Annotated in this window: 41 protein-coding genes, 1 tRNA gene and 1 pseudogene; 24 read left to right on the top strand and 19 right to left on the bottom strand. The window is 66.7% G+C overall.

The window, feature by feature from the left end:
• The first annotated feature begins 64 nt into the window (after positions 1-64).
• The gene (locus ABD209_RS19905) at positions 65-445 is read left to right on the top strand and encodes a DNA methyltransferase (RefSeq protein ID WP_425564710.1); all 381 of its coding nucleotides are present in this window, start codon (positions 65-67) and stop codon (positions 443-445) included.
• Here ABD209_RS19905 and ABD209_RS17205 read toward each other — a convergent pair.
• On the bottom strand, positions 435-863 hold the full coding sequence (locus tag ABD209_RS17205; protein ID WP_344068566.1) for a hypothetical protein: 429 nt from the start codon (positions 861-863) through the stop codon (positions 435-437). The two genes, ABD209_RS19905 and ABD209_RS17205, sit on opposite strands and share 11 nt — an antisense overlap.
• Before the next feature lie 202 nt (positions 864-1065).
• Between ABD209_RS17205 and ABD209_RS17200 the strand changes: the two genes are divergently transcribed.
• Together ABD209_RS17200 and ABD209_RS17195 are read left to right on the top strand one after the other, a co-directional pair.
• On the top strand, positions 1066-5520 hold the full coding sequence (locus tag ABD209_RS17200; protein ID WP_344068563.1) for a hypothetical protein: 4455 nt from the start codon (positions 1066-1068) through the stop codon (positions 5518-5520).
• Between the two features lie 6 nt (positions 5521-5526).
• Positions 5527-6255 (top strand): hypothetical protein, encoded by a 729-nt coding sequence (locus ABD209_RS17195; RefSeq protein ID WP_344068560.1) that lies wholly within the window; start codon positions 5527-5529, stop codon positions 6253-6255.
• Positions 6256-6512: 257 nt separating this feature from the next.
• Here the strand turns inward: ABD209_RS17195 and ABD209_RS17190 are convergent, their stop codons facing one another.
• The 4 genes from ABD209_RS17190 to ABD209_RS17175 all read right to left on the bottom strand — a co-directional run bounded on the left by ABD209_RS17190 (position 6513) and on the right by ABD209_RS17175 (position 7818).
• Positions 6513-6734, bottom strand: coding sequence for a hypothetical protein (locus tag ABD209_RS17190; protein ID WP_344068557.1), 222 nt, complete (start codon positions 6732-6734; stop codon positions 6513-6515).
• A gap of 17 nt (positions 6735-6751) precedes the next feature.
• Complete coding sequence (locus tag ABD209_RS17185) at positions 6752-7234, bottom strand: peptide chain release factor-like protein (protein ID WP_425564711.1); 483 nt, start codon at positions 7232-7234, stop codon at positions 6752-6754.
• 10 nt (positions 7235-7244) lie between these two features.
• Positions 7245-7388, bottom strand: a complete 144-nt coding sequence (locus tag ABD209_RS17180) for a PCRF domain-containing protein (protein WP_344068554.1) — start codon at positions 7386-7388, stop codon at positions 7245-7247.
• A 154-nt stretch (positions 7389-7542) separates the two neighbouring features.
• The gene (locus ABD209_RS17175; protein WP_344068551.1) at positions 7543-7818 is read right to left on the bottom strand and encodes a hypothetical protein; all 276 of its coding nucleotides are present in this window, start codon (positions 7816-7818) and stop codon (positions 7543-7545) included.
• A gap of 57 nt (positions 7819-7875) precedes the next feature.
• On the opposite strand from ABD209_RS17175, the gene ABD209_RS17170 reads away from it, so the two are divergent.
• Both ABD209_RS17170 and ABD209_RS17165 read left to right on the top strand, forming a co-directional pair.
• Complete coding sequence (locus ABD209_RS17170; RefSeq protein WP_344068548.1) at positions 7876-8214, top strand: hypothetical protein; 339 nt, start codon at positions 7876-7878, stop codon at positions 8212-8214.
• A gap of 38 nt (positions 8215-8252) precedes the next feature.
• Positions 8253-9458: pseudogene (locus ABD209_RS17165) on the top strand (DNA cytosine methyltransferase).
• On the opposite strand, the gene ABD209_RS17160 reads toward ABD209_RS17165, so the two are convergent.
• Positions 9455-10471, bottom strand: a complete 1017-nt coding sequence (locus ABD209_RS17160; protein WP_344068545.1) for a serpin family protein — start codon at positions 10469-10471, stop codon at positions 9455-9457. The pseudogene ABD209_RS17165 and the gene ABD209_RS17160 sit on opposite strands and share 4 nt — an antisense overlap.
• Positions 10472-10546: 75 nt before the next feature.
• Here ABD209_RS17160 and ABD209_RS17155 point away from each other — a divergent pair, with 75 nt between their 5' ends.
• The 7 genes from ABD209_RS17155 (at position 10547) to ABD209_RS17125 (ending at position 16255) form a co-directional block, all read left to right on the top strand.
• Positions 10547-11653 carry a hypothetical protein gene (locus ABD209_RS17155; RefSeq protein WP_344068542.1) on the top strand — a complete coding sequence of 369 codons (1107 nt, stop codon included), beginning with the start codon at positions 10547-10549 and terminating at the stop codon, positions 11651-11653.
• An 8-nt stretch (positions 11654-11661) separates the two neighbouring features.
• Complete coding sequence (locus ABD209_RS17150; RefSeq protein ID WP_344068540.1) at positions 11662-12102, top strand: hypothetical protein; 441 nt, start codon at positions 11662-11664, stop codon at positions 12100-12102.
• Complete coding sequence (locus ABD209_RS17145; RefSeq protein ID WP_344068537.1) at positions 12099-12506, top strand: hypothetical protein; 408 nt, start codon at positions 12099-12101, stop codon at positions 12504-12506. The genes ABD209_RS17150 and ABD209_RS17145 overlap by 4 nt, the downstream gene beginning before the upstream one ends.
• Positions 12507-12571: 65 nt before the next feature.
• A complete protein-coding gene (locus tag ABD209_RS17140; protein ID WP_344068534.1) occupies positions 12572-13714 on the top strand; it encodes a beta-galactosidase in 1143 nt (380 codons plus the stop codon).
• Positions 13715-13810: 96 nt separating this feature from the next.
• The gene (locus ABD209_RS17135) at positions 13811-14872 is read left to right on the top strand and encodes a DUF1996 domain-containing protein (protein WP_344068531.1); all 1062 of its coding nucleotides are present in this window, start codon (positions 13811-13813) and stop codon (positions 14870-14872) included.
• Positions 14869-15003 carry a hypothetical protein gene (locus ABD209_RS17130; protein WP_344068528.1) on the top strand — a complete coding sequence of 45 codons (135 nt, stop codon included), beginning with the start codon at positions 14869-14871 and terminating at the stop codon, positions 15001-15003. Before ABD209_RS17135 ends, ABD209_RS17130 begins: the two co-directional genes overlap by 4 nt.
• Before the next feature lie 106 nt (positions 15004-15109).
• Positions 15110-16255, top strand: a complete 1146-nt coding sequence (locus tag ABD209_RS17125) for a hypothetical protein (protein WP_344068524.1) — start codon at positions 15110-15112, stop codon at positions 16253-16255.
• A 69-nt stretch (positions 16256-16324) separates the two neighbouring features.
• Here ABD209_RS17125 and ABD209_RS17120 read toward each other — a convergent pair whose 3' ends face one another.
• The 6 genes from ABD209_RS17120 to ABD209_RS17095 form a co-directional block, all read right to left on the bottom strand.
• Positions 16325-18601, bottom strand: a complete 2277-nt coding sequence (locus ABD209_RS17120; RefSeq protein ID WP_344068521.1) for an SdiA-regulated/phytase-like domain-containing protein — start codon at positions 18599-18601, stop codon at positions 16325-16327.
• A gap of 155 nt (positions 18602-18756) precedes the next feature.
• A complete protein-coding gene (locus ABD209_RS17115) occupies positions 18757-19464 on the bottom strand; it encodes a metal-dependent hydrolase (RefSeq protein ID WP_344068518.1) in 708 nt (235 codons plus the stop codon).
• Positions 19461-20045, bottom strand: a complete 585-nt coding sequence (locus ABD209_RS17110) for a hypothetical protein (RefSeq protein WP_344068515.1) — start codon at positions 20043-20045, stop codon at positions 19461-19463. Before ABD209_RS17110 ends, ABD209_RS17115 begins: the two co-directional genes overlap by 4 nt.
• Complete coding sequence (locus tag ABD209_RS17105) at positions 20042-21148, bottom strand: hypothetical protein (protein WP_344068512.1); 1107 nt, start codon at positions 21146-21148, stop codon at positions 20042-20044. The genes ABD209_RS17110 and ABD209_RS17105 overlap by 4 nt, the downstream gene beginning before the upstream one ends.
• A 570-nt stretch (positions 21149-21718) precedes the next feature.
• On the bottom strand, positions 21719-23053 hold the full coding sequence (locus ABD209_RS17100) for an excisionase family DNA-binding protein (RefSeq protein WP_344068509.1): 1335 nt from the start codon (positions 23051-23053) through the stop codon (positions 21719-21721).
• A 113-nt stretch (positions 23054-23166) separates the two neighbouring features.
• Entirely contained in the window at positions 23167-23697 is a 531-nt protein-coding gene (locus ABD209_RS17095) for a hypothetical protein (protein WP_344068506.1), read from the bottom strand.
• 435 nt (positions 23698-24132) lie between these two features.
• On the opposite strand from ABD209_RS17095, the gene ABD209_RS17090 reads away from it, so the two are divergent.
• Positions 24133-24648, top strand: a complete 516-nt coding sequence (locus ABD209_RS17090; protein WP_344068503.1) for a DUF3145 domain-containing protein — start codon at positions 24133-24135, stop codon at positions 24646-24648.
• Positions 24649-24762: 114 nt separating this feature from the next.
• On the opposite strand, the gene fabF is transcribed toward ABD209_RS17090, so the two are convergent.
• From fabF to ABD209_RS17065, 5 genes are all read right to left on the bottom strand, one after another.
• Positions 24763-26019: a beta-ketoacyl-ACP synthase II gene (gene fabF / locus ABD209_RS17085; RefSeq protein ID WP_344068500.1), complete on the bottom strand. Its 1257-nt coding sequence runs from the start codon at positions 26017-26019 to the stop codon at positions 24763-24765.
• Positions 26020-26269: 250 nt separating this feature from the next.
• Complete coding sequence (locus tag ABD209_RS17080; RefSeq protein ID WP_324386511.1) at positions 26270-26518, bottom strand: acyl carrier protein; 249 nt, start codon at positions 26516-26518, stop codon at positions 26270-26272.
• A 70-nt stretch (positions 26519-26588) separates the two neighbouring features.
• Positions 26589-27620: a beta-ketoacyl-ACP synthase III gene (locus tag ABD209_RS17075; RefSeq protein WP_344068497.1), complete on the bottom strand. Its 1032-nt coding sequence runs from the start codon at positions 27618-27620 to the stop codon at positions 26589-26591.
• On the bottom strand, positions 27617-28555 hold the full coding sequence (locus ABD209_RS17070) for an ACP S-malonyltransferase (protein ID WP_344068494.1): 939 nt from the start codon (positions 28553-28555) through the stop codon (positions 27617-27619). Before ABD209_RS17070 ends, ABD209_RS17075 begins: the two co-directional genes overlap by 4 nt.
• A gap of 130 nt (positions 28556-28685) precedes the next feature.
• Positions 28686-29891: a PucR family transcriptional regulator gene (locus ABD209_RS17065; protein WP_344068491.1), complete on the bottom strand. Its 1206-nt coding sequence runs from the start codon at positions 29889-29891 to the stop codon at positions 28686-28688.
• Between the two features lie 260 nt (positions 29892-30151).
• Between ABD209_RS17065 and ABD209_RS17060 the strand changes: the two genes are divergently transcribed.
• Together ABD209_RS17060 and ABD209_RS17055 are read left to right on the top strand one after the other, a co-directional pair.
• The gene (locus ABD209_RS17060; RefSeq protein WP_344068488.1) at positions 30152-32767 is read left to right on the top strand and encodes a glycoside hydrolase family 32 protein; all 2616 of its coding nucleotides are present in this window, start codon (positions 30152-30154) and stop codon (positions 32765-32767) included.
• 468 nt (positions 32768-33235) lie between these two features.
• A complete protein-coding gene (locus ABD209_RS17055) occupies positions 33236-33496 on the top strand; it encodes a hypothetical protein (RefSeq protein WP_344068486.1) in 261 nt (86 codons plus the stop codon).
• 35 nt (positions 33497-33531) lie between these two features.
• Here the strand turns inward: ABD209_RS17055 and argG are convergent, their stop codons facing one another.
• Entirely contained in the window at positions 33532-34947 is a 1416-nt protein-coding gene (argG, locus tag ABD209_RS17050; protein WP_344068483.1) for an argininosuccinate synthase, read from the bottom strand.
• 118 nt (positions 34948-35065) lie between these two features.
• Between argG and ABD209_RS17045 the strand changes: the two genes are divergently transcribed.
• A complete protein-coding gene (locus ABD209_RS17045; protein WP_344068480.1) occupies positions 35066-35305 on the top strand; it encodes a hypothetical protein in 240 nt (79 codons plus the stop codon).
• A 38-nt stretch (positions 35306-35343) separates the two neighbouring features.
• Positions 35344-36339, top strand: a complete 996-nt coding sequence (locus ABD209_RS17040) for a glycerophosphodiester phosphodiesterase family protein (RefSeq protein WP_344068477.1) — start codon at positions 35344-35346, stop codon at positions 36337-36339.
• Positions 36340-36380: 41 nt separating this feature from the next.
• Here ABD209_RS17040 and aceE read toward each other — a convergent pair whose 3' ends face one another.
• The gene (aceE, locus tag ABD209_RS17035) at positions 36381-39143 is read right to left on the bottom strand and encodes a pyruvate dehydrogenase (acetyl-transferring), homodimeric type (RefSeq protein WP_344068474.1); all 2763 of its coding nucleotides are present in this window, start codon (positions 39141-39143) and stop codon (positions 36381-36383) included.
• A gap of 160 nt (positions 39144-39303) precedes the next feature.
• Here aceE and ABD209_RS17030 point away from each other — a divergent pair, with 160 nt between their 5' ends.
• From ABD209_RS17030 to ABD209_RS17000, 7 genes are all read left to right on the top strand, one after another.
• Positions 39304-39792, top strand: coding sequence for a PH domain-containing protein (locus tag ABD209_RS17030; protein WP_324386502.1), 489 nt, complete (start codon positions 39304-39306; stop codon positions 39790-39792).
• Positions 39789-41420 carry a PH domain-containing protein gene (locus ABD209_RS17025; RefSeq protein WP_344068469.1) on the top strand — a complete coding sequence of 544 codons (1632 nt, stop codon included), beginning with the start codon at positions 39789-39791 and terminating at the stop codon, positions 41418-41420. Before ABD209_RS17030 ends, ABD209_RS17025 begins: the two co-directional genes overlap by 4 nt.
• A 4-nt stretch (positions 41421-41424) precedes the next feature.
• A complete protein-coding gene (locus tag ABD209_RS17020; RefSeq protein ID WP_324388024.1) occupies positions 41425-41847 on the top strand; it encodes a DUF3052 domain-containing protein in 423 nt (140 codons plus the stop codon).
• Between the two features lie 9 nt (positions 41848-41856).
• Positions 41857-42342 (top strand): peroxiredoxin, encoded by a 486-nt coding sequence (locus ABD209_RS17015; protein WP_344068465.1) that lies wholly within the window; start codon positions 41857-41859, stop codon positions 42340-42342.
• 37 nt (positions 42343-42379) lie between these two features.
• Positions 42380-42452 (top strand) — tRNA-Val (locus ABD209_RS17010).
• A 1-nt stretch (position 42453) separates the two neighbouring features.
• The gene (locus tag ABD209_RS17005) at positions 42454-43266 is read left to right on the top strand and encodes a Nif3-like dinuclear metal center hexameric protein (RefSeq protein ID WP_344068462.1); all 813 of its coding nucleotides are present in this window, start codon (positions 42454-42456) and stop codon (positions 43264-43266) included.
• 66 nt (positions 43267-43332) lie between these two features.
• Complete coding sequence (locus ABD209_RS17000; protein ID WP_344068459.1) at positions 43333-44073, top strand: zinc ribbon domain-containing protein; 741 nt, start codon at positions 43333-43335, stop codon at positions 44071-44073.
• Positions 44074-44329 lie beyond the last annotated feature (256 nt).

Genomic DNA, 44329 nt, shown 5'->3' with positions numbered 1-44329 from the left:
GTCGTGTCGGGCAGATCCCATGACCGTCAGCGGGCAGAACTCATGACCGCCGGCGGGCAGCTTCATGGCCGTCTCCGGGCAGTTTCTCGTGTCCGTCGACAAGCGCGCGGGCGACCTACGTCTACTGGGTTCCTCCTTGAGGAATGCCGTCAGTTCACGCGATGTGTCCTCGGCAGCACCACGGTTCGGCTTGATCCCACGATTTTCAGCCAGGGTTCCTCGCGGTCAACACCTCAACCAGAAACCAGTCGAGTTCATGGAACGGATCATCTCCGCCACGACCCGTCCGGGAGACGTTGTGTGGGAGCCGTTCGGGGGCCTCGCGTCGGCATCGGCGGCTGCGCTACGTCTCGGCAGGATGCCGTACGCCGCCGAGATCACCCCGATGTTCGCGGGCATGGCGCAAGACCGGCTTGCGCGGGAGGTGCTGCGGCTTACGGCTTGATGTGCTTCGCAGCTTTCGCGGCGAGGTCAGCGACGGCCTGCTTCTGCTCGTCCGACCAGGCACCTTTCGTGTCAGGTCGATATGCGACGTACCAACCGTTTCCGGCACTAACTGTGCCCTCGTCAACGACATTCGTGGTTCGGAGTGTGACGGGAGCTTGGTTTAGGGTCTTTCCGACTGGGGTCAGCGCGCAAACGACGCCACCTGAAACGTACTGACTCCCAGTCCAGGTGAAGTCGGCCTCGGAGAACTTCGCCCCGAGGTCGTTCGCCTTCCCGAAAAGGTCGATGCACGCCTGTTCCGCGTTCGCGTCCGTGACGGTCGCCATCGAGACATCTTTCCCGGACGTCGACACCTCACCACCGCCGCAGCCGGCGAGGAGGAGACCAGCGGCGGCAGCGAGGAGCACGGTGCGCATGCGGGAAACGGTAGTGCCCCGTACACATCCCTGTCGCGGCGAACGGGACCGTGTCGGCTTGGTGCTGGTCATCGCTGGCAAGTCTTTTCTGGTGTTGTCGTCCCGGCTTTCGGGCTCAAGTTGACCGTCCATGTGTACGGTTCTCGGCGCTCGTGCACCGGTTTCGCCGCAGAATCCGGCTACTTGCCGCATGGGGCATGGTGTGAAGGTCTTGGTGCGGCTCCGTGCTCTCGTCGTGTTCCTGATGGTCGCGTTCGGGATGTTTATGGCGTCCGCCGCGCCGGCCAGCGCTGTCGTCGACCCGGGTGACCCGAGCCCGGACATTCTCGGTATCTGTCAGGGCGACCTGCCGCAGTCGGTGCAGGAGGCCGGCCAGCTGTACCTGCCGGTGAACCGGTGGGGTGGGCTCGGGTCGATGCACACGAAACTGTCGTGGAACCCGGTCGGGGGTGACTGGGGCTCGAAGATTCAGCGCAACGGTGTCATTGAGGGTGCCCTGTCCGCTGGTGACGCCGCCTGGATGGGGTCGGCGGGTGTTGTCGAGAACGCCACCCAGTTCTGTGTCGGCTCCTCGATTGTCCGGTCGGTTGACCATTCGTTCGGTGTGTTCGGCAACGCCATGTTCGAGTCGGGGGTGATCGCCGGGATCATCGTGCTCGCGGTCGGTGTTCTGGTGTGGCGTGCCCGGAAAGTCGGTGCCCAGACCGATCAGTGGATCCGGATGATGGTCACGCTCGGGGTGCTCGCAACCTTGGTGTTCGGAGCGATGAACACGAGCAACTCACCGGCGAAGATCGGCACCGGATCGCCGGCGTGGTGGTCGGTCCGAGCCAACTACACCATCTCCGAACTCGCGTCCGCTCCGGCGTCGACGATCAACGATCTCGCGATCGAGCAAACGGAGGCCGCGCTCGGCTCGACTGGAAGCACCTCGTGCGCGGTCTACCGGAACACCATGCGGGACAAGTACAAGGCGATTCTGGCGGCAGCCGGCGGCGAAAGTCAGGCGGTCGTTCAATCGTCGATCGACGCGATGTGGCAGACGACCGGGATGCGCGCGTTCACGCAAGCGCAGTTCGGTGCCCGTAACCCGTGGGGCGACGAAGCGGCGTGCCACCTGTACGACTACTACAAGGGTGTCCCGGTCGCCGACCAAATCGCGCTTTCCGGTCTCCCGACCGCGGCAACCGATCCGGACGCTGTCGTGTGGACCCCGGACGACAACGATCAAGTGGACCGGGCGATGATCGCCTGGGCCGCATGCGAGTACACGGGAGGGGCGTGGAAGGCCCGGTCCGAGTGGGCCGCGGTCGCGGCCGAGTCGGATAAGGACTCCGACCCGAACGAATCTTGTCGTTCTGCGTTCGAAGACGCGGGAAAAGACGGCGGGGAAGGCATCCTTGACTGGCCCGCCGACGACAAAGACATCCGCGCGAAAACGGTCGGGCACCCGGAAGTTCAGGACTTCCTGCTGAACTTGCACGGCAACGTCAACGGCACTGCGTCCGCGATCGCTGTCCTGTACGCCGCCGCGTCCGGTGTGTCTTTCATCGTGAACCTGGTGCTCGCCGGTGCGGTGTTCATCGCGAAACTGTTCCTGCTGGTGATCGGCCTGTTCGTGATCGCCATGCTGATCCGTGGCTTGTGGCCGGGCGGGGACAACGCGATCGGTAAGGCCGCGAAGCAGTACCTCGGCATGGCGACGTTCGTCTTCGGTGCGACCTTCATCTTGTCGCTGGTCGCGATCATCAACGCGGCACTCGTGGTTGCCGGTGTTCAAGGTCTCGACGTGTCCGCGTGGTCGATGATCTGGACGGGCCTCGCGCCGGTTGCGGCGATCTTCATCGTGCATCAACTGTTCACGAAAGTCTTCAAGGCCCCGTCGCCGTTCAAACCGTCGTCCGCGATGCAGTGGGGTGCGGCAGCGGCTGGTGGCGGGATGATCGCCGGTGCCGGCATCGGTTTGGACCGGATGTTCGGTCGCGGGCAGTCCCGCGCGCGAGCGTACGGACGTTCCGGTGTTCGCCGGGCCACGGATGCGGCGTTGTTCCGTCGGCGAATGGACCGGATCGGGTCACTGGGTGGTGCCGCCGCGACCGGTGCCGCCGGAGCAGCGGGTGCCGCCGCGACCCGGAAGGCGCTCGATCACGACGAGAATGTTGAACCGCTCGACGATGACGGGATGCCGACGACTGGACGTACCGGTGGCAGCAACCGGTTCGACCGCAGTAGTGAACGGGCGGAAACTCCGGACTACCGGCGTCGCGGCATGGGCTCCGACTACTCGACCGACGAGCTGTTCGACGGCGCTGACGAGACTGTCGCCGCCGAGTCGGGGTCTGGCGAAGTTTCCGAGCGGATCGGCGGCTTCGGTGGCAGCGACACCCAGGAGATCCCGTTCGACGACTCGACTGACGCGTTGTTCGGTGACCTGGACGCCGGTGATGCGGCAGCGGCAGGTGCCGGCGCAGCAGCCGCCGGTCGCCGTGGACCGCGTCGACCGGACGTGCAAAAGCGTCTGGCCGACGAAGGGCGTGACAAGAAGGCCGGGAACCGCCGTATCGTCGGTGCCGACCGTGGCTTGTTGGATGCGGCGCGCGCCCAACGGCAGGCAGCATCCCGTACTCCGGGCACTGCGGAGTACCGCCGGGAGCAGCGCAAGCGTGCCCGTGAAGCGGCAGCGTGGGCGGCGCGCGGCAACCGCGCTCTCCCGGAGAGTGCCGGCAAACTGACGGACCTGCGGATGCGTGCCCAGTTCGCGCCCGTCCGGTTCGGCTCGAATGTCACTGCGAAAGCTGGGAACGCGCTCGACAAGTTCCGTGAGACCCCGATCAAGTCGACCGCGAAAATAGGTGCCGCCGCTCTCGCTGTCGCCGCTGTCCCGGTGGCTTTCCCTGCGGCCGTCGCAGGTGCGGGTGTCCTGTACGGCGCAGCCCGGATGCGCGCGAATCATGTACAGGACCGGGGTGCCCGGAGGTCGGGCATGCCGACCCGGTCGCAGCGTGTCAACGACGCGAACATCCGGCTGTTCGACGAGCAGCAGCGTGCCGCCCAGGCACGTTCTCAGGCTGCCCGTCAGTCGGCGCGTCAGGCCGCGACCGTTCCAGTGGTCAACGGCGGGCCGGCGGTTGCCCCGAAGTTCGCGGACACATCTCCGTCCACGTCGAGCCAGAACCCGTATGTCGACGTCCCGTGGGATCACCGCGAGCCGGACTACGTGTGGGATGAGCACGAGGCACGGAACGACGACGAGTGGATGCCTCCGTCGGAGCATGAGTCACCGAATGTCGTGCCGAGCGTTGTGGTGCCGGCTGCCACGGCTGACACCGCCCCGATCCCGGTACAGCCGTCAGCGACGAACCCGACACCGATGCAGCAGGGGCAGCGCCCGCTCCCGTTCCGCCAGCAGCCTCAGCAGGTCGGACCGGCTGCCGCCACGGCCCCGGCGCGGCAGGCTCAGAACCGGCCGTCGGCAACGACACCGCAGCAGGCTCAGGCTCCGCAGACATCAGTGCCGTACCGTCCGTCGGCGACGACACCGCAGCAGCCGGTACCGGTCGGATCCGCACCGGTCTCGGCCCCGTCTCCGCAGGTGCAGAACCGGCCTTCGGCAACGACCCCACAGCAAACTCCAGTGCCTTCATCGGCACCGCAGGTCGTTCAGCCTGCTCCGGCGCAACCTGCGCAGGGTCGTCCGTCAGCGTCGAACCCCACCCCGGCTCCGCAGGTCGTTCAGCCAGCACAGGGTCGGACATCGGCACCCGCTCCGCAAACCCAGGACCGGCCTTCGGCGTCGAACCCCACCCCGGCTCCGGCTGCACAGGTCGTTCAGCCTGCTCCGACGCAGCCAGCGCAGGGTCGGGCATCGGCAACGACACCACAGCAGCCGGTACCGGTCGGTCTAGCACCGACTCAGCAGGCACAGGGTCGTCCGTCGGCGTCGAACCCCACCCAGGCTCCGCAAACACAGGACCAGCCTTCGGCCTCGAACCCGGCCCCGGCTCCGCAGGTCGTTCAGCCTGCACCGGCGCAGCCAGCGCATGGTCGGGCATCGGCCCAAGTGCCAGCCCCGGCTCCGCAGGTCGTTCAGCCTGCACCGGCGCAGCCAGCGCATGGTCGGGCATCGGCCCAAGTGCCAGCCCCGGCTCGACAGGTCGAGCAAGCGGCTCCGGCGCAAAATCGTCCGTCGGCGTCAAACCCCGCCCCGGCTCCGCAAGTCGTGCAGCCTGCTTCGGCGCAGCCTGCGCAGAACCGTCCGTCGGCTCCGCAACAGGCCCCGGCGCAACCGCAACGGGGATCAGCCCAGACACCATCTCCGGCGCAGCCACAGCAGAATCGTCCGTCAGCCCAAGCGCCAGCACCAGCCCCGCAGACCGTGCAACCAGCCGAGGCGCAGCCAGTGCAGCGTCGTGTGTCAGCCCAGGCACCCGCCCCGCAGGCTGTGCCACCCGCTCCACAAGAGAGACGTGCACCCACGCCAACGGTGTCGTCCGAGCGACAGCCTGAGCCGAAGCCTCGGCGTGCGAAAGAACCGGAACTGGTTCCAGATCGCGCCCCGCATGAACTGTCGACGGAGCGTCCGCGCCGTTTGTTCGGCAACCGTCGTGGCGATGCCGCACACATGCCGGAGAACAACGACCAAGGCAGTGAGGAGTAACCAGCGATGGCACCGGCTCAAGGTTTCGTCGCCGCGCAGCAGCAGCCGCGTACCGACGGTGGACAGTTCACGCACAAGCAGCACGCGGAGCCGTTGACGCTTGACCTGTGGGACGACGAAGGTACGTTCGAGTACCCGCCGCCGCCCCGGTCTGCCGACCAGGTGGTCGCGTTCTGGCAGAAGGTGCCTATCCCGGACGCCGCGTTGGCGAACTTCCGTTCCGGTTACGAGCAGATGTACCGCTCGTGGGTGATGGCCGCGTCCCGCGAGTTTCAGGCCGCGAACCCGATCCCGAGCCAGGAAGGGAAGGCGGCGGCGTGGACGCAGGCGCGGGACGCGCACATCGCGGACCGGTTGAAAGGCCGTCCTCGCCGGATGCCGCAGTCCGATGTCCGCCCGATTTTCCGGGCGACCGCTATCTGGTTGCAGTCCCGGCAACTCCCGCCGGAGGAGAAGGAGCGCGCCCGGTCGGCCCGGACGACGTCGCCAGAGAACGGACGCACTGTGTCGATCGGCACGATGGTTGACATCTGGCAGTCGCACCGGCTGGAAGGCGTCATGCACGACCCGACGGCCTCCGATTTGGCGCATCTGCGGAAACTGGATGACGTGTCGGGGCATCTACGGTATGTCGCCGACAACAGCGCGTACCTTCCCCAGGTTGCGCAGTCGACGACGGAAACCGCTCAGGCGACGTTGGTTGCGCATGGGCTGGTCGACGAGTTTGATCTGTAGGTGCCGACCAAGAAGTACACGGCTTACGAGCGCGCGCGTCTCGTCGAGAAGGCCGCGTCCCAGCGCAAGCAGAAGTTGTTCCTGACGCCATCGCAGGTCCGTTACGCCCAAGCGGCTACCGCTCGTTGTCCCGCACCGCTTGATCGCGGCGCGCAGCGCGTGTTCGGGCACGGCGGAACCGCTTGTCCAGGTGCGCTCCCGCGCCGGTTCTTTTCAGCCGGTTCGGGCCGAGGGCCGCTTTCGCGTACTCAGGCTTCTTAGCCATCGAGAATCACCGCGAGGCGGTCGAGCCCGACGTCGACGATCCGTCCGACACCGGGCGCGTGACCGTCGAGCCGGATCCGGTGCCAGACGACCGGGAGGACCATCCCCGGCATGTCCGCCGGCCACTGGCGTACGAACGTGCCCGTGAAAACGCCATCGTCGATGGTGACGGCGACTCGTTCGGTGAGTGGCCCGTAGGCGTGGCTGGCGGTCATGCCCGGGATGTGTACGATCAGCCGATTAATGCTCGCAGGTCACCGGCGAGAGCTCTCCGCATCGAACAGGTGCGTCCGTCACTGGTTTTCACCTGGTCCCGCCAGGCCGTCCATGTGAAAGACCGAGCCTGATCGAAGGCGGCGGCGCGTTGCTGATTCTGCTTCGCCGAGACTCGCGCGGTGTGCCGGTCGTCGAGGGCTCGTTCCATTCGCTGCCAGGCGACAGCCCGGTTCCGATGCTGGGACCGGTCTTCTTCGGCGGTGACGACGATCCCGGTCGGCAGATGCGTTAACCGCACGGCGCTGGAAGTCTTGTTTCGATGCTGCCCGCCAGGACCGGTTGCCCGGTAGGTGTCAACGCGAACGTCAGCCCGGTCAATAGCGGGTGTTACCGGCGAGGCCGCGCCGGCGGTGGTGACGGTGACATTCGAGGAATGCCGGCGTTCGTTCTTCTCGGTGACCGGGACACGCTGAACGCGGTGTACACCGACGAGGCTCAGGACAGCGACGTCAAAGACAGTGGACGTGCAGAACCCGGCCAGCCGTGGTGACCGTGCCGTTGGCGTAGGCCGCGATCGCGTCTGCGAGTTCGCGGGCGAACAGGGCTGCATCGTCCCCGCCGTCTCCGGCGTGGACTTCCAATGTGATGTCCATGCTTGTTCTTAGCCGCTGGTGCCCCGTTCAGCGGCCGAACTGTCTAGTTGACCGCCGAAAACTTGACGCTTCCGATCAACCTGCCAAGAAACTTGGCAGGTCAGCGGCAGAACCAAGTCCTGCTGAATCGTGCTCGAGGTCTCGCGTTCCGCCGTCAGAGCTCCCGTGCGATGTCCAGCCCGGCGAATCGGGCCATGCCGATCGCCTCAGCGATGTCGCACACCCCGTCGATCCCGGACGGTGCCGGTCCGGACACGAGGATTTTGTCGGTGTCGCCACGGCACACCCGGAAGTGCCCGCGCCAAAGACGGAAATACAACGGGACAACCTTCGTCTTCCCGTGCTTTGTCGTCTCGATCGCCGAAAAATCGAAGATCGTCGGGCAGGCACCACAGACGGTCGTGACGTTGGTGATCGTGTAGCTCGCCATAGCGGGCATGTGTACGGTGTCGGCCGTTGAAACGGTGGTCAGCGGCTAAGAACGGTCGTGAACATCACCAAGCAATCGAGAACGTCCCCGCTCGCCTATGTCGCCATCGGCATCGTGTTGGCGTTCGCGGTTGCCGGCGTCGCCGCGATCGCAGCCCGTCAAAACGAGGGGTTCTGCGCCATCGCAGCGGCTATTGGGGTTTCCGCTGTGGCCGAACGCAAAATCACCGGATATCGCGAGGTCGCCGACCGCGTGTTCCCCTACCTTGGCCCGGTCCTTCCGCTCGTCGCCGTCGTTTTCGGTGTAGTGAGGATGCTTGACGGGAAGATCGTTGACGGCCTCGTCACATGCGCTCTCGGAGCCGCCCTGTGGGGAACGAAGCGGCAATCGTCCTAATCGGCCGCTGAAGCAGGGGTCAGCGGCTAAGAACCGTCGTGACGGGTGATCTTGCTGGCGGTGGCCTCCATGTGGTGTCTCTCTTCAGTGGGATCGGCCTACTCGACCTCGCGTTCGAGCAAGCAGGTTTCGAGACGACATTCCTTTGCGAGATTGATCCGATCCCGAGCACCGTGCTCTCCGCTCGATTTCCGGGCGTCCCGCTGCATACCGACGTTCAGGACGTGACCGCCGATGACCTCTATTCCGCAGGAGCCGTCCCGGACCGAACGGTCCTTGCCGGTGGATTCCCCTGCACTGACCTCAGTCAGTCGGGCAGACGTGCCGGCATGGAGCGAGGATCAGGAACACGTTCCTCCCTTTACTGGGAGATCGTTCGCCTGGTTGACCAGTTCGGCCCGCGATGGCTCGTCCTCGAGAACGTCCCTCCGCTCCTGTCATCGCGAGGAGGACGGGACATGGGTACCGTCGTCGGGTCGTTGGTTGACCGGGGGTATGGCCTCGCCTGGTGAGTGCTGGACGCTCAACACCACGGAGTTCCACAGCGCCGCCGTCGAATCGTCCTTGTTGGACATCGTGGAGCCCCCTGGGATGCACCTGCAGCGGTACTTTTTGACACCTCGCGCGGCGGCAGGCATTTTGCGGCGATCGGAGCGTCGAAGCAGGCCGATCCCGGAGAAGCTGCGGGCGGCTTTGCTCCGCGTCTCGCAGCAACAGTGACGACCCGGCAAACACGCCTCAACCAGGATGACACGCTGATCGCGCACGCATTGAAGGCTCATCCGGGTGGCGCGGACTTAAATGACGCGCGCGGCGGAAAGCTAGTCACGCAAACCGTGCCGATCGAGACGGCGTCGACGCTGACATCGAACCCTGGCGGCGGTGGCCGGCGGCGCGAGGATGACGTGAACTTGGTGGCCGCGTTCGCGGAGAATCAACGCGCGGACGTGGTGACCGCCCCGGTGACACAGTCGTTGTCAGCCGGTGGCGGGAAACCAGGGCAGGGGTATCCGGCGGTGCTGGACTCTCAATCGGGCCGAACAGTTGTTCGCCGATTGACGCCGCTCGAATGCGAACGCCTGCAGGGTGCCCCGGATGGGTGGACTGCCGGGCTGGGCCTGTCGGACACTGCCCGATACCGGGGTATCGGCAACGGTGTAGCCGTTCCAGTGTTCCGGTCGGTCGCTGTCAACTTGGCTCGCGTCGACGCGTCGATCCGGTCGCTCGAAGAGGCCGCGTCCTAATCGGTCACTTCGGTTGGCGCCGTAACCCACGCCTCGAAGATCGGGATGCCTCGCCACGCCGTGTTGGCGTCAACAGCGGACGCGACGACAGCGTAGGGCCGGTTGTACCGGGCGGTGACTGCGCGGACGGTGCTGGGCATGGCCGCGCCGCGCATCAGCATCGCGGTGGCGGCCGCCGCCTTGAAGCCGGTCCGTCCGAACTTTGCGTAGGCCGACTGCAGGACTCGAACGTTGCCGCCGAGAGCGTTCGCGAGGTCTGTCATCCCGGGCGCTGCACCGACGTCGAAGGATGACGTGGCTTCCCACGCGGGGAGGATCGCGGTGACCGAGTCCTTTATGCCTGTGACGATTTTGACGTCGAAAGCGTTGTGCGAACCGCTGGGGAGCCGGTCGAGCCGGATGTGCTCGGCACTCCCGTTTACGATGTTCCGCGCGGCCTGCTGAGTGTCTGCGGCGCTGACGTCCGGCGCTGCAAGGACGGACGTGACGTTCACGCCTCGGCTGTCTGCCATCCGAACGGCGCAGGCCAGACCGGCGGTCCGAGTCCGGTAGATGCGGACGTCGTGGGTCGCTGTGGTGGTCATCGCGCTCGACAGGCGAGCCCCGAACTCCCCACCAAGCAGATCGGACCCGACCTTATCGAGGGGGACTGTCCAATCCAACGTGCAGGCGATCGCGGACGCGATGACGGACACCGTGCCAGTGACATCCCCAGGGAACCGGTCGATCATGCCGAGCGTCTTCTCGCGCGTCCATTCGTCGGCGACCGCCTGCGGAGGGATAGGCCCGGTCGCGGCGTAGGCCGGGATGACGTGGGCTGGCAGCAGACCCCAGTACGCGAGTGCTGTGGCGACCGGCTCGGGGGCGCTGGTAAGCAGCTGTCCGGCAAGGTGTCGGACATCTTCACCGTAGATCCCAGAGGCTGCGGGCAGCAGCCACGCACCGAACGGGGACGTGATGGGTTTTGGGCCGACAGTGGCGGCGAACTCGCGGGCGTAAGCAACGGGATGCATCGAGGCTCCTGATGTGAATCGGTAAGGTCGTTCGCCAAACGATGTGTACGGGGCCGAACCGTACACATTCCCGGCATGAAGTTCACTGCCTCCCGTATCGCACTTTCCCGGGCGATTGCCTCGGCCAAGACCGCCACCGGTGCCTCCGGCCTCGACGACGTCATCTTCGATGTCACCGGCGGCGTTGTCACGGTGTCCGCTCGAAAGACGGAATCGTCCACGATCGGCGTCGTCGCCACGGTCGACGGTGATGGACTTGATGACGGTCGCGCCGTTCTGACTTCCCGTGACACGCAGCATCTGGTCAAGACTGATCTCGGGGCCACCGTGACGGTGGTTGGTGAAGGCGAGCGGTTGACGGTGCGCGGCAACTATTCGGCGTCCTTGTGGGTCGCGCGGGAGACTGTCCAAGCCGCAATCGTTCCCGGAGACTCCGAACTGTTCCGGGTGGCCGGCACGGTGTTCGCTGCGGCGTTGGCCCGGGTGCTCCCGTCGGTGAACGGTTCCGTGTTGCCGGTCCTCGGATGTGTCCGGGTCCGGATTGCGTCGGGGGAACTACAGCTGGTCGGTTCCGACCGGTTCACGATGGCGATCACGACCGTTCGCGCGATCTCCAGCCAGGACGGTGACGTCATCCTCCCGGAGCGGGTCGCGAAAGTCCTGTCGAAGGTGAAGACCGGCGAGGTCGTTGCCACCCAGCGCGGCGACGTCACGGTGATCTCCGTCGACGGCCTGATCGTCGATTTCACGACGCCGTTCGAGTATGCACGGATCGACCGGGTGCATGACGCCGCCGTCAAAGTCCAGGACGCCAGCGTCACGGTCGATTCCAGGGCACTGCGAGCGGCCTTCTCGCGGTACGGCCCTCGGGATGTCGTGCATGTCAGGTCCGACGATGTTGTGCTCGCTCTCGGGGCCTCCTCGGAGGCGCTGACGGCGTCGAATGTCCACATCATCGACGGCTACCGCGTGTTTGACCGATGGATGAATGCGGACTTGGTGCGCACAGCACTCGCCGCGCTCCCGGCTGGACCGGTCATGTTCGCGACCACGAGCGGCGGTCAAAGTCCTACCGGTCGCGAGATCGTCAAGCCGGTGATTGTCACGTCGTCGGCGGATCCGTCAACGCTGGTGGTCCTGATGCCAGCCGGACCGGGCCAACATGAAGCCCGGGATGCGTGAACGTACACATGCACGCCATGAAGAATCCCTATCTCGAACCGGTCACGCCAAGTACACGCCTGCAAACCGGCGATCTTGTCTTCTTTCCGTACGGCGCTGACGGGCCGATTGTCTCGACAGTCATGCTGTTGTCGACCGCACTATCGGCGGCGCTCGGGTGTCCGCCGGGTGAACTGGTCGCCGGCGGGAAGAACCTGAAGCTGATGGTCATCGCTCGGGCGCTGGTCGCGAAGGTGTCCGCTGTCGAACTGATTTCCGCTGGCATGGACGTCGTTGCCCTGCGTGACGGCATGATCGCTGCCCACCAGTGCAACTGGCTCCGCACGGCCCGGGACGAGCACTACTTCTACAACGGAGAGTGTTCTCGATGTGTAAATGACGACTGCACGGTTCTGGAGGACGCGACCGCGTTGGCGTGTGCGCTGCTGATCGAGGCGGCGGCACCGTGAAGACGCGGACGTCGATCTTTCAGCGCATCACAGACAGGAACGACCTCGTTCTCGGTGACCGAGTGGTCGTCGTTGACATCCGGGGCGACGACCCGCTGACAGTGCACACGGTGGACCGTCCGTCGCTGGTCCAGTTCCCGGTCGAGAGCTTCGGTGCCCTGGACAATCCTGCTGGCTACGACGTCGCGAACTACCCGTCGAAGATCCTTTACCGGCTCTCCGAAACGATCGACCCGACCGAAGCCCGGAACCTCGCGCTGCTGTTGCTCGCCGGTCAGCGTCTCCTGCCGATCCAGACCGGTAACGCCGTAGCTGCGGCCCTTCGCGCCGGTGGCCGGGAGGCCGAAAGTATCGCTTTCGCCGTGCTGTTCGACCAGGAACGCAAGCTCGGCATGGTGCTGTAAAAGCCCTGCCGCACACATGAAGAGGCATCACCAACTTCTTCGATGTGAAAGCAGGGGTCACCACCATGAAGTTCCGAAAGTTCAGCACCGCCGTCATCACAGCCGCGGTCGCCGCCACAGCACTGGCAGGCGTATCAGCGCCAGCGCAGGCCACACCGGACGCCACGATCCGTGGTGCGGGAGCCTGGGTGTCGGTTTCGGGGAAGACAGCTGACCAGATCGCTACCTTGTCGTCGCCGAACTACGTCGGCTGGATCAGCGCGTATGCCCGGCTGGACAAGGTGAACCCGGCACCGGGCGTCTACAACTGGAGCGGTTTCGACGCCGCAGCGCAGGCGGCGCAGCGGACCGGGAAGCCGTTCGCGATCATGGTGATCCTCGGGACTGTCGGCAACGGCATGCCGAAGCACATGGTCGCCGGTTTGAAGTCCGACGAGATGTTGAGTATCGACGGTCGCGGGCAGTTCCCAGCGTTCTACTCCCGGACGTTCCAGACGCGGCTGACGGCATTCCGGACGGCGCTGGCGAACCGGTATGGCACCAACCCAGATCTCGGAATGGTCCGGGTGACGATGCCGTGGTCGACGCACGGGGAGCCGTGGTTCGAAGGTGGCCCGGCGGGTCGCGCGCAGTGGACGCAGAAGTGGCAGCAGTTCACGAGGGGCGGGACGTACGAGAGCTTGCGTGCGGCGTACAACCAGGCGGAGCTCGCCGCGTTCGACGAGATGGCCCGACTGTTCCCGGCGCGGGTGAACCTGTCGATGGCGACCGGCTGGGCGTTCAACGACCAGTGCACGGGCTCCAACGCGGGCCTGTGGGCGAACCCGTCCTGTCACCCGCAGCGGCTTGCAACGTGGACTGCCGTTCGCGCGAAGTACGGCAACCGGGCGGTCTTCCAGGAGAACGGTGCCGGTGACCCGGAGAACAACGGCAACTTCGACGGTGCCCGAGGTTTCGGTGCGTGGTTGGCGGACAGTTTCGGCCCGAACGGTGTCGTCCCGGGTGTGATCGGTGCGCAGCAGGTCGCCGGAGTGGTGAAGAAGGACGGTCGCATGGACGCGGACCGTTTCGTGCGGATGGTCCAAGTCGAAGGTTCCCGGTCCCGCTTCCTCGAGGTGTACGAGACCGATCTGGCGTACCTGAACGCGGGGGCGACCGACGACGCCCGGGCGATGCGGAACGCCCTGCAGGACGCGACCTGGCGCTGATTCCGGGCCGGCTTTGCGGCCAGTGAACGACTTGCCGCATGAACCGTACACTTGGATGCGCGACCGAACGAGCGACCTCGACGAAAGACAACGACAATGACTTCTGCTCGCACCCGCACGATCGCGCGAACCGCGATCGCCGCCCTTCTCGTCCTCTTTGCCTGCCTGATTGCTCCGCAGGCGGCGCAGGCCCGGATCAACGTGCACTGTGCTGGCGGCGCGAGCAGCAAGCTCGGCCCGGGTGACGCCTGGTCCGCCGGTGTCGCCTCCGTTGACCCGATCGTTTCGCGCGGGTTCCCGATGTCGATGCATGAGCACCAGTTTTTCGGGAACTTGGGGCTGCTCAGCATGGACCGGCCGGACCTGGCGAACTACGCCGACATGATGGGCGACAAGTCGTCCTGCAACATGCAGAAAGACACGGCCGCCTATTGGGCACCGACGCTGCGCTACATTTCCGGACCGAAGGCGGGCCAGCTGGTGCCGGTCATGCGGTACGAGATGTACTACCAAAGCTGGAACGACAAGAAGACGGACCCCGGCAAGCAGACCCAGCCGTTCCCCGCTGACCTGCGGATGGTGGCCGGGAACCCGATGGCTCAGTCCGAGGCCGACATGGACCTGCGGGCCGTCAACTTCTCCTGCGGCAACTTCTCGAGCAAGGCCGCGCGTCTGGGCATGAAGTTCCCGACGCCGACCGCCGCGAACTGCTCGACCGCGACCAACCTCAGAACCGGTGAGCAGCGCTACCTAACCGCGATCGTCCACTTCCCGACGTGCTGGTCGGGCAAGTTGAACGACCACGTTCAGCTGGGGAACACGGCCGATTTCATGGGTGATCCAATGTTCGAGAACAACCAGATGGCTTACACGGTGAACGGGAAGTGCCCGACCGGTTTCCCGGTGAAGGTGGCGAAGGCCCGGTTCACGTGGCAGTGGGATTACCGGGGAGACGGGACCGACATCGCGTTCTCGTCCGGCATGGGTGCCGCCGCCGGCAAGGGATACACCTTCCACGCGGACTTCTGGAACACCTGGGACCAGCCGACGCTGACGAACGCCGTCAACCACTGCATCAACACGTCGAAGGACGACTCGCTGCTGCACATCGGCAACACCCCGAAGAACCCGGGCCTGTGCGGGATCCCGGTTCCGTGACCGTCCGGCGGGTCGTTGTCTCGATGGTCGTCGCTGTGGTCAGTTTCGCGCTTCCGGCAGCGACCGTCATCGGAGCAATCCAGCATCGCCCCAACGAGCAGGCGCACGGGCACTCGATGCATCACGGCTGACTGGCTGCCGCCGCACACACGCGTTGTGGAGCGTTCAATCGGTTGCCGCATAGGGCGAGGTGAAGGGCGTTCAGCCCACCCAACCCCTACCGGAGGTTCCGCTGTCGTGCGTCGTCTCGCCGCTGTCAGTTCTGTTTTCGCCACCACTGCCGTGCTCGCATTCGGCGCTACCGCGCCCGCGTCCGCGTATGACGTCGACCCGACGTTTTTCGGTGGCACCTATCTCGGCCAGGCCGCTGACGCTGAAGCCATGCGTCCGTGGCAAGGGGCTGGGTTCCGCACCTTGTTCGCCGCGCAGGACGGCACGATCTTCTACGGCTACGGCAACTACGACAAGAACTCGGGGTCGAAGTCCGGGCTCGGCACCAACGTCTCCTACTTCGACGCGTCGGACGGCCTGTTCAAGCAGGCCCTGACGTCAATGCCAGGCGAGCAGATCGACACCTTCCGGTCGTTCGGCGGCAAGGTGTTCGTCCCGAACATCGACCCGACGTCGGGGACGGTCGCTATCGCGACGAACGTCAACGGCACCTGGTCCTACCGCAACAACGGCATGGAGCACATTTTCGACGTGATGCAGGGCCTCGATGCGAACGACATCCTGATCTCCGGTTCGGCGAACATCGGTGGCGTCCCGACGGCACTGGTGAAGCGCTCCCGTGACGGTGGTGCAACGTGGATAGAGGTCTACCGCTGGCAGGACGCCCCGGCCGACCGTGACGGCTACGAGCGGGTCTATTGGATGTCGCGGATCGGCGGGAACGTCTACTGGCGCGCCGATGTCTCCACCCGTGGCGCGCAAGCTCCGATGACGGCTTTCGCGTTGAGCACGGGCCGGCTCACCAAGCTCGGTGACACCAAGCTCGGGACGGGCTGGACTGGAAGCAACGGTCGGCAACTGTACGTCGGTGAAGCCATCTACGAGGCCGACCGGGTTGTGTCGGCGAACAACCTCATCTATCTCGTCGAGCAGGGATCCGTGTACTGGTTCGACGGGGCGAAGACCGGTGTGGTGACAAAGACGACCACCGGGTACCCGTACGGAGCGGACCGGATCACGGTTGATCCGGTCACGAACACGGTCTACGTTCTCGACCAGGGCGGCATCTCGGTGGTGACCGGCAAGACGAAGGCACTCATCAAGCCGCTGCAGGCCGACTACAACATGAACACGTCGAACGAGTTCGCCGTCTACAACGGCGTCGCTTACCTCGGCGGGGACGACTCGAAGTTGTACAGCCTGCCGCTCTGACCGAGCGGACAAGCAAAGGCCGCGCCCCCGGGTCAACTTTGGGGCGCGGCCTTTTAGTGTGCATAGTGGTTACGGATACCAGATGACCGGACCGCCGACACCCTGGCTCTGGGAGTACAGGACACCGTCCCGGTTGTAGACCCACCGCCCGTTCGTGGTGACGGTCATCGGTCCGCCGGTGCCGGCCAGAGTGTCCCGGTACAGGCCGGTTTTGGTGGCGTTCATCCGGTTGGGGTCGACCGCGAACAGCATGCCAGGGTAGTTGCCGTAACCGGTGGCGACCGCGAACATGCCACTGTCGAGCGGGACGAGGGTGCCCGAGCCGCCACCATTTGACGGGAGCGGGAGACCGGTGTCGACGAGGGTCATCGCCCCTGTTGGGTCGTCGACCCGGTAGATCGTCTTCCCGTAGCTCGATCCGTTGGTGCCACGGTCGCTGAGCAGGAACAGTTTCCCGTCCCGGTCGAACGCGAGGTCGGTGACGGAGAAGCCGGGGACGCTGATGCAGGTGTCGATCCGCCCGGTGGTCAGGTCGTACCGGAACAGGTGGGCGGTTTCCGCGTTCGTCGGAACGTTCTGGTTCGGGGACCAGGCGTTCGTGCCGGCGAAAACGTACCGGGCTTTCCCGGACGGGTCCGGGGCGGCAGCGACAGCGGACACGCCATCGCCGGGTACCATGCCGGCGCACTTGTCGGCGATCTCGGTGTCACAGATGCTGCCACTTGTCGTGCCGCACGAAGGGATCATCACCGCGGTGCGAGCGTCCAAGATTGACAGGGCACCAGGGGCGACACCGCCGATGCTGTAACTGCCGACCGCGAACTTTCCGTCACCGAGGTGAACGATCTCGGTGGGCCGGACCTGCCGGCTGCCGATGATCGGGGTGGTCGCGGCGACGCAGTCCGCTGGCGACACTTCGTCCTGTATCCGAAGGCTTCCGTCGGGGTAGGTGCCGGTAACGGTTTTGCCGTCCCCGGAGCCGATTCCTTCAACTTGGGCGACCGGGAGACCACCAGTGCAAGAGAATGACCCCCATTTCCCGGTATCGGCGTCGGCGAGCAGCGACCGGTTGAAGTAGCTCAGTGATGCCCGTACCTTCCCGTCGGTCGTGGACTTGACGACGGTGAAAGGCCTGGTTCCGGACCAGAAGACTGGGGTGTCACCGTCGGTCGGTCCGATCAGTTGCTGCGTCCACGGATTGCCGGTGGCTTCCGTGACGGACGCAATCGCCCCGGTCGAGATATCGACGGTGCCGATGCACGCGTTCGATCCGGATGGCGTTGTCAACCAGCATGTGTCGCTGGGGAGCACGACCCGGGTGTCGGTGACGCCGGCAGTGCCGAACGATCCAGACTGACCGATTTTTGCCACCTTGGTGGCAGCGGCAGGGTCATACATGCTCATCGAGCCGTCCCGTCCGACACCGGCGACTGCGTCCGTCCCGCCAAAAGTGGAGGGGACCGGTGTGACACCCCAGATGTACGGCAGGACCGGCTGCTTCGGGTCACCTTCCGGGGTGACAGAGACTTTCCCGTTGGCGGAGCGAAGCCGGAACGAGTAGACGCCCGACCCATACACGGTTTGGGTGTACGAGGCGTAGGAGACGTACAGGTGGTTGCCGCGCACGGTGATCGAGTCGATGTAGTCGCCCGGAGATGTCTGCTGCGTTTTCGGGGTGCCCGCAAACAGGGTCTGCCAGGTGCCGTCGCCCTGCCGGACTTTCACTTCGGCCTGGTCCTGATACATGCTGCCCGTGAACGTGAACCCGCGCCACGTCCCAACGGTCCGGGCAAGGCCGTTCGGGAACGGCGTGCCGAGCAGTTTCGTGATGGTCGGCGTTTTGCTGTAGTTGATGGTGGCTATTTGCCCGCCGGTCGTGCCGGCGTCGGTCGCGTAACCGGTGGAGATGAGCGCGTTCCCGGTGGTTGTGGGCGCGATGTCCCAGATGACGGGGTGCTTCCCCGGAAAGAGTTTTCCGGGCCGTAGAACGTTGCCGTCGATCGCCGCCGACGGGTTCACCTTGATGATTTCGCCGAGCCGGGTGCCGATCAGGACGACTCCACCTGGAGCTTTCGTCTGGGCGAGAGAGATGGTCGTCCGTTCGGCTCCGTCCGTGAACGCGGTCCCGTGGAAGACGTTGACCATCTTTCCGATCCCGGTCGCCGGGTCTTCAGTCCAGCGGGCGATATTGACGACACCGTTGACGGAGCTCGGCATGTCGACGACGGCGGGCGCGGCAAGTCCGCCTCGGGTGGTCGTCGTCAACGCGATGGCACCGCGCTGAGTCATCGGCATGCCGCGGTCGAGGGAGGTTGCGAGCACCGTTTCGGCGGCGGTCGTGTTCACGGTCAAGTCACCGGAAGGCTGCGCGTTCGCGAGGCTTCCCCCGGCGGCAGTCAGCAGAGGGGTCAGAAGGAGTGCTCGCGCGACGCGAGAGGCAGGCATGGGTGGCTCACTTCGTCAGTCGGAATGTCGTCAGCAAGGTCGAATGCGGCAAGCGATTAGTGGCCCGACCAGGCGAAATGCAATGGCGGCAGGAAGATGACGTACAGCGCGTAGCTGACGAGAACGGCGTAGGCGAACGTCAGCAGCCACCCGAGAATGGTGTCGATGTCACCGCCGGTCGTGACGTGCCCGAGCTTGAACTGGTGCCGAATCGGCCAGAGCAACGGGACACCCTGTTTCGTGACCAGGTCGCCGGCCAGGTGTGCCGCCGAACCGATCGCGACCGCCCACGGAAGTGAAGCGAGCGGGTAGTGAATGAATGCTGTGGTCCCGGCGAGTAGCACGCCACCGGCCAGGCAGATGACGGTGTGCAACATCCGGTTCCGGTTGACGGGGACACCGAAGGCGGTCGCAGCGATCGCGAACAGAAACGCGAGCCACAGCCCCGTGTAGACGTGCCCGGCCCGGGTGATGCCGTACGTGATCGCGGTGAACGCAGCGACGCCGATCAGCGAATGTGTGCCGTGCCGATGTCCGCCGGAGATGGCGGAGATGACGCGGGCGATACTGCGAGTGACCGGGCCGAGAGACTGGGCGACGGTCGCGTGCGGGTGGTCGAGATCGGGAAGCATCGCGGCACCAGCACCGGCAACAGATGCAGCGATCACAGACATGCTGGTCGTATCGAGCCCGAACCGGCCCAGCGCCGGAATGGCGAGCATGGTTGCGACGGCACCGGACGCGGCGTGCGTGCGGCCCATCATCGGGTGCCTCCCGGCAGGAGCGGACCCGTTTCGACGTCATGGTCGGTGCGGAGGTGGTCCATGTATGCCGCGTCGATGACGAGTGCCCCGGACGTGACAAACAAGCGAGTGCAGTGCGGGCACCGCCGTCCCCAGACACCCTGGCCGAGATGGACCTGCTGTTCGCCGGCGGAGATGAGCCTCCGGTCATGGATTGGGGTGTCCCGGTACCGGTCGGCAATCTTGGCCGGTGTGCCGGTCGCTGCCTTCTCGATCATGCGTCGCTCGGCCTCGACCTCCCGGTTGAACATTTCGACGAGCGCGTAGTCGCCGTCGCGGTCAGCGACTTTCCCGCGCAGCGTTCGGACGAACCGGTCACCAACTCGGCGCAACGTCTCTTCGCGGAGTGCGTCTACTGCCTGCTTTGTGACGTCCCGCCCTGTGTCATCCCGGACCCGCCCCTGGTCGGCGATCCGCCAGGTTTCAGCGGCGTCGGCGAACCGGACAGGGTTGGCAAGGGGAGGGGGTTCGGCGTGCCGTTGGGTACCGAACTTCCCGTCTCGGCGGCGGGCCGATTCACGGGCCGCGGTGTGATCGGTCATCGAGATACGCCCGCCTTCTTCGCGGCGAGCTCGGCACGACGGGCAGCCTTCCGCGCCCGGTCTTTCGCCCAGAAGCGCGCCTCGTCGTCGGTTTGCACGTTGGCGCTCCCGTAGAAGTTGTCGCCGAAGTAGTCGGTCATCGAGTCGCTGTCGAACTTCTTGTGCCGGTCGATGAGGGACTGGACGCGGTGTCGTAGCTCGGTGATCTCGTCGCGGTTGGTGTTGCGCTGGTTCCAGCCGCGCGCCGCGTCAGCAACCTTGTCCGGGTCGGTCCGGTCGGCATCCGAGAGTCCTTCGATGTCGACGTCGACCGTGGACCCGTGACGGGTCTGGACGCGGTAGGTCAGGTTCGACGGGAGCCAGCCAGTTTCCTTTGCCGCCTTGACGTCGGCGCGGATGTCTTTCGCGATGTCGACGACAGAGCGGTAAGCGCCTTTGACGTACCGGTCACCGTGGGTTGCGCTGTGGGAGTAGCCGTTGACCGGCGTCTGCCCTGACGGCAGTTCGAACGTGACCTTGCCTCGCGTCATTCGCGTGTGACCGTCGTCGGAGGTCGTGACGATGACGTCGGTGCCGTCGGTCGCGTACTCGAGTCCCGGAGACTGGATTTGGTAGTCGACTTTCGGAGCTTGCGCGGGCGCGGGCTCTCCCGTGAGGGCGTTCCGCACGCGCGACTCGTCGGCTTCGTTACGCACCGTCGCCGCGTGTGCCTGCGCCAACTTGGCGTTCGCCAGGTCCGCCGGATCTTCGGTGAGTTTCGCCCGAAGCACCGCGAGAGTGGCGTCGTTCTCGGCCCTGTCCGCGCGGTCGTCAAGGAAGTCGATCGCCCCGGCCTCGGTGATGTCTTGCTCGCCGGCGTCGAACACCGGGACCGGGCGGGGCGGCGGGAGTTCGATCAGGTCGGACTCGAGTACCGGCTTGTGATCCAAGTCGACCGGGGAGCCGTCCCGACCGATGTGGAACCGGTCGTCGCCGTCAGCGACAACTTCACCGCCGCAGTCGTAGCAGCTGTCACCGTCAAGCGGTGCCGGCTCACCGCGCCGTTGATTGGTGAACTGACCACCGGTGCGGACACCGGCTTGGACGCGAGGCTGAATGCTCATGCCTGCTATGTGTGCGGCGCCTCTCCGGTCTCTTGCCACCGGGCAACGATCTCGGCGTGCTCGGCTTCACTGACCCTCCGGTCGTGCAACCACCACTGCCGGTGACCTTGCGAGTGGACTACCGCAGGGCCGTCGAGACGATGACGCCTCCCGTCAACGAACCATTTCGCGACGGCGCCGGGGTTGGCATACGCCGGGCCGTCGAGTCGGTGAAGGATCCCGTGCCGAAACCAACGCGTCTTGCCGGTCGACGTCACCACTGCCGGGCCGTCAACCCGGTGTCGGTGACCGTCGGCGTCTCGGTAGACCGTCTGGTCCGAACGGACCTCGACGCTGACGTAACCGCCAGTCGGGTGCGGCGTGACGCCATCTTCAACCCAGTCGGTGACGTCCATTCCAGTTATGTGTCCGGGACAGGGGGAACTTAATGAGATGAGCCGAGCGGCGGCGGTTCGGGGCGTCGCCGTGCAGCAAACTGCCCACCTCTCGACTGTGACCCGATGACAAGCACGTCAGGGTCATCAGCGATGCGTGCAGCGCTTCGCAAGATGTGCGCCAGCTGTGATCGTTTCATTTGTGCAGTCCGTTCAGCACGTCCTGCCGCTCTCGCTCGGTCAGCACACCTGCAAACGGCGATGTTGACCGTAGGTCACGTGCTCTCTGGCTTCGATCGAGAAGGGCTGAGAGCGTCGCGTCTACACCGGCGTCGATGATGCCTAGCCATTCGCGAAGGTGCCCGGCCGCGCGCGAATGTTCGCGGTGTAGAGGAAGCCCGTGCTCAACGTTTTGGCGAGCCATGTCGAGCACTGCAAGAGGGTTCTGCACGAGCTTCCCAGCAACGACAAGATGGAGCCGGTAGGACAGGTTGTCTGCGTCTGAGAGAACGTGAGGGATCGCGTCCGAGGGGATGCGGCGGTGGCTACCGACCATCACATAGGGGAGACGTTCGGCCCGACACAGGTCAACGACATGTTGGCGTGACACACCCATCACGGTCGCAGCCTGTCCGGTTGAGAGTAGGCGGGTTGTCATGACACAAAGTATCCTCGCCAAACACCAAAAACGAAACCACCCCGAGCGGTCCTGGCCTTGACCGCTCGGGGCAATCGCGTCAGAACACGTCGTCGCCCGCAACAGCCGGCGCAACGACAGCAGCAGCCTTCGGCGTCGACGTTTTGACGGACGCGAGCCCGGGCACGACATCGGCGAGACCGTCGACGACGCTGCGCGGCAGCAGCGCCGACAGCGGCTGAATCGGTCGGAGGCAATCAGCGCTGACATGTTCAACGCGAACGACCGTGGAAACGTCGGCGGGTCTGCCGGAATCACCTGTGCAACAAGAGTTTTCGGGTTGACGGTGATATACCATCCGGTACGCCCGATCAGGACCGCGGCCTCCGCGAGCTTCGCATCATGCTCGGACGGGGTGTACTTCGGCAGCCTCGCCTCGAACCCGCCGTCCGGACGAGACCGCAGCAGGACATCCCACGGCTTCACCTTCAACGCCGCCGCGAGCTTCCCGCGTGCGATCACCTCATCCTCAGTCATGGTCGCCAGCCGGGCCTGCAGCAGGTGCGGGTTGAACTGCACCATGAAGAACCCGGGGTGCTGCGCCTGATAGAGGGCGGCAAGTTTGTCGCCGTCCGACATCTTCGTTCCCGCCGGCAAGGTCACCAGTTTCGCCAGCTGCTTCGCCCCCGCCGCCGATGCCGCTGGCTGGTCGTCGTCGGCGATCTCCGCGACAGCCGCTTCCCGAACAGCAGTGACCTCCATCTTCTCGAGATCGGTCGACATGATCCGCCAACCGGCTCCGTACTCTTTCGCGAGCACCGCCGGCAGTTGTGCGGCATGCCGGTTAGGGTCATAGCCTTTCGGCAGTTTGAAGGTGCGGATGTCGAGCGCCACACCTAGCCTCATGCGGCAAGTACGCGCATCAAGCGGCCGTTACGGCGCTTCCCCGGTGTCGCGCAGGTCTTGAGACATCGGCGGGTCAGGCAGTCGGACCGTCCTCGGTCCACTCAAGCATCGGGTGCCTCACCGGTCTCGCGGAGCAGGGCAACGATCTCTGCGTGCTCCTCCTGACTGACCTTCTGCCCGTACAGGCACCAGGAAACAGCGCCGTCCGGATTGGTCACTGCCGGACCGTCAACACGATGGCGCTTGCCATGAAGATGCCATTCGCGGGATCCGTTGCCCCTCTCGATCGACGGGCCGTCCTCACGGTGACGTACCCCGTTGACATACCACTCGCGGGTGCCGTTGGCCGAGGTGATCGCCGGTCCATCGAGTCGGTGGAGTACCCCGTGGTCGCACCAGGCCTCTTCCAGCCCGTCGACGATCGCCGGTCCGCCGAGCCGGTGCTGTTGTCCCTCCACCCAGTATTCGGTCCTGCCACCGACATGGGTGTAAGCAGGACCATCGAGACGATGACGCACGCCCTTGTCGTTGACGTATTCGGTGTAGTCGCGCGAGGTGTACACGGACAGGTATCCGCCGGTCGGGTGCGGAGTCACGCCGTCCTGAACCCAGTCGAGCGTCACGGTCGTCATGCCACAGATGTGTACGGGGGCGTGGCGAGGGTGCCTAAAGGGTGCCTAAAGGGTGCCACTCAGCGTGTGCCCACCAGCGCTCTCCGCTACCGTTGTGCCTGCTCAGAGCGTTTCTGATCGGCTGTGACACTACAGAACAGCAGCCTCATAATCCGCCGGTCGTCGGTTCAAGCCCGACACGCCCCACCACCGTTTGCGCGGACGCGTCGAAGCCAGTTGCGGACGCGTCGTCGAAGCGCTGAGCACGCTCTTTGGGCCGCGGGAGCGCAAAATGGCTGAACGTCCGCGGCGACGGGCCTGATGCGAACGACTTTGGGCCTCCGCGGATGGTGCGGCTGGGTCGGATAGGGCACAATACCCAGCACGGATCACTGTGACGCATGGTGCGCACGTTGGCGTTGGGGAAGACGTCCACAGCACACCAGGAGGATCAGGATGTCCGTCACCAGTTCGCGTGGCAGCACGCGCGGGGTCGTCTTCATCCATTCGACCCCGGCAGCGCTGTGCCCGCACCTCACCTGGGCACTCGAAGCGGTGCTCGGGGACCGCGTCGTGCTCGACTGGACCGAGCAGGGGGCGGCATACGGCCTTAAGCGCGCGGAACTGTCGTGGACCGGCGCGCCGGGTACGGGTGTGAAGATCACGGCCGCCCTCAAGCCCTTCAGTGGCATTCGTTACGAGGTCACCGAGGAGCCCAGCCCGGGCCTGAACGGCATGCGGTGGTGCTTCACCCCGGCACTCGGGCAGCACTCCGCCTGGATGGCCCCCAATGGCGACACCCTCGTGGGGGAGCAGCAGCTCAAAGAGGTCCTGCTCTATGCGCGGGGCAGCAATGAGGCGGTCGCCGACATGCTCGAAGAACTGCTCGGCACTGCCTGGGACGCCGAGCTGGAGGTCTTCCGTCACGCCGGTGAGGGTGCGCCGGTCCGGTGGTTGCACAAGGTCGGCTGACGACGCAATCGCCTGACGCGTGGCGGGTCGGCCGCCTTGTCCTGGGAAACGTTGAACGTCCCCCGACCTTCACGGTCGGGGGACGTTCAGCGTCCGGAGCGAAAGTTTCGGCGCTCAGTAGCTCTTGACCACAAAAGCGACATTGTGGCCGCCGAAGCCGAAAGAGTTGTTGAGGGCGGCAATATCGCCGGCGGGCAACTCGCGGGGGGCCTTCTGGACGACGTCGAGGTTGATGGCCGGGTCCATGTTCTCGATATTGATCGTGGGCGGGGCGATCCGGTTGTGGACGGCGAGCACGGTGAACAACCCCTCGAGCGCGCCGGCGGCCCCGAGCAGGTGCCCGGTCATCGACTTGGTCGCAGAGACGGCCATACCGTCCACGAACTCACCGAAAGCGCGTCGCATGGCGTTCGCCTCGGCCACATCGCCGACCGGGGTCGACGTCGCGTGGGCGTTGACGTGGATGATGTCCGACGGCGCCAGACCAGCGCGACCGACGGCCTCGACCATCGCCCGCGAGGCGCCGGCGCCCTCGGGCTCGGGGGCCGCCATGTGGTGGGAATCCGAGCTCATCCCGAGCCCGGCGAACTCCGCATAGATCCGCGCGCCGCGAGCCTTGGCATGCTCCTCGGACTCGAGCACCATGACGGCCGCGCCCTCGCCCATGACGAAGCCGTCGCGGTCCACGTCATACGGCCGCGACGCGTGCTGGGGGTCGTCATTGCGCTTCGAGAGCGCTTGCATGGCGGCGAAGCCCGCGACGCACAGTGGGTGCATCGCTCCCTCGGTGCCGCCCGCGACGACGATGTCGGCGCGTCCGGAGCGGATCATCTCCGCGGCGGCCCCCATTGATTCGGCGCCGGAGGCGCAGGCGGAGACAATCGTATGAGCGCCTGCCCGCGCCCCGAGGTCGAGCGAGACATTCCCCGAGGCCGAGTTGGGCATGAGCATGGGGACCGCGAGGGGGAAGACGCGGCGGGGACCCTTCTCGCGCAGGTTGTCCCACTGATCGATAAGCGTCCAGACGCCGCCGATGCCGGTGCCGATGACGACACCGAGGCGCTCGGGGTCGACCTCGGGGGAGCCGGCGTCGGCCATCGCGGCCCGGGACGCGATGATGGCGTACTGCGCATTGGGGTCGAGTCGCCGGCACTCGACCTTGGTCAGCACCTGGTCGGCGGGCGTGTGAATGGGAGCCCCGAAGGTCACCGGCAGGTCGTATTTCGCGACCCAGTCCGCCTCGATCGTGCGCGCGCCGGACTTGCCGGCCAGGAGCGCCTCCCACGTGGAATGGATGTCGCCCCCCAGTGGGGTCGTGGCACCGAGGCCGGTGACGACGACTTTGACGTCTCGGGTGAGTGCATCAGTCATTGTGGGCAGCTCCTTTGGTGGCGGGCTGGGCGACCTAACCGCTAGCAGGGGTTAGGCGTCGTGGAGCAGGGTAGACCCTAGGACGACGAGCCCTAACCTCTGCTAGGCCGTGTTACGAAACCACGGACGACGGGGTCCCCGCGAAGTATTGGAGCGACGAAGGAACGGAAAAACTTCGGGGGGTGTCCTAGCAGAGGTTAGGGCAGTCGGCAACACGGGTGTCGGCCCGGCTCCGCGGGCCAATCGGGCGTCAGCCCTGGGCGCCCTGGATGAACTTGACCGCGTCGCCGACCGTGGTGAGGTTCTTGACCTCGTCGTCGGGGATGCGCACGCCGAAAGCCTCTTCGGCATTGACGACGATGGTCATCATCGACAGCGAGTCAATGTCGAGGTCGTCGGTGAAGGACTTGTCCATCTGGACGTCGGCGACATCGACGCCGGTCTCCTCGTTGACGATGTTGGCGAGGCCGTCCAGAATCTCCTGCTCGGTGGCAGCCATGCTTTCTTCTCCTTAGGTGTGGGGTTGATGGTGATCGGCCCGATTGACCCGTGGACCACCCGGGAACTCATCAGGGCAACTCGACGACCTGTGCGGCATACACCAGGCCGGCACCGAAGCCGATCTGCAGGGCGAGGCCGCCGCGGGGCACGAGCCCTTCGCGGATGAGGCGCTCGGTCGCCAACGGAATGGAGGCAGCCGAGGTGTTCGCCGTCTGGGCGATATCGCGCGCGACGACGATGTCCGACGGCAGCTTGAGTTGCTTGATCATCGCGTCGATGATGCGCATATTCGCCTGGTGTGGGATGAAGGCGTCGAGGTCGGTGACCTTGATGCCGGCCGCCTCGATCGCCCGCTGCGCGACGGGTGCCATGCTCCAGACCGCCCACCGGAAGACCTTGTGGCCCTCCATCGCAATGGTTGCGCCGTTGCCGGGCTCGGCGGCGATGACGTCATTCCACGGGGCCCGCTGCCGGATCGTCGCCCAACTGTCGCCCTCGGAGCCCCAGACCGTCGGGCCGATGCCCGGTCGGTCACTGCGTCCGACCACCGCCGCGCCGGCGCCGTCCCCGAAGATGAAGGCGGTCGACCGGTCGTGGAAATCCGTGACATCGGAGAGCTTCTCGGCGCCGATGACCAGGACATTGCTGGCGCTGCCGCCACGCACCATGTCGGAGGCGAGGCCGATGCCGTGGCAGTAGCCCGCGCAGGCCGCCGAGATGTCGAATGCCGGGCAGCGCAGGTCCAGTCGGTCGGCCAGCATCGGCGCTGCTGCCGGCGTGCGGAACTCGTGGGTCACCGACGCGACGATGACGGCATCGATGTCGGACGCTTCGAGCCCGGCCATGGCGATGGCGTCCTTGCTCGCCGGGAAGGACATGTCGACGACTGTCTCGTCGGGGCGGGCATACCGTCGTTCGATGATGCCGGATCGATCGCGGATCCATTCATCGGAAGAATCGATCGCCTCCACGAGTTCGGCGTTGGGCACGACCCGCTCGGGCCGGTAGCCGCCGACCCCGAGGATCTTGGATCCCGCCCATCCAGTCGCGCCCTTGATCTTCCCAGTTCCCTTGCGGGCGAACGGATTCGGGCGCTTCATTCGATGCCACCTTCGGTCGCGGAGGACGTATGGTCGCGCAGCATCCGGGCGGCTGCGTCCAGGTCGTCGGGGGTCTTGACCGCGAGGGTCTCAACGCCCTTGAGGCCGCGCTTGGCCAGGCCGACCAGAGTGCCGGCCGGCGCGAGTTCGATCAGGCCGGTGACACCCGCCTCCTGCATCGCCTGCATGCACAAGTCCCACCGAACCGGGCTGGTGACCTGCGCGACAAGGCGCTGAAGGATCTCGGGGCCGTCGGTCAACTGCGCACCGTCGCGATTGGACAGCACCGGGATGCGGGCGGACGAGGCAGTGATGCGCGCGGCGAAGGCGGTGAGCGGCTCGACGGCCGGCGCCATATGGTCGGTGTGGAAGGCGCCGGCGACCTTGAGCGGGATGACGCGGGCCCTGGCCGGCGGTGCCGCGGCGAGGTCGGCGAGTTGCTCGAGGGTGCCCGCCGCCACGATCTGGCCGGCGCCGTTCATATTGGCCGGGGTCAGGCCAAGGGCTTCGAGGGCGCTGACGACGTCGTCCGAGTCGCCGCCCAGCACTGCGCTCATGCCCGTCGGCGTGATCGCGCTTGCGGCGGCCATGCCCTTGGCACGGGTAGCGACGAACCCGAGCGCGTCCGCCTCAGTCAGGGCGCCGGAAATCGCCGCGGCCGTGATCTCGCCGACCGAATGTCCGGCCAGGACGTCGGGGGGCGATTGGGTCGCCACCGCAGCAGCGGTTAACAGGCCGGCTGCGACGATCAGTGGCTGGGCCACCGCCGTGTCCCTGATCGTCTCCTCGTCGGACGTGGTGCCGTGTGCCACCAGATCGATCCCGACGGCGTCGGACAACTGCGTCAACTGCTCGCGCAGCCCGGGCATCTCGAGCCAGGGCGTCAGGAAGCCCGGCGTTTGCGACCCCTGTCCGGGGCAGACGATTGCGATCACCTCTTCAGGGTCTCGTACTTCGGGCAGCCTCTGGGGGAGCGCAAGATACGCAAAAGGCTCGGACGGTTTGTAGGACACCCACAACTTGACCATCTGGTCGGGCGCGCCGCGCGGGTGCTCGCGGTCCTGCTCAGGATCGCGCCACGGGCGCGGCGGCTGGTGGGCGGAGCCGGGCATACCGGATCGCGAGGTGCACGGTGTCCGCCTCGTGGGTGTCGGTGATGTCGTAGCCGGTCAGCTCGGCGATGCGGCCGAGGCGGTAACGCACGGTATTCGTGTGGACGAAGAGCCGGCGGGCCGCGCCTTCGAGGGAGCGGCCACTCTCGAGATAGGCGGCGGCTGTGTCGAGCAGACTGCCGCCCGAGGTGGTCTGCAGGGGCCGCACGATGCGGCTGACCAGGGTGTTGCGGGCGGGGATGTCGCCGAGCAGCGCGCGCTCGGCCAGCAGGTCGCCAGCGGACACCGGCCGGGGGGCATCCGGCCACGCGGCCGCGGCGGCGTGCCCGGAGATTGCCGCACGCGCCGAACGCCCGGCTGCAAAGAGATGTGGCACGGTCGGGCCGACCACGATCGGGCCCTCGCCGACATCCTCGCCCAGGATCGCGGCATCCCGCAGGGCGTCATCGGTTTCGCCGATGAGCATGATGAGCAGCCCCGCCTGGACGGCAGCCAGCACGTGCAAACCGTGTCGGTTCGCATTCCGGTGCACGAGGTCGAGCACATAAGCGGGATCGATCACAGTGCCGGACAACGGATTCGGGGGACTAGCAGCGATGACGGCAACGCGCGACCTGGCCCCCCAGCCGAGAGCCGCAGCCCGCGAGGTCATCGCGTCGTCGGCGTCGCCGCGCAGGATCGCATCGACGACCAGGCCTTCGAGGCGCGCATCCCAGGCGCCGCGTTGTTCGGCGGCATCGGCATAGATGTGGGCGGCTCGGAAGGCCACCTCTCGGCTGTAGCGCAGCATCGCTTCACGGATCGCGGGGGCCCACTGCTCGCCGACGATGTCGGCTGCCCGTGCCTCGATGACATCGACCACCGAGCGGATCAACTCCAGCGTCTGGCGCAGCGTGATCGAGCGCGTCAACTCGCGCGGTGCGGCCTCGAAAACGGCGGCGCCGGCGGCTTCTGTCGGCGTTTCGCCGCCCAGCCAGTCGACGAAGTCCGCCACGCCGGCGTGCGCCATGAGCGCGACGTAGGAGCGTTCCGAGGCGGGCAGGGCGGCATACCACTCGTGGCGGGACTCGATGTCGGCGACGGCCGCGCGCGTCAGGTCGTCCGTATGCCGTGTCACCCGCTCGCGTTGGGCACTCGACAACTGCGTCGGTCCGCTCACAACTGCACCCTATTTGTGGCAGCACGACAAATCCGTTGTCGTCCCAATCTCGTCCAGGTCGAGCGTCGGTCGGGATTAGCTGGCGCACCCTGTTGGTAACCGCCTAACCATGCCCTACAGTTCCCATTGGTTGCTGATTGACAACGTTGTCAACATCGCCTACGGGCGATCGCCGCGGGCCAATGGGAGGGCCGTGCGCGCTGCTGCCGCTCGACACACGCACCAAGGGGAAAGTCAATGAAGACACTGCGTTCGATCCGATGGCACTTCGGCGCCGTCGCCGCTCTGCCGTGGGCGTCGGTGCCCTGATTGCGCCGGCCGGCGCGAGCGTCGGTCCCGCCGGGCTCACGCCCAGCGTGGCCGTCGGCGAGGAGCCCTACCGCCCGGCCGTTCACTTCACGCCGCGCGAGAACTGGATGAACGACCCCAACGGCCTGGTCTATTACAAGGGGACCTATCACCTCTTCTTCCAGCACAACCCCTCGGGGAACCGCTGGGGCAATATGAGTTGGGGCCACGCCACTTCGCCGGATCTGATCCATTGGACGCAGCAGCCGCTCGCCATTGCGCAGACCTTTAACGAGGCCGGCGACAGCATCGAGGACATTTTCAGCGGCTCGGTCGTCGTCGACAAGACCAACTCCTCCGGGCTCGGCACCAAGACCAATCCGCCGCTGGTGGCGATCTACACCAGCGCCTACACCGACAAGCACCCGACCCTGGCCGGCAAGCAGGCCCAATCTCTGGCCTACAGCCTCGACGCCGGGAAGACCTGGACGAAGTACACGGGCAACCCCGTCCTCAACCGCGACTCGGCGAACTTCCGAGACCCGAAGGTCTTCCGCTACTCCGGCCCGGCCGGCACCTATTGGGTGATGGCGGCCGTCGAGGCGCAGGAGCACCGGGTGCTGCTTTACAAGTCGGCCGATCTGAAGAACTGGACCTATCTGAGCGACTTCGGGCCCGCGAATGCCGTTGGCGGGCAGTGGGAATGCCCGGACTTGTTCCAGCTGGCAGTGCAGGGGACCAAGGAGCGCAAGTGGGTCCTCGTCGTCAACATCAACCCGGGTGCCGTCGCCGGGGGAAGTGGCGGACAGTACTTCGTGGGCGACTTCGACGGCACGACCTTCACCTCGCAGAGCACCGTGACGGCCGACAGTCTGCCCACTGGGACCAATTTCGCCGACTTCAACGACGGGACCTATGGCGATTGGACCGTGGCCAACGAACCGGGCAACTGGAAGGGCGGCCCCTGGGGTCAAGCGCCGGCCACCGGCACCCTGGAAGGACAGAACCCGGTGAGCGGTTTCGTCGGACGTGGGTTGGTCAACGGATTCCTCGATCACGACTGGCCGGTAGGAACGCTGCGGTCACCCGATTTCACGGTCGAATCGGACTATGTGAACTTTCTCGTCGGTGGCGGCAAGCACCCGCACGTCGACGGTGCCCAGCTGAGAAACGAACCGCCGCCCGGCACGCTGCTGTGGGACGGGTTCGAATTCCCCGACGGCACCACCCTCGCCGACACCGGATGGAGCCTGACCGGTGACTTCGCGACCGACCCGTGGCGCAACCCCTCGACGGCGGGTGGGGACTACTTCATCGGCCGCAAGCGGATCAACACCTGGGAAGGCGGACCGCGCGGCGACGACAACACCGGATCGATGACCTCGCCGGCCTTCGAGATCACCGGCGACTACCTGAGCATGCTGGTCGGCGCTGGCAAGCGCACCGACGGCAGTCTGGAGATCCAGTTGCTCGTCGACGGTGAGGTGGTGCGTTCACTCACCGGGCCCGGGGACGGGGCGCTCAACTGGCGCAACTGGAATGTCAGCGAACTGCGCGGCCGCACTGCGCAATTGCGCGTCTGGGACCAGGCCACGGGTGGCTGGGGGCATCTGACGATGGATCACGTTGTCATGGGCGATGTCCCCGCGACGGTCCGCTCGGACGAAACCGCGGTCAATCTCGTCGTCGATGGCCAGGTCGTGGCATCGGCGACCGGGAGCAACAGTGAATACCTTGATTGGCAGGCCTTCGACCTGCGGCCTTATGCCGGCAAGCAGGCGCACATCGAGATCGTCGACAACAACCGCTTCGGCTGGGGGCACATCCTCGCCGACGAGTTCCGTTTCGGGACGGCGCCCGCACCCACGCGTGCCGAGGGCTATGACTGGCTCGACTACGGCCGGGACTACTACGCCGCGGTGTCGTTCAACGACGTCCCCGCGGGCAAGCGGGTCATGATCGGCTGGATGAACAACTGGGACTACGCCAACGAGATCCCGACTTCGCCGTGGCGCAGTGCCATGGCGCTGCCGCGCAATGTGTGGCTCGCGCCGACGCCCAAGGGGCCGCGCTTGGTCTCGCGCGTCGTGCAGCAAGCCGGTGGGTTGGATCTGAGCGCGCAGGCGTATGCCGCTGCGGCACAGTCGATTTCGGGTGAGACCTTGTTGCCCAAGGCCGCGAGCGTGGCACGCATCGACGCCGTGCTCACGCCCGGGACGGCCACGCGTTTCGGACTGTCCGTCCATGGCAACGCGGATGGTTCGGAGCGCACGCTCATCGGCTACGACATGGCAACCGGCCGGCTGTATGTCGATCGCACAGCCAGCGGCAAGCTCGACTTTGCGTCCTCCTTCCCTTCCATCGATGATGCCTCGGTGGCGCTGGTGGGCGGCAAACTGACCCTATCGATCTACCTCGACCGCTCCTCCGTGGAGGTCTTTGCTCAGGGCGGCAAGACGTCGATCACCGACCAGGTCTTCCCATCGGCCGGCAGCGACCGGATCGGCGTCTGGGCCGAGGGTGGCGCCGCCCGCGTGCAAAGCCTGAAGGTCACCCCGTTGGCGCCGGCGATGTTCCCGCGCGGCTGACCCACCTGGCGCCGTCGCAGCTTTCCCGCCCGATGCCCGAAACCCCTCGTGCGCAAGGGAATACCTTCTCTTGCGCACGAGGGGTTATGGCATCGGGCGGAAAAGCTGTCGTCGCCCGGTCCATCCTGCGGCCGCGGGGGTCGGCGGGGTGCCGGTAGGCCCTAGCGCAAGCGGCGACGACGTCAATACCCTTCACGACGCAGGGCCACGTCGCACGGAAGATGATCACGTATGCCAGCCAAAGGCACTCTCGTCCTCGCCGCCACTGTGCTCGCTCTCGGCGGCTGTTCCTCTGGCGCGTCGACTCCCTCGCCCTCAGCGTCTACTGTGCTCACGCCGGCCTCGTCGCCGGCGGGAAGTCCCGAAACGGCCACGGCCAGTGCTACGGCAGCCACCTCAGCCATGACAGGCGGCGGCTCCTCCGCCTCGATTAAGCCCCGAGGCGCGGATTCGCCGGAGTGTGCGGCGATGTCCAAGGTCCTCGCCGCGTTGACGACGATCGGCCTGAAGTCCGCGACCGGCAGCGTGACTCAAGCGGATCTAGATGCAGCCTTCGCACGGGACGTGATCGATGCTGTCCCATCCGACGCATTAGGCCTGCTGGCCGATATGCAAGCGATCAGCGACACGCTGGTCGGCAAGACCCAGGAAGAGGCTAGCGCCCTGTTGGGGGACTGGACGACGCCTTTCGAAAGGTTCACCACGGCCACGGTGGCCGTCTGCTCCTGATCCAGACCGGGTGCCGAGCCGCACGGACGCAAGGCTCAGTCAGTGCCGAACTCCATAGCAGCCGCGTCCAGGGCGTCGTCGCCCTCGGGGTCGACGCTCGGGTTGGCGGCGATCTCAGCGGCCCCGCCCGGCTCCAACCGGCCGACGAGCTCGACGTGGCCGACGCCCAACTGGCCCTGAGCGGCATACAGCTCGAGCTTGGCGCGGGAGTCGGCGATATCGAGGTTGCGCATGGTCAACTGACCGATCCGGTCCACGGGGCCGAAGGCGGCATCCTCGACGCGCTCCATCGACAGCTTGCCCGGGTGATAGGAGAAATTCTCGCCGCGGGTGTCGACGATCGTGTAGTCGTCGCCCCGGCGCAGGCGGACGGTGACCTGCCCGGTGATCGCGGACGCGACCCACCGCTGCAAGGACTCGCGAAGCATCAGCGACTGCGGGTCGAGCCACCGGCCTTCATACAGCAAGCGGCCCAGACGCCGACCCTCGGCGTGGTAGTTGGCCACCGTGTCCTCGTTGTGGACGGCGTTGAGCAAGCGCTCATAGGCGATATAGAGGAGGGCCATCCCGGGGGCCTCGTAGATGCCGCGCGACTTCGCCTCGATGATGCGGTTCTCGATCTGGTCGGACATGCCGAGCCCGTGCCGGCCACCGATCGTGTTCGCCTCGCGCACGAGGCCGACCGAATCGAGATCGCGCCCGTTGATCGCGACCGGCCGGCCCTGGACATAGGTGATCGTCACGTCCTCGGCATCGATGCCTACCGAGGCATCCCAGAAGCGCACTCCCATGATCGGCTCGACGGTCTCCAGCGACACATCGAGGTGTTCAAGGGTTTTCGCCTCGTGCGTGGCGCCCCAGATGTTGGCGTCGGTCGAGTAGGCCTTCTCCTGGCTGTCGCGATAGGGCAGTCCGCGCTCGGTCAGCCAGGCGCTCATCTCGTGCCGCCCGCCGAGCTCGCCGACGAAGTCGGCATCCAGCCACGGCTTGTAGATCCGCAGTGCGGGATTGGCGAGCAGCCCATAACGGTAGAAGCGCTCGATGTCATTGCCCTTGAAGGTCGAGCCGTCACCCCAGATCGAGACATCATCGGCGTGCATGGCGCGCACGAGCAGGGTGCCGGTGACCGCGCGCCCGATCGGCGTGGTGTTGAAATAGGTCTTGCCGCCGGAGCGAATGTGGAAGGCGCCGCAGGCGATCGCCGACAATCCCTCCTCGACCAGCGCGCTCGTGCAATCGACCAGCCGCGAGATCTCGGCGCCGTACTGACCCGCCCGGCCGGGCACGGTCTCGATCTCCGGCTCGTCGTACTGCCCGAGGTCGGCGGTGTAGGTGCACGGGATGGCCCCCTTCTCGCGCATCCAGGCGACGGCCACCGAGGTGTCGAGGCCCCCGGAGAAGGCGATGCCGACGCGCTCGCCGACGGGCAGTGAAGTCAGGACTTTGGACACAGCGCACAGCTTATGAAAGTGCCCGTATGCCGTGCGCCCGCGTCCCGCGACACGTCACCACCGTTGCGCGGGCGGCGGTGATGTTGACTCCGCTGCCGGGTGCGCGGATGCTGGGGCGGTGGGGATCGAAATCGTGGTGGCGTTCATGGCAGCCGTTGTCGTGCTGGCCTTCGCCGTCGATGCCTATCGCCGCTGGAGTTGGCGTCTGATTCCCGACTCCGAGCCGGCGAAGCCGGGTCTGGGGGATCCGGGGCACCTGCAGCTCCAGGATCGCCAGCTCTATCAGGACGTCGGGCACACCGCCCCTGAGCTGCTCGCCTGGATGCACCGGGCTCGCCGAACTCGCCGAACTCGCTGAGCGGGCTCACGCGCGCCGGGCGGTCCTAGGCTGGGGCGATGACCACCCGACCGAGCATCGTCTCCCACCGCGGGGCGAGCGGCTACCTGCCCGAGCACACCCTCGCGGCCTACGAACTCGGGATCCGGCAGGGCGCCGACGCCTTCGAGATCGACGTCGTGATGACGCGGGACGGGGTGCTCGTCGCGCGGCACGAGAGCAATATCGCGCACTCGACCGACATCGCCCGCCGCCCGGAGTTCGCGTCGTTGCGTGCCACCAGGGCGGTCGAAGGCCTGACCCAGACCGGCTGGTTCACCGAGGACCTGACCTGGGCCGAAGTCCAGCGACTCCGGGCCGTCGAGCCGCTGCCCGCGCTCCGATCGACTGCTCATGACGGCGAGTGGGGGATCGCCTCGCTGGAGCAGATCCTTCAGCTCAGGTCGAGGTTGAGTGAGGAACTCGGCCGGCCGGTCGGGCTGAAGCTGGAGGTCAAGTCGCCGGAGTACTTCACCGAGATCGGCCTGCCCATCGAGCCGGCGCTGATCGAGTCCCTCGGCGCGGCCCACGCACTCGGCGGTGAGTCGCCGGTCGAGGTGATGTCCTTCGACTTCGGCTTCCTCGCCCGCCTGCGCGGGCTGGGCGTCGAGAACGGCCTGGTCTTCCTCGTCGAGGAGGATCCCCATCGTCGCGTGCCCGGTCACCCGGAATGGACGTATGGCCGCGCCCTTCGCCCGCCTGCCCTCGCCGAGGTCGCGCACGTCGTGACCGCGATCGGGCCGGGCCGCCGCGTGCTCTTCCCGGGCGCCGCTGAGGGGGCATTGGGCGAGCCCACCTCGGTCTTCGCCGACGCCCACGCGGCCGGCTTGCGGGTGGACTGCTGGACCTTCCGCGCCGAGAACGCCTTCCTGCCGCCGGAGTTCCGCTCGAGCGAGGACCCGGCCGAGCCGGGCGATCTGGCGGGCGTGGTCGCGGCATACGTCGCGGCCGGGTTGAACACGGTGATCACCGACCATCCCGACCGCGTGCGCCCGACCGCGGCAGCTGTGGGGTGATCACCCCACAGCTGCCGCGGTAGACAGCTGCGACGGGCGGGTCAGGACTCCCCACCGGCGTTGCCGGAGGCGCCGGCCGTCACATCGAGCAGCCGGTACCGCTCGGCCGCCTGACCCGGAATCGAGGCGTCGATTTCGCCGCGGGCCGCGAGGGCCTGCAGGGCGCGGACCGCGACCGACGGGCCGTCGATGTGGAAGAAGCGCCGGGCCGCCGCGCGGGTATCGGAGAAGCCGAAGCCGTCCGCCCCGAGCGAATGGAACTCCCCGGGCACCCACTGCGCGATCTGGTCCTGGACCTGCCGCATGTAGTCCGAGACCGCGATGACCGGTCCCCGCCGGCCGGCGAGCTGGCGCGTGACATACGGGTCCTCCACCTCGACCTCAGGGTGAAGGAAGCGCGACTGGTCGATCTGCAGCGCCTCGCGCCGCAGTTCGGACCAAGAGGTGACCGACCAGAGGTCGGCGCGCACCCCCCAATCGTCGGCCAGCAGGTGCTGCGCCTCCTGGATCCACGGCACGCCGACGCCCGAGGCGAGCAACTGAACACGCGGCCCGTCGCCCTCGGGGGAGTCGAGCAGGTAGATGCCCTTGGTGATCCCCTCGACGTCGACGTCGCCCGGCTCGGCCGGCTGCACCATCGGCTCGTTGTAGAGGGTCAGGTAGTAGATGACGTTGTGGTCGTCACCATCGCCATTGGTGGCATACATCTTCTCCAGGCCGTCGCGCATGATGTGCGCGATCTCGTAGCCGAAGGCCGGGTCGTAGGCCCGGACGGCCGGGTTCGTGGCGGCCAGCAGCAGCGAGTGCCCGTCGGCGTGCTGCAGGCCTTCACCGGTTAGCGTCGTGCGTCCAGCGGTCGCACCGAGCAGGAAGCCGCGCGACATCTGATCGGCCGCTGCCCAGATGGAGTCGGCCGTCCGCTGGAAGCCGAACATCGAATAGAAGATGTACATCGGCACCATCGGCTCCCCATGCGTCGCATAGGACGTGGCGGCCGCGGTGAAGGCGGCCAGCGAGCCGGCCTCGTTGATCCCGGTGTGCTGGATCTGCCCGGACGTCGATTCCTTGTAGGCGAGCATCAGGTCGGCGTCGACAGAGCGATACGTCTGCCCGTGCGGGTTATAGATCTTGATGGTCGGGAAGAAGCTGTCCATCCCGAAGGTGCGTGCCTCATCGGGGATGATCGGAACGACGCGCTTGCCGAACTCCGGCTCGCGCATCAAGTCCTTCAGCAAGCGCACCCAGGCCATGGTCGTGGCGATCTGCTGCTTGCCCGAGCCCTTCTTGACCACGCGGTAGGCGTCGTCTCCGGGCAGCTTGATCGGGGTGTAGTCGACCCGTCGCTGCGGCAGACCGCCACCGAGCTTGCCGCGCATCTCCAGCGCGTATTTGATCGCGTCGTCCTCGAAGCCCGGGTGGTAGTAGGGCGGCAGGTAGGGATCGGCCTCGAGTACGGCGTCGCTGATCGGGATGTGCAGGGTGTCGCGGAAGCCCTTGAGGTCATCCAGGGTCATCTTTTTCATCTGGTGCGTCGCATTGCGCCCGGCGAAGTGCGAGCCGAGCGAATACCCCTTGATGGTCTTGACCAGGATGACCGTCGGTTGGCCCTCATGGGCGAGCGCGGCGCGGTAGGCGGCATACACCTTGTGGTAGTCGTGGCCGCCGCGCTTGAGCTTCCACCAGATGTCGTCGTCACTCCACTTCTCGACCATCTTGCGGGTGCGCGGGTCTCGGCCGAAGAAGAAGTCGCGGACATACTTGCCGTCATTGGCGCGGAAGGTCTGGTAGTCGCCGTCTGGCGTCTGATTCATGACATTGACCAGGGCGCCCTCGTGGTCGGCGGCCAGCAGCGGATCCCAGCCGCGGCCCCAAACGACCTTGATGACATTCCAGCCCGCACCGCGGAAGAAGGCCTCGAGTTCCTGGATGATCTTGCCGTTGCCGCGGACTGGCCCGTCGAGGCGCTGCAGGTTGCAGTTGATGACGAAGGTGAGGTTATCGAGCTCATTGATCGCAGCGGTCTGCAGCAGGCCGCGAGACTCGACCTCATCCATCTCGCCATCGCCGAGGAAGGCCCAGACGTGCTGGTCGCGCGTGTCCTTGATGCCGCGGTCGCCGAGATACTTGTTGAACTGCGCCTGATAGATCGCGTTCATCGGCCCAAGGCCCATCGACACCGTCGGGAACTCCCAGAACTCCGGCATCAGGCGCGGGTGCGGATACGACGGCAGCGCGAGCGGTTTGCCGTCGACGAGGTGCGACTTCTCCTGACGGAAGCCGTCGAGTTGCTCGGCGCCCAAGCGGCCTTCGAGGAAGGCCCGGGCATACATGCCGGGGGAGGCGTGGCCCTGGAAGAAGATCTGGTCCCCGCCACCAGGATGATCCTTGCCGCGCCAGAAGTGGTTCATCCCGACTTCGTAGAGCGTCGCCGCGGAGGCGTAGGTGGAAATGTGGCCGCCGACGCCGATGCCGGGGCGCTGGGCGCGGTGGACGAGCATCGCGGCGTTCCACCGGTTGATCCGGCGGATCTGCTTCTCGACCGCCTCGTCGCCCGGATACCAGGGCTCGTGCTCGATCGGGATGGTGTTGACATAGTCGGTCGTGGTCAACGAGGGCACGCCGACCTGCAGCTCCCGCGACTTCTCCAGAAGCCGGAGCATCAGATAGCGCGCCCGCGCCCGCCCGCTCTCGTCGATCACCCCGGAGAGGGAGTCGAGCCACTCCTGGGTCTCGTCGGGGTCGATGTCGGGCAGCCCGGTGGGAATGCCGTTGAGGATGGGGCCTACGTCCTCGGTCTTGGCCACGGCGGCAGTCTCCTTCGATGTGATCTGGAACGCATTCGTTCTCCATCCTCTACCCTGCCAGGTCCGGGCGCACAACCGGGCCGCGGTCTTGCGGACCGCCAGGCTGCGGTCGTTCGGCCCGCCGGGCTGCGGCCGTCGCTCGGCAAGGCAGACTGGGCCAATGACCGTGGCCCTCTACGACGACAACGCCGAGGTGCCCTGGCGCCGGATCTCGCCGCGCCTGGCCAGCGCCCGCCGAATCGGCCTGCTGCTCGCCTACCTGCCCTTCCTGCTGGCGACGGCCGTCCTGGCCGCGACCGTCAGCCGGTGGCTCTGGGGGCTTCCCGGCGTCGTCGCGGCACTCTTCCTGTGGCAGTTCTGGCTGATCGGGCGACAGGTCAGTGCCATCAGCTATGCCGAACTACCCGAGGAGATCGTCATTCGCCGCGGGCGGCTCTTCCGGCGGCTGGTGAGCATTCCCTACGGCAGATTGCAGTATGCCGACATGGGTTCCGGCCCGCTGGAGCGTCACTTCGGACTGGCGAGCGTGACGATCCACACGGCCTCCCCGGCCAGCGGCGGCCGGGTGCCGGGGCTGGAATTGCCAGCGGCGGAGGCCCTCCGCGAACGGCTGACCGCTCGCGGTGAGGCGCAACGGGCGGGACTGTGACGATTCCGGCGGACGACATCACCGACCGCGGCGCGCAGGCCGACGTGCCGTGGACCCACGTCCATCCCCTGACGCCGCTGCTGCGCGGCGGCGTGATGATCACCGGCGCCATCGGGTATTGGCTGAGCACCCAGTTCGACAACCTCTTCGGGCGGCATGGGGATGACCCGACCCAGGGCCACCTGCTGCAGATCGCCGGTGTCGGGCTGGTCATCGTCGTCCTCGTCGTCGCCGGGTCGTGGGTCAGTTGGCGCAACACCACCTATCGCCTCGGCCCGACCACGGTGGAGTTGCGTCACGGCATCGTCAATCGACAACACCGGCAGGTGCGTTACGACCGCATCCAGGCCGTCGACGTCACCCGTCCGCTGCTGGCCCGGCTCGCCGGTCTCTCCAGCGTTCGGATCGAGGCGGCTGGTGGCCGGGACTCCAATATCGAGCTGAGTTACCTGCCGCAGACTCGCGCCGCCGAGGTGCGGCAGGCGCTGCTGCGTGCGGCCGCCGGGCAGGGCAGCGAGGTGTTCGCCGGTGACCCCAGCGGCTCGCCCCGCGACGCCGGGTCCGGCCTCGGTGGCACAGAGAAAGCCGGCGGCGAGGGCGTCGCGGGCGAGGCGCCGGCGAGCCCGGCGGGAGGTGCGGCGACAGCGGGGGGTGAGCGAACGGCATACGGGCACGATGTGGGGGAGGTGCCGATTGCGCGGATCCCGGCGATGCGGGTGTGGGCGGCGACGCTGCTCAGTTTCAACGCCGCCTTCCTGGTGCTCGCGATCCCTGCCCTGGTCGTCGCCCTCGTGACCGGATCGCTTCTCGTGCTGCCGTGGCTCGGGCCGATGGTCCTCGGCGCTCTCGGACAGCAAGTGGGCCGCTTTTCGACGTGGATGAACTTCCGCGTCGACGCCTCGGGCAGCGCGATCCGGATCCGGCACGGTCTGACCGAGTTGCGCACGACGACCGTCCCGCTGCACCGCATCCAGGCGGTCGAGATCAGTCAGCCGGCCCTGTGGCGTGCCGTCGATTGGTGGCGGATCGAGGTGAATGTGGCCGGTGTGCACCGCGACCCGGACGAGAAGGGCGACAACGCCCTGATCCCCGTGGGCACGCGGGCCGAGGCCCTGGCGATCCTGGCGGCGATGGGACCGCGCTGGTCGCTGCCGGAGGTGATCGAGGGCATGGACGCGCCTGGCCCGTCGCCGAGCTTCGTGGGGATTCCGCCGAACGCCCGAGTGCTGGATCCGTTGTCCTGGAAGCGAATCGGGTATGCCGTGACTTCGGCGGCGCTGGTCAGCCGGGGCGGCTGGTTGGGCCGTCGCGTCCAACTGGTCCCGCACGCCCGCGTGCAATCCCTGACGCTGGATCAGGGCCCGCTCGAACGCCGGCTCGGCCTGGCCAATGTCAAGCTGCACTCGACGACCGGGCCGGTCGACCCGGTGGTGCGTCACCTCGCGCTGGCCGAGGCGACGAGATTGCTCAATGCGGAGGCTGTCCGCGCGGCAGGGGCCCGTGCTGTGGAGTCCGGGGGTGCCGGAAACCCGCCCGCGGCAACTGCGCCCCTGCCCTGTCCGGGTGCACTATCTTCGCTTGGCAAGGTACCGGCGCAAGCCGGTTCGCAAGGCGCATGGACGGAGTAACGGCGTGAACAGCCCCGCGGTCGGGGGGGCCGGCACATTTCCCAAACTGGGACTTGCCCCCGGGCAGATCGTCCAGGAGTTCGGCTACGACGACGACGTTGATGCGGACTTCCGCTTTGCCGTCGAAGACCTGGTCGGCGGCGAACTGGAGTATGACGACTTCAGCGGGGTCGTCGACGCCGTGCTGCTCTGGTGGCGCGACGGCGACGGCGATCTGGTCGATGCCCTCGTGGACTCGCTGACCAATCTCGCCGACGGCGCGTCGATCATCCTGCTGACGCCGCGCGCCGGCCGAGCGGGCGAGGTGGACGCCTCCGAGATCGACGAAGCCGCGGTGACCGCGGGCCTGCACGCGACCGGCACCGTGGCCGTCGCAGCGGACTGGTCGGCCAACCGTCTCGTCCCGCCGAAGTCGGCAAGGAAATAGTCTGACCATGTGCCTGCCCCTCTCACCGCCGGCGACCGCGCTCCCGGCTTCGCGCTTCCCAACCAGAACGGGCAGGATGTCGCGCTCGCGGACTTTGCGGGCTCCAAGAACGTCCTGCTGGTCTTCTACCCCTTCGCCTTCTCGGGGATCTGCGCCGGTGAGCTAAGCGAGATCCGTGACGACCTTGGACGCTTCGAGTCCGATGACGTGCAGGTGCTGTGCATCTCCTGCGACCCGGTCTACAGCCAGCGTGCGTGGGCCGATGCCCAGGGCTACTTCTTCCCGCTGCTGAGCGACTTCTGGCCGCACGGGGCGGTGAGCACGGCATACGGGATCTTCGACGCGGACCGAGGGATGGCGATTCGGGGCACCTTCCTGATCGACCGCGATGGGGTGGTCCGCTGGACCCTGATCAATGGGCCCGGGCAGCGGCGCGACTTCGCCGGCTATCGCGAGGCGCTCGCCGAGGCGTCCGCGACAGCGGTCAAGTCCTGACACAATGCCTCTGCGCCCCGCCCGCCGCGGTGCGCGAGGGCCTGTAGCTCAGTTGGTAGAGCGCCACGTTTACACCGTGGATGTCGTCGGTTCGAGCCCGGCCGGGCCCACGTGAGCACGACCTTGGCCGATGTCATCGCCGTTCTAGAGGGGCTCTACCCGCCGGCCACCGCGCAGTCGTGGGACCGAGTGGGCCTGGTCACCGGTGATCCGGGGCAACCCGTCGGGCGTATTCATTTGGCCGTGGACCCGACCACGGCCGTCATCGACGAGGCGCGCCGGCTCGGCGCCGATATGCTGCTCACCCATCACCCCCTGCTGTTTCGCGGGGTGCACTCGGTCGCGACGACCACGGCCAAGGGCGCCGGGGTGACGGCGCTGATCGTTGCGGACATCGCCTTGTATGTCGCTCACACCAATGCCGATGTCGCCGCCGACGGCGTCAACGCGGCGCTCGCGGCCGCCTGCGGGCTCGGGTCCACGCAGCCGCTGTTGCTGGAGGAGGGGCAATGGATGGGCCGCGTCGGTGAGCTCGCCGAGTCGATGACGCTGGGGGAGTTCGCGCGCCGGCTCGCGGGCGCGCTGCCGCAGGCGCCGGTCGGGGTGCGCGTCAGCGGTCCGGCCGACGCCGCCGTGCGACGGATCGCGGTCGCCGGGGGCTCCGGTGACGGCTTCTTCGACGCTGTTCGTGCGAGCGGGGCCGATGTCTATGTCACCGCTGACCTGCGGCATCATCCGGCGCTGGAGGCGCGCGAAGACGCCCGTGACGGGGGGCCCTATCTCATCGACGCCGGCCATTGGGCCAGTGAGGCGACCTGGCTGCGCCCGGCGGCCGATGCCTTGATATCGCGGCTCGGTGATGCGGTCGAGGTGTTCGTGAGCGAGATCTGCACCGATCCGTGGAGCTTCGTCCTCGCGCCCTAGTCGGTGGGCCCGGGCCGTCTCGGCTCCGGGTAGGTTGGGGGCGACGCCGAAGGAGACGATGCCCACGTGAAGGCCGAACCCCGCGCTCAGTTGCGCCTGCTCGATCTGCAGAAGCTCGACTCGACGCTGCAACAGTTGGAGCGGCAGCGCACCCATCTGCCCGTCCTGGCGCGCCTGGCCGAACTCGCGCAGCAGCGATCGGCCGCGGGCGACTATCTGGTGCGTGCGCAGACCGCGCAAAGCGATGTCCAGTGGGAGTTGGCCAAGAGCGATGCCGATGTCCAGCTCGTGCGTGACCGCGCGGCACGAGACCAGGCGCGACTGGATGCCGGCACGGGCAGCGCGAAGGACCTGCAGGCCCTCCAGCACGAGTTGGTCTCGCTCGCTCGCCGCCAGGCTGACCTCGAGGAGATCGAGCTCGATGTGATGGAACGGGCCGAGCGCGCGGATGAGATCGTGGCCGAGGCCAGCGGTGCGGTCGCGGCCCTCGATGAGCAGATCGCGTCGGCGACAAGCGAGCGTGACCAAGCTCTTGCAGGGCTCAGTGCCCAGGTTTCCGAGGTGGGCGCTCCCCGGCAACAGTTGGTCGATGAATTGCCCGGCGACCTGTTGGGGCTCTACGAAAAGTTGCGCGCGGACAAGGGCGGTGTGGGCGCAGCGATGCTCCATGCCCGGCGGTGCCTGGGGTGCCAGTTGGAAGTGAATGCGGCCGACCTGACGGCGATCCGTGCGGCTGCGGCGGATGAGGTGTTGCGCTGCGAGGAGTGCCGCCGCATCCTCATCCGCACACCCGAGTCCGGCCTCTGACCGTGATGGGGCGTGCCCTGCGAGTGTCGGCGGCGCCGGCTCGCCGGGCATTCCCGAGTTGGCCCGACGGCACGGCCACCCGGGTCTGCAGCAATCGCCCCTGGCGCGTCCGCGCCAACCTCCCCGAGAGCCTCCAGGCCCGAGGTTATCGGGCTCATCCCAAACGAGGGTGTAGTTGTGGTCTGAATCCGCCGGTTTCGAGTAGGGAGGGGGCGATGTAGTTGGTGAGGTTGCGGAAGCCGAGGGCGGAGCCGCG

It is taken from the genome of Nostocoides vanveenii, from assembly GCF_039531165.1.
In the GTDB taxonomy this organism is placed as follows: Bacteria; Actinomycetota; Actinomycetes; order Actinomycetales; family Dermatophilaceae; genus Nostocoides_A; species Nostocoides_A vanveenii.
Note: the sequence above shows the minus strand (reverse complement) of the source record. Positions and strands in the feature narration are given on the sequence as shown.

What these genes read in the sequence shown, in the direction of transcription:
- ABD209_RS17095 (WP_344068506.1), bottom strand. Translation starts at nt 23,697, where the DNA reads ATGACGACCGTGACGCTCGACTGGGTTCAGGACGGCGTGACTCCGCAC.
- ABD209_RS17030 (WP_324386502.1), top strand. Translation starts at nt 39,304, where the DNA reads ATGACCGTGGCCCTCTACGACGACAACGCCGAGGTGCCCTGGCGCCGG.
- ABD209_RS17205 (WP_344068566.1), bottom strand. Translation starts at nt 863, where the DNA reads ATGCGCACCGTGCTCCTCGCTGCCGCCGCTGGTCTCCTCCTCGCCGGC.
- ABD209_RS17110 (WP_344068515.1), bottom strand. Translation starts at nt 20,045, where the DNA reads ATGACCGATCACACCGCGGCCCGTGAATCGGCCCGCCGCCGAGACGGG.
- ABD209_RS17060 (WP_344068488.1), top strand. Translation starts at nt 30,152, where the DNA reads ATGGCACTTCGGCGCCGTCGCCGCTCTGCCGTGGGCGTCGGTGCCCTG.
- ABD209_RS17180 (WP_344068554.1), bottom strand. Translation starts at nt 7,388, where the DNA reads ATGGACATCACATTGGAAGTCCACGCCGGAGACGGCGGGGACGATGCA.
- ABD209_RS17155 (WP_344068542.1), top strand. Translation starts at nt 10,547, where the DNA reads ATGAAGTTCACTGCCTCCCGTATCGCACTTTCCCGGGCGATTGCCTCG.
- ABD209_RS17195 (WP_344068560.1), top strand. Translation starts at nt 5,527, where the DNA reads ATGGCACCGGCTCAAGGTTTCGTCGCCGCGCAGCAGCAGCCGCGTACC.
- ABD209_RS17135 (WP_344068531.1), top strand. Translation starts at nt 13,811, where the DNA reads ATGACTTCTGCTCGCACCCGCACGATCGCGCGAACCGCGATCGCCGCC.
- ABD209_RS17040 (WP_344068477.1), top strand. Translation starts at nt 35,344, where the DNA reads ATGACCACCCGACCGAGCATCGTCTCCCACCGCGGGGCGAGCGGCTAC.
- ABD209_RS17105 (WP_344068512.1), bottom strand. Translation starts at nt 21,148, where the DNA reads ATGAGCATTCAGCCTCGCGTCCAAGCCGGTGTCCGCACCGGTGGTCAG.
- ABD209_RS17055 (WP_344068486.1), top strand. Translation starts at nt 33,236, where the DNA reads ATGTCCAAGGTCCTCGCCGCGTTGACGACGATCGGCCTGAAGTCCGCG.
- ABD209_RS17075 (WP_344068497.1), bottom strand. Translation starts at nt 27,620, where the DNA reads ATGAAGCGCCCGAATCCGTTCGCCCGCAAGGGAACTGGGAAGATCAAG.
- ABD209_RS17080 (WP_324386511.1), bottom strand. Translation starts at nt 26,518, where the DNA reads ATGGCTGCCACCGAGCAGGAGATTCTGGACGGCCTCGCCAACATCGTC.
- ABD209_RS17160 (WP_344068545.1), bottom strand. Translation starts at nt 10,471, where the DNA reads ATGCATCCCGTTGCTTACGCCCGCGAGTTCGCCGCCACTGTCGGCCCA.
- ABD209_RS17140 (WP_344068534.1), top strand. Translation starts at nt 12,572, where the DNA reads ATGAAGTTCCGAAAGTTCAGCACCGCCGTCATCACAGCCGCGGTCGCC.
- ABD209_RS19905 (WP_425564710.1), top strand. Translation starts at nt 65, where the DNA reads ATGGCCGTCTCCGGGCAGTTTCTCGTGTCCGTCGACAAGCGCGCGGGC.
- fabF (WP_344068500.1), bottom strand. Translation starts at nt 26,019, where the DNA reads ATGACTGATGCACTCACCCGAGACGTCAAAGTCGTCGTCACCGGCCTC.
- ABD209_RS17175 (WP_344068551.1), bottom strand. Translation starts at nt 7,818, where the DNA reads ATGGCGAGCTACACGATCACCAACGTCACGACCGTCTGTGGTGCCTGC.
- ABD209_RS17090 (WP_344068503.1), top strand. Translation starts at nt 24,133, where the DNA reads ATGTCCGTCACCAGTTCGCGTGGCAGCACGCGCGGGGTCGTCTTCATC.
- ABD209_RS17115 (WP_344068518.1), bottom strand. Translation starts at nt 19,464, where the DNA reads ATGATGGGCCGCACGCACGCCGCGTCCGGTGCCGTCGCAACCATGCTC.
- ABD209_RS17150 (WP_344068540.1), top strand. Translation starts at nt 11,662, where the DNA reads ATGCACGCCATGAAGAATCCCTATCTCGAACCGGTCACGCCAAGTACA.
- ABD209_RS17190 (WP_344068557.1), bottom strand. Translation starts at nt 6,734, where the DNA reads ATGACCGCCAGCCACGCCTACGGGCCACTCACCGAACGAGTCGCCGTC.